Origin of the sequence: Bacillus tianshenii (genome assembly GCA_020524525.2) — a bacterium.
Taxonomy (GTDB): Bacteria; Bacillota; Bacilli; order Bacillales; family Bacillaceae_N; genus Bacillus_AV.
Map to the genome: position 1 here is coordinate 2,998,213 of CP129018.1, position 57,671 is coordinate 3,055,883.

Annotated in this window: 46 protein-coding genes (2 of these 46 only partly in view); 4 read left to right on the forward strand and 42 right to left on the reverse strand. The window is 40.4% G+C overall.

What is annotated here, in order from left to right:
- The 25 genes from LC040_15175 to LC040_15295 all read right to left on the reverse strand — a co-directional run.
- A protein-coding gene (locus LC040_15175; protein ID WLR50588.1) for a DegT/DnrJ/EryC1/StrS family aminotransferase crosses the window boundary here: on the reverse strand, positions 1 to 735 show its 5' portion. The gene continues 384 nt to the left of window position 1, outside the view; 735 of the gene's 1,119 nt are visible here — the first part of the coding sequence; the start codon lies at positions 733 to 735; its stop codon lies beyond the left edge, outside the window.
- Positions 735 to 1,706, reverse strand: coding sequence for an NAD-dependent epimerase/dehydratase family protein (locus LC040_15180; GenBank protein WLR50589.1), 972 nt, complete (start codon positions 1,704 to 1,706; stop codon positions 735 to 737). Before LC040_15180 ends, LC040_15175 begins: the two co-directional genes overlap by 1 nt.
- 36 nt (positions 1,707 to 1,742) lie before the next feature.
- Positions 1,743 to 4,604 carry a DUF115 domain-containing protein gene (locus LC040_15185; protein ID WLR50590.1) on the reverse strand — a complete coding sequence of 954 codons (2,862 nt, stop codon included), beginning with the start codon at positions 4,602 to 4,604 and terminating at the stop codon, positions 1,743 to 1,745.
- 18 nt (positions 4,605 to 4,622) lie between these two features.
- On the reverse strand, positions 4,623 to 5,636 hold the full coding sequence (locus tag LC040_15190) for a polysaccharide biosynthesis protein (GenBank protein WLR50591.1): 1,014 nt from the start codon (positions 5,634 to 5,636) through the stop codon (positions 4,623 to 4,625).
- Positions 5,637 to 5,652: 16 nt separating this feature from the next.
- Entirely contained in the window at positions 5,653 to 6,261 is a 609-nt protein-coding gene (locus LC040_15195; protein ID WLR50592.1) for a hypothetical protein, read from the reverse strand.
- A 436-nt stretch (positions 6,262 to 6,697) separates the two neighbouring features.
- On the reverse strand, positions 6,698 to 7,825 hold the full coding sequence (locus LC040_15200; protein ID WLR50593.1) for a flagellin: 1,128 nt from the start codon (positions 7,823 to 7,825) through the stop codon (positions 6,698 to 6,700).
- Between the two features lie 145 nt (positions 7,826 to 7,970).
- A complete protein-coding gene (gene csrA, locus LC040_15205; protein WLR50594.1) occupies positions 7,971 to 8,198 on the reverse strand; it encodes a carbon storage regulator CsrA in 228 nt (75 codons plus the stop codon).
- Positions 8,199 to 8,651 carry a flagellar assembly protein FliW gene (fliW, locus tag LC040_15210; protein WLR50595.1) on the reverse strand — a complete coding sequence of 151 codons (453 nt, stop codon included), beginning with the start codon at positions 8,649 to 8,651 and terminating at the stop codon, positions 8,199 to 8,201.
- 29 nt (positions 8,652 to 8,680) lie between these two features.
- On the reverse strand, positions 8,681 to 8,974 hold the full coding sequence (locus LC040_15215) for a DUF6470 family protein (protein WLR50596.1): 294 nt from the start codon (positions 8,972 to 8,974) through the stop codon (positions 8,681 to 8,683).
- A 22-nt stretch (positions 8,975 to 8,996) separates the two neighbouring features.
- Complete coding sequence (locus tag LC040_15220) at positions 8,997 to 9,245, reverse strand: DUF6470 family protein (protein WLR50597.1); 249 nt, start codon at positions 9,243 to 9,245, stop codon at positions 8,997 to 8,999.
- Positions 9,246 to 9,299: 54 nt separating this feature from the next.
- Positions 9,300 to 10,457 (reverse strand): flagellar hook-associated protein FlgL, encoded by a 1,158-nt coding sequence (flgL, locus tag LC040_15225; GenBank protein ID WLR50598.1) that lies wholly within the window; start codon positions 10,455 to 10,457, stop codon positions 9,300 to 9,302.
- Positions 10,458 to 10,473: 16 nt separating this feature from the next.
- Positions 10,474 to 12,480, reverse strand: a complete 2,007-nt coding sequence (flgK, locus tag LC040_15230; protein ID WLR50599.1) for a flagellar hook-associated protein FlgK — start codon at positions 12,478 to 12,480, stop codon at positions 10,474 to 10,476.
- Positions 12,481 to 12,498: 18 nt separating this feature from the next.
- Positions 12,499 to 12,984: a flagellar export chaperone FlgN gene (gene flgN, locus LC040_15235; protein ID WLR50600.1), complete on the reverse strand. Its 486-nt coding sequence runs from the start codon at positions 12,982 to 12,984 to the stop codon at positions 12,499 to 12,501.
- 18 nt (positions 12,985 to 13,002) lie between these two features.
- Entirely contained in the window at positions 13,003 to 13,269 is a 267-nt protein-coding gene (gene flgM, locus LC040_15240) for a flagellar biosynthesis anti-sigma factor FlgM (protein WLR50601.1), read from the reverse strand.
- Between the two features lie 128 nt (positions 13,270 to 13,397).
- Positions 13,398 to 13,817: a hypothetical protein gene (locus tag LC040_15245; protein ID WLR50602.1), complete on the reverse strand. Its 420-nt coding sequence runs from the start codon at positions 13,815 to 13,817 to the stop codon at positions 13,398 to 13,400.
- 93 nt (positions 13,818 to 13,910) lie between these two features.
- Complete coding sequence (locus LC040_15250) at positions 13,911 to 14,600, reverse strand: ComF family protein (GenBank protein WLR50603.1); 690 nt, start codon at positions 14,598 to 14,600, stop codon at positions 13,911 to 13,913.
- The gene (locus LC040_15255; protein WLR50604.1) at positions 14,597 to 16,084 is read right to left on the reverse strand and encodes a DEAD/DEAH box helicase; all 1,488 of its coding nucleotides are present in this window, start codon (positions 16,082 to 16,084) and stop codon (positions 14,597 to 14,599) included. The genes LC040_15250 and LC040_15255 overlap by 4 nt, the downstream gene beginning before the upstream one ends.
- Before the next feature lie 52 nt (positions 16,085 to 16,136).
- A complete protein-coding gene (locus LC040_15260; GenBank protein WLR50605.1) occupies positions 16,137 to 16,979 on the reverse strand; it encodes a DegV family protein in 843 nt (280 codons plus the stop codon).
- 250 nt (positions 16,980 to 17,229) lie between these two features.
- Positions 17,230 to 17,667: a YaaR family protein gene (locus LC040_15265; GenBank protein ID WLR50606.1), complete on the reverse strand. Its 438-nt coding sequence runs from the start codon at positions 17,665 to 17,667 to the stop codon at positions 17,230 to 17,232.
- A 275-nt stretch (positions 17,668 to 17,942) separates the two neighbouring features.
- Positions 17,943 to 19,418, reverse strand: a complete 1,476-nt coding sequence (locus tag LC040_15270) for a flagellin (protein WLR50607.1) — start codon at positions 19,416 to 19,418, stop codon at positions 17,943 to 17,945.
- 18 nt (positions 19,419 to 19,436) lie between these two features.
- Positions 19,437 to 19,868, reverse strand: a complete 432-nt coding sequence (gene fliS, locus LC040_15275; GenBank protein WLR50608.1) for a flagellar export chaperone FliS — start codon at positions 19,866 to 19,868, stop codon at positions 19,437 to 19,439.
- A 72-nt stretch (positions 19,869 to 19,940) separates the two neighbouring features.
- The gene (locus LC040_15280) at positions 19,941 to 20,240 is read right to left on the reverse strand and encodes an EscU/YscU/HrcU family type III secretion system export apparatus switch protein (protein ID WLR50609.1); all 300 of its coding nucleotides are present in this window, start codon (positions 20,238 to 20,240) and stop codon (positions 19,941 to 19,943) included.
- Entirely contained in the window at positions 20,237 to 25,894 is a 5,658-nt protein-coding gene (locus LC040_15285) for a hypothetical protein (GenBank protein ID WLR50610.1), read from the reverse strand. Before LC040_15285 ends, LC040_15280 begins: the two co-directional genes overlap by 4 nt.
- A 176-nt stretch (positions 25,895 to 26,070) precedes the next feature.
- Positions 26,071 to 26,757 (reverse strand): response regulator transcription factor, encoded by a 687-nt coding sequence (locus LC040_15290; GenBank protein ID WLR50611.1) that lies wholly within the window; start codon positions 26,755 to 26,757, stop codon positions 26,071 to 26,073.
- 67 nt (positions 26,758 to 26,824) lie between these two features.
- Positions 26,825 to 27,964, reverse strand: a complete 1,140-nt coding sequence (locus LC040_15295) for a sensor histidine kinase (protein ID WLR50612.1) — start codon at positions 27,962 to 27,964, stop codon at positions 26,825 to 26,827.
- Positions 27,965 to 28,240: 276 nt separating this feature from the next.
- On the opposite strand from LC040_15295, the gene LC040_15300 reads away from it, so the two are divergent.
- Both LC040_15300 and LC040_15305 read left to right on the forward strand, forming a co-directional pair.
- Complete coding sequence (locus LC040_15300) at positions 28,241 to 28,885, forward strand: YigZ family protein (protein ID WLR50613.1); 645 nt, start codon at positions 28,241 to 28,243, stop codon at positions 28,883 to 28,885.
- Positions 28,886 to 28,980: 95 nt separating this feature from the next.
- Complete coding sequence (locus LC040_15305) at positions 28,981 to 29,979, forward strand: LCP family protein (GenBank protein WLR50614.1); 999 nt, start codon at positions 28,981 to 28,983, stop codon at positions 29,977 to 29,979.
- Positions 29,980 to 30,015: 36 nt separating this feature from the next.
- On the opposite strand, the gene LC040_15310 is transcribed toward LC040_15305, so the two are convergent.
- The 8 genes from LC040_15310 to LC040_15345 form a co-directional block, all read right to left on the reverse strand.
- On the reverse strand, positions 30,016 to 31,815 hold the full coding sequence (locus LC040_15310; GenBank protein WLR50615.1) for an N-acetylmuramoyl-L-alanine amidase: 1,800 nt from the start codon (positions 31,813 to 31,815) through the stop codon (positions 30,016 to 30,018).
- Between the two features lie 319 nt (positions 31,816 to 32,134).
- Positions 32,135 to 33,205, reverse strand: a complete 1,071-nt coding sequence (csaB, locus tag LC040_15315; protein WLR50616.1) for a polysaccharide pyruvyl transferase CsaB — start codon at positions 33,203 to 33,205, stop codon at positions 32,135 to 32,137.
- A 1-nt stretch (position 33,206) separates the two neighbouring features.
- A complete protein-coding gene (locus LC040_15320) occupies positions 33,207 to 35,156 on the reverse strand; it encodes a DUF5693 family protein (GenBank protein WLR50617.1) in 1,950 nt (649 codons plus the stop codon).
- Positions 35,157 to 35,429: 273 nt separating this feature from the next.
- Positions 35,430 to 36,479, reverse strand: a complete 1,050-nt coding sequence (locus LC040_15325) for an MraY family glycosyltransferase (GenBank protein WLR50618.1) — start codon at positions 36,477 to 36,479, stop codon at positions 35,430 to 35,432.
- A 236-nt stretch (positions 36,480 to 36,715) separates the two neighbouring features.
- Complete coding sequence (locus LC040_15330; protein ID WLR50619.1) at positions 36,716 to 38,287, reverse strand: polysaccharide biosynthesis protein; 1,572 nt, start codon at positions 38,285 to 38,287, stop codon at positions 36,716 to 36,718.
- Positions 38,280 to 39,020, reverse strand: coding sequence for a WecB/TagA/CpsF family glycosyltransferase (locus tag LC040_15335; GenBank protein WLR50620.1), 741 nt, complete (start codon positions 39,018 to 39,020; stop codon positions 38,280 to 38,282). The genes LC040_15330 and LC040_15335 overlap by 8 nt, the downstream gene beginning before the upstream one ends.
- Before the next feature lie 326 nt (positions 39,021 to 39,346).
- Positions 39,347 to 40,228 carry an Rpn family recombination-promoting nuclease/putative transposase gene (locus LC040_15340; GenBank protein ID WLR50621.1) on the reverse strand — a complete coding sequence of 294 codons (882 nt, stop codon included), beginning with the start codon at positions 40,226 to 40,228 and terminating at the stop codon, positions 39,347 to 39,349.
- Between the two features lie 221 nt (positions 40,229 to 40,449).
- Positions 40,450 to 43,206, reverse strand: a complete 2,757-nt coding sequence (locus LC040_15345) for an S-layer homology domain-containing protein (protein ID WLR50622.1) — start codon at positions 43,204 to 43,206, stop codon at positions 40,450 to 40,452.
- Positions 43,207 to 43,684: 478 nt separating this feature from the next.
- On the opposite strand from LC040_15345, the gene asnB reads away from it, so the two are divergent.
- Positions 43,685 to 45,574: an asparagine synthase (glutamine-hydrolyzing) gene (asnB, locus tag LC040_15350; GenBank protein ID WLR50623.1), complete on the forward strand. Its 1,890-nt coding sequence runs from the start codon at positions 43,685 to 43,687 to the stop codon at positions 45,572 to 45,574.
- Positions 45,575 to 45,626: 52 nt separating this feature from the next.
- On the opposite strand, the gene LC040_15355 is transcribed toward asnB, so the two are convergent.
- The 8 genes from LC040_15355 to galU form a co-directional block, all read right to left on the reverse strand.
- On the reverse strand, positions 45,627 to 46,547 hold the full coding sequence (locus LC040_15355; protein WLR50624.1) for a C39 family peptidase: 921 nt from the start codon (positions 46,545 to 46,547) through the stop codon (positions 45,627 to 45,629).
- 78 nt (positions 46,548 to 46,625) lie between these two features.
- Positions 46,626 to 47,858, reverse strand: a complete 1,233-nt coding sequence (locus LC040_15360) for an MFS transporter (protein WLR50625.1) — start codon at positions 47,856 to 47,858, stop codon at positions 46,626 to 46,628.
- Positions 47,859 to 48,070: 212 nt separating this feature from the next.
- Complete coding sequence (locus tag LC040_15365) at positions 48,071 to 49,339, reverse strand: TolC family protein (GenBank protein WLR50626.1); 1,269 nt, start codon at positions 49,337 to 49,339, stop codon at positions 48,071 to 48,073.
- Between the two features lie 60 nt (positions 49,340 to 49,399).
- Positions 49,400 to 52,507 (reverse strand): efflux RND transporter permease subunit, encoded by a 3,108-nt coding sequence (locus tag LC040_15370; GenBank protein ID WLR50627.1) that lies wholly within the window; start codon positions 52,505 to 52,507, stop codon positions 49,400 to 49,402.
- Between the two features lie 2 nt (positions 52,508 to 52,509).
- The gene (locus LC040_15375) at positions 52,510 to 53,946 is read right to left on the reverse strand and encodes an efflux RND transporter periplasmic adaptor subunit (protein WLR50628.1); all 1,437 of its coding nucleotides are present in this window, start codon (positions 53,944 to 53,946) and stop codon (positions 52,510 to 52,512) included.
- Between the two features lie 44 nt (positions 53,947 to 53,990).
- Complete coding sequence (locus LC040_15380; GenBank protein WLR50629.1) at positions 53,991 to 54,875, reverse strand: TetR/AcrR family transcriptional regulator; 885 nt, start codon at positions 54,873 to 54,875, stop codon at positions 53,991 to 53,993.
- A gap of 544 nt (positions 54,876 to 55,419) precedes the next feature.
- Entirely contained in the window at positions 55,420 to 55,617 is a 198-nt protein-coding gene (locus LC040_15385; protein WLR50630.1) for a hypothetical protein, read from the reverse strand.
- A 215-nt stretch (positions 55,618 to 55,832) separates the two neighbouring features.
- Complete coding sequence (gene galU, locus LC040_15390; GenBank protein ID WLR50631.1) at positions 55,833 to 56,729, reverse strand: UTP--glucose-1-phosphate uridylyltransferase GalU; 897 nt, start codon at positions 56,727 to 56,729, stop codon at positions 55,833 to 55,835.
- Between the two features lie 159 nt (positions 56,730 to 56,888).
- Here galU and LC040_15395 point away from each other — a divergent pair, with 159 nt between their 5' ends.
- Entirely contained in the window at positions 56,889 to 57,365 is a 477-nt protein-coding gene (locus LC040_15395; protein ID WLR50632.1) for a YwpF-like family protein, read from the forward strand.
- Positions 57,366 to 57,427: 62 nt separating this feature from the next.
- On the opposite strand, the gene LC040_15400 is transcribed toward LC040_15395, so the two are convergent.
- Positions 57,428 to 57,671, reverse strand: the final stretch of a protein-coding gene (locus LC040_15400; GenBank protein WLR50633.1) for an S-layer homology domain-containing protein. Its footprint extends 1,802 nt past the window's final position; only the last 244 of its 2,046 coding nucleotides appear in the window; its start codon lies beyond the right edge, outside the window; the stop codon is at positions 57,428 to 57,430.

The window sequence follows — 57,671 nt, forward strand, 5'->3', positions numbered from 1 at the left end:
ATTTAGTTGATCAATCCCTATTACTGCTTGAAATTCTGTCATGCGATAGTTCAGCCCTGGAATAATAAAGTCAATTTCACCTTCATTATTTTCTATCCCATGATTTCTTAATAAAGATAACTTCTTAAATAGCTTTTGATCTTTAGTTACTACCGCTCCCCCTTCTCCAGTAGTTATCGCTTTTCTTGGATGCCATGAAAAGCACCCTACATCACCAAATGTACCAACATGCTTTCCGTTCCATTCTGTTCCAAGAGCACAGGCTGCATCTTCAATTACATATAACCCATATTTATATGCAATCTTCATAATTTCTGTCATGTTTGATGGTGCCCCAAACTCATGAACAACAATTATCGCTTTTGGTTTTTCTTCACCTTTAAATACATTGAGTGCTTCCTCCAATATATCGACATCTATATTATAAGTGCCTAACTCAACATCAATTAAATAAGGACGGGCCCCCACTACTTCTACAACATTTGCAGTTGCCGGAAATGTAAATGCAGGTATAAAAACCGCATCACCCTTTTTTATTTCTAAAGCCATTAAAGCTAAATGTAGTGCTGCCGTTCCACTAGTTGTTGCTAAAGCATAAGATATATGCATGTATTCTTTTAAAGCAGTTTCTAAACTCTCAACATTTTTACCCTGCACTAACATACCGGACCTCAAAACTTTATTTACTTCATTAATAGCCTTCTCACTAATATTAGGTTGAGTTAAACGTATCATTATGCTTTCTCCCTATAGAAATCTGCCGTACTTTTTATCCCTTCTTCCAAATCAACCTTTGCCTCAAAACCAATTAACCTTTTCGCTTTTTCAATTGTAGGTATTCTAAGCTCTATATCCGCTCCATTTTTTTGTATGAAATTGATTTTAGAATTTGAGCCAAGTACTCTTATAATAGTGTTAGCCAAACCATATATTGTTGTTACTGTTCGCGAGTTTCCAATATTAAATGATTCACCTATAGCATTGGTAGAATTCATACAGCGGATAATCCCCTCAACCATATCATCTATAAAGCACCATGCTCTAATTTGTGTACCATCACCATGAATTTCAATTTCCTTATCTTTTAGGGCTTTCTTTATAAATGTACGAATTGCTCCCTCCCCAACTTGACCTGGTCCATATACATTAAAAGGGCGGACTGTTACCGTTGGCAACCCTCTTTCTTTAAAATAAGCATAAGCTAAATGTTCTTCTGATAATTTACTCACCGCATAAGTCCACCTAGCTTCTCCCACAGCCCCTAATACCGTGGGACTAGTTTCTTCTGAGCGAAATGCAATCTGTCCAAACACCTCACTGGTGCTAAAACAAATAACTCTTTTACAATTGGATAAAGAGCTTGCAGCCTCCAAAACATTTAAAGAACCAGCCATATTAACTTTCATCGTTGTAATTGGACTTTTAATAACCGTATCTACGCCAGCAATCCCAGCAGCATGTACTACATAAGTTGAACCTTGTATTGATCTATTTAGTAATTCAATATCTAAGATATCTCCCTTTATAATTTTAAGGTTTTTATGATTATAAAAAGTCTTATCCCTTATGGAGTCCCTTGAAAAATTATCATACACAATTATTTGATTATTTTCGATAAGACTTTCAATTAATGCTGATCCTATAAACCCTGCTCCACCAGTAATAAATATTGATTCACCATATAACTTACCATTTTCTTTAACCATATATATTCTCCTTACTTTTTGATTTTTCAGCTTTTTTTAAAATAAACATACTGGTCGAAAATAGGATTTACCCATATTACTAATAGGGATTTCATGAAATGAGTGTAAGTTACTTCCATACGACTTGCCTTTTAAAGTATACCTCCCTCTAGCAACAGCTGTTTTCTTATCTTCATTGTTCTCTATACACCATACTAATTGGTCCTCTGTCAGGTTCCAAAATATACTATTATCATAAGGAATGGTAGGATCTTTAATATAATCATTCCATTCATTTTCTTTGGTATTTATATTATTTCCTCCTGTCAGTAGTCTTATGTTAAGTTTCTCTTTAAGATTGCTAAGAGGTACTCCTTTTATATTAGTTAGACCTTTTCCATGAAGCTTTTCCCAGCTTATATCTTTTTGCAAATTCCTATCAGCGATACATTTCCCTTCTTCAACCATTACAAAATAAAAATCCCCACTAGGTAGTGGACTTGAATTTGAAGGTATAAAACTTGTTGTTTCCATTCCAATTCCCTTAAAAAACCCAACTGTATTTAGAGTAGATTCATAGTGACAACGAATGCGTTTTCCTTTACTTAGTTCCTTTAACTCTTCCACTTCATTTATATGGTAAATACGACTATCTTTACTAATTTGAACTCCTGAAAACATAAATCTATTATCATCTAATACCTTAATTTCTATGTTATGGATACCGTCATCCAATCTTCCTATTTCAAAAATAACTTGACTTTTATTTACTACCTCTGAATCTACCTTTACATCTTTAGTTGATACTTTATAACGTTTACTATCCACTGTCACTTCAATATTTTGGGTAGAACTCCTAAATTTCATGCCGTAAATTCTTAATGATGTACCTCTAAGTTTAAAACGAATGATTGACTCCGGTTCAGATGTGCCAAATTGAAGGTAATATCTCTCAACATCAACACCAGGACCAAAATTATATCTCTTCCATTCACCTTCAAATTGAAACACGCCACTATCACATGGATAGTACTTATTTTCTTCTTCTTGCAATGAGCTATTAATTTCATCATGGACGCTAAACACACTCCAAGCAACTTGCTCTCCGATCTGTTTACATTTCTCAATAAAAGGTTCAAATGCATCTAAAATCAGTTTTATTTTTTCAAATTCATTTATTTGTTTTCGAATGTTCGAGGCTTTTATTGATAATGCTTGATAATGTGTTCGATTAATAGGAAGAACATAAACATTATAATAATCGTTAGCTGTAAACTTCTTTATCTGTTTATCAAATCGTTCAATTAATTTACTATTATTCACTTTTTTACTTGGAGTAATATTTTTTTTCATTTCCTCGAAGAGCTTCTTTAATTCCTTGTATTGTTTACGAAATAATTGTAAATTCTTCTCTATTTTGGTTATTTTATTTACCGTAAATCCTAAATCATATGACGGATTAGATTTCTTGTACCATTCATCCACCACCACTTTTTCATGTAAGCTTGATTCTATCAATTCTTCTAATGGTGCAAATTGTGCTCCTTCTATTGCAGCACCACCTTTTGTAGTATTAATAGTTTTAACTTGAGAATTATTAGCTATATATATTTGTAAATTTTGTCTCATATTTTCAAATGATGGGTTTGTCTCAATTTCATTACCGTATACATCTTTTACTTTCATGACTTCTTTTTTATCTTTCTCCATAACATTTACAGTTCGGTCCTTTGTATTATAGCCAACTTCCTTAGAATAATATTGATTGTATCTAAAGCCTAAATTTTGACCAACTAGTATAACAGGATTACACCCTAATTGACATGCAAGTTGATAAGTAACCGCTGCAATTGTTGGTGCATCTTGGACTATTGGAATAGCGGTGTTTTCTTTATCTTTTAAATAATATTGCGAAACGGTATCTTGACTTGTAATCATATGCAATTTGGGCCCCTGATACCTTGTCAATGTCTCAAAGCCTACACTTGTTCCATAAATCATTGGTACAGATTTATCGATGCCTTGTTCCATCATTTTTTGGTATACACCATAGTTATGCTGTTGGGGATCATATGTACAAACTGCATCAGGAAGAATCCCCTTAGCCACCAATGCACGGTTTGCAGAACCAATTGCAAAAATATATGCTAACTTATTTTCTTTAATATAACGTAAATTTTCATACTCATCTTCAAGGGAAGGCCCTGCTGCTGCGATAATTAAGGGCTTGTTTTGAAAAATCGATTTATAACCTTTTAAAATATTTGGGGTGGTAAATGTGTATGGTAAATTAGCTAAGCTGTTGAATGTCCAGCGTGTACTAAATGAAAGGTCTGTAATAAAATTAGAGCGCTTTGATTTTATACCTTCCTTAAAATTTTGCAAAAAATGTTCATACTGTTTTGCAAAAATACGTTCATAACTAGGTAACGGGATCATCAATATTCGTTGCTGAATTTGATCAGTCAATTTTCTTAAATAAAAACTTCCTTCTTCAGGTGAAGATTCTATAAAAATATCATTTAGTCGATTCAAATGAAGTATTTTTAAAGACCTAGTTGACATGAAATGATAAAACATTTCAATACTAGGTTCATAGATCGTGTAAGTATATTTAGGATAACGGTTCATAAAAGCTTCAATGTGATAGCCGAATCCTACTCCATAAAAGATAACATGCTCATAATTATCAATTTGATCACTGTATTGCTCAACTAATCGCTCAGCTTCTTTAATAGGATCATATTTGCTGTGAACATATTGGGGACGACTATCACTGTATACCATTGCAGTCGGTTCCCCAATCTTGGTATCAATAAGTTCAACTGTTTGCTTATTCTCTTGTTCTTCAAATTGATTTAATAAATTTCGAATGTGTCGATAGTGCTTTCTTAAAAAATCTTTATTTTCAATTAACATTAGGTAAATCCCCCATAATCATATCAATTGTTCAGTAATCAACCACTTTCGTAGCGTCTCTTTATCAATTACATTTTCTTGAAGTGGAGCAGGAGCTTTTCCTATAAGACTTAACTTTTTTACATATTGCGCTTCCACATTTCTATATGGTGATTGAAGAACGAACATTTCTTCATCTTCGAGAGCTATACGCGCTTCATCCTCAGTCATTAGCTCTTCATACATTTTTTCACCTGGACGAAGACCTATTTCTTGAATATCAATTCTCCCTCTAGGTATATTATGTTTTTTTGATACTTCCTCAATGATAATATCCACCAAATCCTTAAGCTTAATAACAGGCATTTTCAAAACAAATACTTCTCCACCATAAGCCCTTTCGTTTGCTTCAAGAATAAGCGATATTGCCTGAGATGGTGTCATCATATACCGTAGCATATCTAGATTCGTAACAGTGATACGTTGTTCTTCTACAATTTGTTTTTTAAAAAGCGGGATTACGGATCCTCTAGAACCCATCACATTACCAAAACGGACTGAACTGAAAATGGTTTGCTTGGGACCTTTTTGATATTCAGCAGCAGATATTAACCTTTCAGCCGTTAACTTTGTAGCCCCGTAAGTATTTGCAGGGGCAATCGCTTTATCCGTACTTGTAAACAGAACACGTTTAACATCCATAGTTGTAGCGGCTTGAATGACATTTTGTGTACCTATAACATTAGTTTTCACTGCTTCAAATGGGTTATATTCACATGCAGGAACATGCTTCATAGCTGCTAAATGAAAAACATAATCAATATCTTCCATTGCTCTAATTAGCCGTTTTTCATCCCGTACATCGCCAATTAGATAACGAATATTACGATGTTTATACATTTTTTGCTGCAACTCAAATTGTTTATGTTCATCCCTACTAAAAATACGGATTACTTCAGGTTGATGAGTCAAAAGAGTTTTTAATAAATGCTGTCCTATTGTTCCTGTACCACCAATGATAAGTATTTTTTTACCTTTATAGATGTTTGACACGTTTTATTCACTACTTTCAATTAACATCTTTCCGGATACTCTTTTTGTCAATTTCCTTTGTAATTTCTTTTTTTACAGATTCCATAACTGGTACTATTTCATATTGAATAATATCAGCTATTAAAATCGTATCTCCTGCTTCGATAGCTTCTTCGAGGTTTCTAAACTCTTCTACTAATGATGCTTGATGAACAAGGTACTGTTTCTTTTCGTTCATATCCTCAATAATTTGGTCTACAGTACCGATAAATTGATTCACCCACTGTAAGCCTTCCAATAGAAGCTCAAAATTTCCCCAAGACTTTTCTGATGGTCCTTGGTAAAAATCATCAACTAATAATTGGACTTCAGGCAAAGCACCTTCTAAATATGATTCAAGTTGCAGCATCATATCATCTAACATTGATTCAGGCTTTAATACTTTGACATTAACTTTTTGAATATGCTCTATATATTCAGATATATATATATCATGGTCTGTATACACTTCAACGCCATCTATTTCCAAATGACTAAATAAGTAATCGGATTTTTCAATTTCTTCATTAATATCTTTAAACATCTCTTCAATAGAGGAGAGTGCGTTTTCATAATCAAACGTCTTTTCAAATAATGTAAGTTTCAATTTATAACCCCCAGTTTATCCTTAGCTGGTATCACACATAATATCGTCAATTTCGACAACCTTTTAAGTTTTATGACACCATTTGTGAGTATGTTAATTTTTCAACCTTGGGCACTTCTTTCTAATAACGATTATAAATGTCTGTAAATTTTTGTAACCCTGTTAATAACAATCCAATTTGTCTGTATTCTGAATCAGAGTGAAGTGGAATCATACTTAAAAAATTATAGATTCAATAAAGTCTACTATTATTGCATCATGTCCTAATGCCTTGAAAGCACATGCAAGCTGGTCAATATGTCCACGTAATGCGCCATAATTTGATTGTCCGTTAAATAAAGATTCTTTTTCCTACCAACATTCCCTACTAAATAGGTAATAAATTTCTATAAAAAAGAAGTTCCAGCAACGCTGGAACTTCTTTGAGTATTTAAAATTATCCAAGTAATTGAAGTACAGATTGTGGACGTTGGTTAGCTTGAGCCAACATAGCTTGAGATGCTTGAGAAAGAATATTATTCTTCGTAAAGCTCATCATCTCCTTCGCCATATCTACGTCACGAACACGAGATTCAGCAGCCTGTAAGTTTTCAGAAGCATTACCAAGGTTAGTAATTGTATGTTCTAGACGGTTTTGGAAGGCACCCATCTTAGAACGCTCAGCGGATACTTGGTTGATTGCTGCGTCAATTACAGAAATTGCAGCTGTAGCTGTTTTATGAGATTGAATATCTAATGCATATACAGTACTACCGCTTGAGTTACCTACATCAGTAAGCTTATTTGCATCTGCTGCAGATGCGCCAGAAACAAATTGCGCGTCAGAAGACTTCGCAACTTGCTCAGCTCCGACTGTTGTTCCATTTTCTGTGATTACAGTTTTACCAGAAGTTTTCGCTCCTGTTTCATCATAATATACTTCATTGGTAGAATCTTGCCATGCATTTGTTGTTTGTCCTGCCATAGAAGATGAACCAATTTGAGCCGTCGCTCCTCCACTTCCAGCAATACCCAATGCTTCAGCACGCATATCAAAGATATCTACAGTGAAGTTTTGCATGCTGTTTGCACCTACTTGCATTTTTAAACCATTGCCACTTTGCACATCCCCAGCAGATGCTACATAGTCACCCGCTTTAAGGCTTTGAGAACCATTAAGTAGTTTCTTTTGGTTAAACTCAGTATTGTTACCGATACGGTTGATTTCAGAAGTCAATTGGTTAAGCTCTTTTTGAAGCTCTTGACGGTCTTGATCTGTATTCGTATCGTTTGATGCTTGAGTAGCAAGCTCACGCATACGTTGAAGGATTGAATGAGTTTCATTCAAAGCACCTTCAGCCGTTTGGATTAAAGAGATCGCATCTTGAGAGTTACGTTGTGCTTGGTTCAAACCGCTGATTTGACCACGCATTTTTTCAGAGATTGCAAGACCAGCAGCGTCATCGCCAGCACGGTTAATGCGTAGACCTGAAGAAAGCTTCTCCATTGATTTTGCAGCGCCTGCTTGGTTCATACCTAATTGACGATAAGAGTTCATCGCAGGTAAGTTATGATTGATAATCATGATAATTTCCTCCTTGAAATTTAGCCCACATCCATGTGGTTATTTTGGTAAACAGTGAATAAAGTCGGCCGCCTTTATTTCCTGTTGTTTACACTTACTATATCGACCGAGAACGAGACTGTTTAATAACTTTAGAAGAAAAAATTTATTTTTTTATGTTTTGATTAATTTGTTGAAGTAGGTCTAATGAGTTTGTGGCGGCTTCGTTGTTTTCTTGTTGAATGGATAGGTACACTTCTTTGCGATGAATCTCGATATGCTTTGGTGCTTCGATGCCTAGTTTGATTTGTTCGCCTTCTATTGCAAGGATGGTAATTTCGATGTCATCGCCAATCTTGAGGGATTCATTCACTTTGCGTCTTAAGACGAGCATTTATTTTCCCTCCTGTACTTTAGAAGGTTGTTGTGGAAATAGATAGTGCTTTGTTTGATAATTGCTTGTATTTAAGATAACCTGCTTAGCCAGCTTCTTGGCTACATTAATAATGAGAGGACCTTGCAGGTTGGCTGTCGTTTTTTTGAATGGCTCTTGCAATGTTAATAGAACGAGGATCATTACTTCATCCCGATTATTAATCTCTAATTGTTCTTTAACCGCATCTTCGATTTTAACTTGGTAGTCTTGAAAAAAATCAAACGGATTTACTAGTACAAATGCTAACTCTTTTGTTTTCGTTGATTGCAAGATTAGAAACGGGCTTCCTTCTGCGAAAGGCAATAAGATAAATTCTGTTTCTTCTTCAAAGCTGGGCAGGCCTTGATTGAAATGAAGGATGTCTTCTTGTTTCACTTGGACTTCACCATTATACTTCGTTTGTAATTGCATTTTTTCACCACTTTTTTAAAGTCATTTTATCAGAAAATTTTATTAATGTTGATCCCAACGGCTGTAATATCGATAGAATTCTTTTGTTTCATATAAATTTCCGTGACCCATTGGTTATATTTTATTTCTGGCTTGTTTGGTGTAATTTTTATGAATGCTTTATTAGGTTTAATATTGATTTGTGCTTCTCCAGGTTCATATTGGAACTTAACTTGGGAAGCACTTTTGGGAATGAATCCAATATTGAATTCATAGGTTTTTAGGTCACTATTAGCTTTGACGATTCGCTGGATTGCACCGTAGCCATTTTCAATTTTCATCATTTGGTCGCCTTGCTGTGCAAATTTAACAGTATCCGGTCTTTTTTTGTGTCCATTCTTTGATTCTTTGAAAAATCCCTTTTAGGTTTGCATCTGCAAACGCTGCTGATTGGTCAATTTTAATTTTGCCATGCTTTTGATGAATTTTCACATCAGCATGTGGCTGCTTTAATTGAATGTCTGCATGATGTTGACGAATTTCAATGTTGGCTCTACGTTGATTCATACCTAGGTGCGCCTGTTCTGTTTGTATCTCAAGGCGTGGAAGCTGCATAGGTATCACCTCATTAAAGAAAAGCTGCCCTAAATTGAGCAGCTTTCTTAATTATTAACGCAAGAAATCCATAAGTGTTGGCTGAATAATCCGAGCACCAGCTGCTAAAGAAGCACGGTGGATGCTTTCTTGGGTTTTCAAGTCAATAATGGCTTTTTCAAAATCAATATCTTCATTCTCAGAAACTGTTTGCTTTGCAATGACCTCTTGCTTCAAGAGACGATTTTCAACCATTTCAGCCCGATTTGTTCGCGCTCCAAGTTCTGCGCGAGTAGAAACAACATCATCCATAAAACGATCAATTTCATCAATGGCAGTACTAATATCCGCAGATTCCACATCTGGATTCGTTAACATTTTCTTAATTGATTCAATCCCACTGAACATATTAATTGAGAAAGCATTTTGTGAACGAATATTTATCGGAATCGTAACACCTTTTAACACTTCAATCTCAACATCTTGATTGTTGAAAGAAACTGATTCATTATGAGATATAACTAAATCGCTATCTGCAATTTCAGTAATCGTCTCCACGGCAGGTTCTTCCGGCATTAACTTTCTTTTTTCAAATATGCTATGTTCAACCTTTGAATTCGTAATATTAATGGTAATTGATTCATTGTCATTATACTTAAACTTAAATTCATCGCTGCCATTATCGGAATCGTACTTATACGTTCTTCCTTTGTAGGTTATAGAATAATTTTCAGCATTCGAAGGAGTAGCAAGTTTTGTTTTAAAGCCTTCAAAGTCTACATTCATTTTTGTCGCGTCAACCGGTGAAGCATCTGTATTTGTCCCATTAAAAATATACTTATCCCCGACCTTTGTTTCAGCAAGTGCAACAAGATGCTCTTGTAGACGAGTAATCTCTTTGGAAATGTTTTTTCTAGCACTTTCATCATAACTGTCATTGGAAGCTTGAACAGTTAGTTCACGAATACGGTGCAAGACTTGACCTGTCTCATCAAGTGCAGCATCCCCGTTCTCCATCCAGCTAAACCCTTCACCAATATTTCGCTTAAATTGCTCAACTTCAACTACTTGGCTTCGGTAACGCATACCTTTCATCGCTACTACTGGGTCATCAGAAGGACGTGTGATTTTTTTACCTGTTACAAGCTGGTCTTGGATGCTGCCCATTCGCTCATAGTTCTTGCTAATATATCTTAAATTATTCTGTGTCAGCATTGATTGTGTAATACGCATTAGCTATTCACCTTCCTTATCTGCCGACTAAGCCCATGCCGTTAATAATTTTATCTAGCATTTCATCGACAGCCGTCATGTTCCTTGCTGCTGCATTATAAGCATGCTGGAACTTAATCATATTGGTCATTTCTTCATCTAATGAGACACTGCTAGTTGACATTCTGCGCTTGTCAACCGAATCCTTTAACGTCAATGCATTATCTGCCAAACGATTTGACTCAGCAGCATTAACCCCCATATCCCCGATCATACCTTGGTAGAATGATTGTACACTTGTAAGACTGCCGTCATAATCTAGCTTTGCATCTTTTACATTTGCTAGAGCAAGTGCATTGGAGCCATTTCCGACAAATGCTTCATCACTAGGTTTAACCCCTTCTGCGGGGAAGGTGAATGTCCAGGTTTCTACCGAATTACCTCCCGTATCAATCTCAACATTACTGAAATCCACTTTAACACCATTTATTGTAACCTTTTCATCTGCAGCTGTTATATCAACAGGTGAAGAGGTAGCTGAAATATTACCACTTTCATCGATTTCAGATAAGGTATATGTCCATGGCGGTGTATTACCTTGAGTATGTGTTAAATCGATTCGCACTTGTTTTGGGTTTGTAGTCAATACAGAAGTATCGAAAATTCCTGTAATCCCAGGATTCCCTACCGTATTCGGGTCAACACTTTCACGTTCCATCGCCCCAGCAATAACATTCCCTTCAGCAGCCGCTGCGATGTTATCAATATCGTCTATTATATCTTGAGAAACTTGAATTCTTGAAGCTGCCCCACTTGGATCGTCTTCTGTTGGACTTATTGTCCCAGAATACGAAAAGAAGTCAGTTCCACTCTGGGTACCATTTTCAATATCATTAATACTCCAACCACTTTGATGTACTAAGTTAAAGTGATCGGCAAATGTGAATGCCATTTCATCAAGATCACTCATCATCTCTGTGAAAATCCCTTCAACAGAAGTAGAAGGGCTAGGATCTTTCAGATAACCGTAGCCTTCAATATATGCTTTTAACTTTCCGTTGCTTTTCAAGTCATTAAAGCTTTCTAAGTGATAATTTGCTGTTGCAGTATCTGGATCAGTTATGCCTTTAAATCCTTCTTTATTCTCGTTTAGCTCGAAGAACTTGATTTCTTGAACTGGACTATCCGATTCTGCGCGATTTACATATTGAATATGGATGCCGGTTGCTGTTTGGGAATTGGCGTCTACTAATTTAATTTGTCTGCCATTCTTATCTGTTAATATATTCCCTTCTGGATCTGCTACATAGATATCATATAATCCTTCAGCTGCCTTTGATGGGTTTCCGCCGCTATCTACACGCTTCACTTTCACATTCATAATAGACGAAAGCTGGTCGACTAGACGATCCCGCTCATCATATAAGTCATTTGGCAAATAACCGTGCGGCTCAATGTCACCAATTTGCTTATTAACTTGATTGATCTGTCGAATAATCGAGTTTGCTTCTGTTTGGGTTACATCGATTTCTTTGCGATAGTCGGTTTGAATAGCTTTCAGAGAATCATAGGTATAGTTAAATGTTTCAGCAAGTGCAATTCCGCGCTGACGCACTACACGTCTTGCTCCAGAATTCTGAGGCTCTACCGCTAAGTCTTGCAAGGCATTCCAAAATTGGTCCATCGTATTAGCAAGACCTTCATCTGTTGGTTCATTCATGATATTTTCCATTTGAGAAAGAACCTCACTTCTTCCTTCCCAATAACTGAATTTCGAATTCTCTCCTCGAAATTGCATATCAATGAACTCATCACGAACACGCTGAATATCCCCTGCTTTAACCCCTGTACCCATTTGTCCAGGAATGGCCGGGCGGTTCATAGCTGGTGCTGGATATGGTTCTGTTTGTTCGAAATTCACTCGCTGCCTTGTATAGCCAGGCGTATTTGCATTTGCGATGTTATGACCTGTTGTATGCAAAGCAGCCTGTTGCGTGTGTAATGCTCGAAGCGACGTTTCTAATCCCATAAAAGTCGAACGCATTTATATTTCCCCCATCTCTTACGCTTTCGAATCAAAAATTGAGCGCCCCTCCATCGAGAATTGACCTGGTTTCTCCGAGCGCTCATAGTTATATTCTTCTGGTTCAGGTAGCATCATTTCAATTGAAAAGTTAACGAAGTGTAGTGATTGCTGCAGTAGTTCTTGATTTAATTGATTTTGTTGTTGAAGCTGTTGTAGCTCATTTAATAGGGCTTGCTGCAGAGATTGTAGTTGGGCCCTTTCTTCTTGGGTTACGAAGTTAAGACAATTCGAAAACGTTTTATCCACAGTACTATCTTGTATAATTTCATTCACAGCTTCATCTCTTGCACGATCAATTTGCCGTACTGCTTGAATAAATTTACCTTCAACCTTAAGAAGTTCTTGTAAGTTTTCAAGTTCGTTATTTTTAACGAACTCTCTCTTCTGAACTGCGATCTTGTTGAGCTGCTCGTGCAGTCCAACTAACGTTTCTAATGCTTTCGTTAAACGTTCAGCTGACAAAACGAAGCGCTCCTTTCATTATTGCTCGTTCCAATAGTCATACATCTTCTGAGCAAGCTTTTTCGGATTCACTTCATATTGGCCAGATTGGACTTTTTCTTTCAGTTCAGTTACTTTTTCATTCCTTTGAGTTTGAATTGGACTTTCTTTCTGGAGCTCTTTTGCTTCTGAAGAAATCTGCAATTCATCCTTTTTCTTTTCCGCTTGCTGCAACTCTTGTTGTTTGAATTGCTGTTTCTGATATGGGTTTACACGTAGTGATTGAAGTGGGTTAATTTTCAACATTGTCACCTCTTCTCATCGATTTAATTTATCTATTTATAGTCTTATATTATCCTCTTTAGGTGTAAAAAACACCGATACTACTTTAACAATAGTATCGGTTATTAACAAAAAATATTTAATTGTAATGTCTATTTTCTTTTGATTTTATCATCAACAGAAGAGAAATAAGTGTGATTAGCACTCTTTGCAGCTTCTCGTTCTTTTTCTCTGTCATGTCTTTGAAGGTCATTTTTTATTGACGAAACACAACGAGAACACATCTCTCCTTCTCGAATAACCGTTCCACACCTTTTACACCCATACCCGATGTTTGGAAACTGAGACGTCCGTAATCGCCCTTCTTTCACAAAGCGCATGATTGTATCTTTCAATACACCTGTATCTTCTTCAATTTGATCAATCGTTGCTTTCCGATTCTCTTTCTTCCTTATATATTTATAAACAAGGTCAAATTGCTTCTCTTCTTCTTTTCTGCACATATCACAAATCCCTGCTAAATTTCTAACATATAGTCTTCCACACTTTGGACAATTTCCTAAATCAGCCATTGTGAAGTCCTCCCATCTCGATACATTTCCTTATCTTATTATATCGGATAAATCTAACTATGTTGAACAAAACAGGAAATTTAGATTAAATTTTTAACTTCTTGCTAGGGTAAATGATTGAATTGAATGTGGATGAAGAGGTTTGAGAGTTTTAGCCGCATGCCGGAGAGTCGTACCTGTTGTGTAGATATCATCTATTAGAATGATATGTTTATCGGCAAGTTGACAAGACGTCTGATTAAGAATGAATGGAGACTTTGAATGAAGTCGTTGTTCTCGGGATTTCTTACTTTGTTTTTGCTCACTTTCAGTTCTTTCTAACAGGTTTTCAATTGGATGACCTAACTGCTCAGCAATCGCCATCGCTTGATTGAAGCCTCGCTCATAAAGACGCTTTTCACTTAAAGGGATTGGAACTAGAATGACTTCGTTTTGATTGAAAGCCTCTTTAATGGATGGTGAAAACACTTTTATTAGCTCATAATCGCCACGAAATTTCCACAGGCCGACCACTTCCTTCATAAATTCATTGTATTCAAAAACAGATTGATTACGGAGAAAATTCTCATCTCCCCAACGCTCACAGTCAAAGCAAAGGCCTTCTTTATGATACGCAGCATCAAGCTTTGCTAAAGGTCGCCCACACCCTTTACATGTTTCACCTTGAATCAGTTGAAACTTATTTTGGCATTCTTCACAAATGACGCTCTCCTGCTGTTTATGAATGAACGAGCGCCATCCGATATGCTCTTGAATAGAAGCTTCACAAATTAAGCAGGTCATCTGTCAATCAGCCCTTTCTGGAGAGCTTCTTTATTCATACGCTCAATTTGCTGCTTCGCTTTGACCATTTCATTTGTTTTTCCATAATGAAAATAGACCACATCACCTGTTGGATAATTTGCTTTCCGTCCTGCTCTTCCCGCGATTTGTACCAACGCACTTTCTGTAAAAATACGATCTTCCGCTCCTAAGACAGCAACATCAATATTTGAAACAGTCACACCACGCTCTAAAATTGTCGTCGTTACTAAAATCGGACTTTCACCATTTCGAAACCGCTCTACCTTTGCTTTTCGATCGTTATCTGCCGCATGAACACCTTCAATTCGTTTGTCGAGGTGGCGAAGGATTTGGACAACCTGCTTGAGGATTTTTACTTGAGGTACAAACAGAAACGTTTGTTTTTTATTTTGGAGCCTTTTCTGTATCCATTTGAGAACGTTAGGAGGAAGACGCTTTTTGCTTAACCCCTTTTGCCAATTTCCACACCAATGAAATATAGGGACAGGCAGAGAATAACGGTGATAGCGTGCGGGGATGGTGACAACCTCTAATTCTTCTTGCTTCGTGAATGCTTGGTCAGGTGTTGCTGTTAAATAAATTAGCGCGGATTCTGCTTTTAATGCTTGTTGTACAGCTTGTGTCAGCATTGGTTCTACACTGTAAGGGAAGGCGTCAACTTCATCAATAATAATGACGTCAAAATATCGATAGAATCTTAATAACTGATGTGTCGTAGAAAGGACAAACGGAGCGATGTTTCCTCTATCTTCACTGCCGCCATACAACGCGATGAGCTCTGCAGTGGGGAAAGCTTCTTTCATGCGGGGACCTAATTCAAGCACGACATCTGTTCTTGGAGTCGCGATACACAGGTTCAAATTATGATTTAAAGCATATTCGATCCCTTGAAACAACACTTCTGTCTTACCAGATCCACACACAGCCCAGACGAGTAATTTGGATTTTTGTTTAATGGCTTGGACAACTTTGTTAGAGGCTTCTTGTTGTCCTGAGGAAAGCTGGACCTTTGAGGTACATTGAACTTTTTGAGTAAAAGAACTGATTGGCGGGCCACACCAACTGATTAAAGGTGTACATGCACTAAGTCTCCCCATGTTAATGCATTTCCGACAATAAACACAGTCTGTATCGCACCTTGCACAGGGCAGAACACCAAATAATTGCTGGTCTTCGTTTCCGCATCTTATGCATTGATATTTATCAGAACTAATTTCAATACCTTTCTGATATCGGATAAAACCATTTAGATAATGGGAATGAATAAGTTTCGGTGAGTAAGGAATTTCATTTAAGGGAAGACGTTTGCCTTGAAGGTTTTTTTGGAGAGATTTAGATGGAGAAAACTGCGGATTGGGTGATAATGATTCTTCAACCTGGCATTGCCAAATTGGCTTAGCCTCTTGTTCCTTACTTGGCTCAATAACAGCTTGATTATTTAAATTTGATTTAATAAATTTCATCTTTCAGCTCCTTTATTTAGCTCCCCGCCAAAGAATGACGGGAAGACTTTTATTATTCAATGTACCAACCAATCCCCATCGCGCCTTCACCTAAGTGCGTCCCAATCACTGGTCCGAAATGACTGAGGATGACTTCCACATGAGGAAATTCACTTTCGATTTGTTCTTTTATCCGCCTCGCTTCTTCTTCCCGGTTCGCATGAATCACAGACGCTTTCATCGGTTGCTTCTTTTCCGCATCCTCACTAAATAAAGAATAAATCCGTTTTAATGCTTTCTTGCGAGTACGAATCTTCTCAAATGGAACAATCTTTTTATCTTCAAAATGTAGAACTGGTTTAACTTGAAGCAAACCACCGACAAACGCCTGCGCACCGTTCAAACGACCACCACGATGAAGATGAGACAAATCATCTGCCATAAAATACGCCTGCATATTTGTTCTCATTTCCTGAAGACGAGCCATGATTTGTTCCGGGTGCTTTCCTTCAGTAGCCATCTTTGCAGCTTCAATGGCATAGAATCCTTGAATCATACAGCTTACTTCAGAATCAAACACATGAACATCAAGGTCCTCAACCATTTCTCCAGCAGACATAGCTGATTGATAAGTACCACTAATGCCACTTGATAAGTGAACCGAAATAACAGCATCATAATCGGCTGAAAGCTTCTCAAATGTTTCAGTTATTAGCCCAAAAGCTGGCTGCGATGTTTTCGGCAGTTCATCTACTTCCTTTATTTTTCGATAAAATTCATCCGCTGTTAACTCCACTTCTTCTTGATAAGACTCTTGTCCAAAAATCACATTAAGCGGACAAATATGTATATCATACTTATCTTGAATCTCCTTCGGTAAATAGGCCGTACTGTCTGTAACTACAGCTGTTCTCATCTATAACCTTCCTTCATGTAAAGAATCTCTTGTTCATTTTACTTTATTTATCGGGAATTTGCATGCGCGGAAAAAAAGAGGATTTTAGAGGTCCAACTCTCACAAAAGGAAAAAAGCCAAGGGGTCTGACTTCCTCCGAACCATAAAAAGATAGTCACCATTTATGCCTCGCAGTAGCCACATACCAAAGTGAGGGGTCTGCACCCCTCACCCTGAATAAACTATATTTCCCTACGGTCAACACACACCTTCAAGTATACAAATTAATAATCAACCCCTGAATCTCACCTACAGAGTTGAGTATATCAAGCTGCTTCTTTTCCTTATTTAACACTTCATTAGCCAAATCAATTAACTTCTGGTCAACGGTTTTAACAATCTTATAGATTTTCGTTCTGCCACGGCGGTTGAATCCACGTCGTTCTTCTAAGTTCAAGCCAAATTCCACAGCATCTTCCATAAACTCTTTGACCATCTTCTTATATTTACGAAACTCTTCAACCGTTCGATTCTCAGATAGCGTCTTTCCTTGCTTCTCAATCTCTTTCATCATTGCTGAAAGCTGCTCATACTTCTTTTCATCTCTGCCCTTTTGCATTACTTCCTGGAACGAGACTTTTTCAGAAACGCCTTGCTTTTTCTGATTTATTTTATTTAAACCGGCTTTATTAACCTTTTGCACATCCATGATATCACGCCTTTACTAGCTTTTAACTTATTTTAACATAAATCATTATTGAGTTGTCCGAGTTACATAGAAGAGAAAGATACATTAAGAGTAAGCTCAGTACCAACTTAATAAAAGCGGTGTGAGCGAAACAATGTATCCACTAGGGAGAGCGCTATATTTCATTTTTGCTGACAAACTGGAAATTTACGAACATTCAGCGTGCAGCTCCGCCCTTTTTCCAAAAAAAAGAGAGAGGTAAGATCGTTGCGATCGTCCCCCTCTGATGACTAAGATTATTGTAGTAATTGTAGAACACCTTGTGGCAATTGGTTTGCTTGCGCAAGCATCGCTTGAGCTGACTGGTTAAGAATATTATTCTTCGTAAACTCAGTCATTTCCAATGCCATATCCGCATCACGAATACGAGACTCAGAAGCTGTTAGGTTTTCGTGAGTTGTTTGTAAGTTGCTAATTGTATGTTCAAGACGGTTTTGTGTCGCACCGAGCTTTGCACGAACAGATGAGATTTGGTTGATTGCTTCATCTAATTTAAAGATGGCATCGTTAGCATCTTTATGGTTCAACACATTAATATCATCAATTCCTAATTTAACTGCACTTAATTGCGGAACATCAATGTTCAAGCTTTGGTTTGTGTTTGCTCCGATTTGGAAAGCTAATGATTTATTTGTAAGGTCAAAGTTTGCAGTGCCTGATTTCACATTGACACCAAACTCTAACTCTAATCCGCCATGATTAAGAACACCATTCTGAGTAGTAATTGACTTATTAAATGTGATCGCAGTCCCGCTAGCACCAGCCTTCAAAGTACCATCGGCATTAATTTGATCTTGCCCATACTTCAAGACAGACACATCTACTTTTGCCTCTAATTGTACCTTTGCCGTTCCTGCCTGAGTGATTTTTGAAGTGTCAATTTTGATTTTGTTTCCAGCTGTTTCACCAATGGTAATTACACCACCTCCACTAGCTCCTATTTCTGCTGCTCGAGAACCTAGTGAGAAACCATCTGGATCAAAGACTTCAATAGAAGTACTTGATGTTCCTGAAGCTGTTTCAAACTTAGTAGCTACAATTGTGTATTCTCCAAGTTTTAAATTCGAGCTCTCGCTAGCAGATGAGAAATCCCCTCCACTACTTGCAATTACACCTACATCTGCAACCCCAGCACCTGGTTGATTTAATGACTTCACAAAAGTTGGAGAACTGGAGATTTCCACGGCATATTTTCCAGTAGCCATATTTGCATCATCTACAATTGGTACGTCTTTCATGTTAATTCCGTTTCCAGCAACCCCAGATGTTGCAAAGAACTGCGTATCAACAGCACTTGAACCATCAAGAAGCTTACGAGTATTAAACTCTGTCTTAGCAGCAATACTATCGATTTCTTTTAGAAGTTGGTCAATCTCTTTTTGAATTTGTTCACGGTCATCTGTTGTATTTGTATCATTCGCTGCTTGTGTTGCAAGCTCACGCATACGCTGTAGCATGCTGTGAACTTCTGTCATTGCACCTTCAGCTGTTTGCATAAGTGATACGCCGTCTAAGGAGTTACGCTCTGCCATTTTAAGACCGCGGATTTGTGAACGCATTTTTTCGGAAATTGCAAGGCCTGCTGCATCGTCGGCTGCACGGTTAATACGTAGACCAGAAGAAAGCTTTTCTAAGTTTTTTGATGTGTTGAATTGGTTTTGATATAGGTTACGGTAAGCATTTAATGCTTGAATATTATGATTAATTCTCATGATAATTAGCTCCTTTTATTAATCTTGTCCTTCTAACATGACGCTTCTTTCGTATGCCATTGCTTTGCGACGGTTTCCATTTGGTTGGCTAACAGGCTTTTTAGCCATTGCTTCGTTCCATGATTGAGCAATCACTTGTAAGTTGTTGCGAACATCTTCAATTATTTCAGTGTTCTTTGTAAGATTGGCTTCAATTAACTTGTCAGCCATGTAGTTATACAACGTATCAAGTTGGTCTGCAACAATGCCAGCTTCATAGTTAATGCCAGCGCCTAAGCGGTAAATAATATCATTCGCTTTCTGCAGATGACGATTTGCAACGACGTAATTCTTATCATTAATCTCTGCAATCGCAGAGTCTAGATTCGTTAAGCATGCTTCGTACAACAATGATGTAATTTCTTGAGGACTTTTCTTATGCAGAGCATCCTCTGTGAATAGGTTTGACACCTTAGGTCACCCCCGCTAATTTTTCATCTGTTTCTTTTATCGGTAGCTTACAAAAACTGTTTAACTATTTTTCTAGTAGTTTCGGTCCATTTCTTCGATTAGTAGAAGAATTTCAGCCATCACTTGATAGAGCTGTGGCGGAATGTTGTCTCCTAGGTCCATATCGAGAAGGTTCTCGACAAGCATTGCGTCTTCTTGCATATGGATGTTGTTCTGCTTTGCTAGTTCGATAATTTGATTGGCGACATGACCTTTACCAGAAGCAATAACTTGAGGACCGCCACCACCGTCCTCATCATATTTGATAACTGCAGCCGTCGGGCCATTAAGGTCGCGACGGCGCTTTTGATTAAAATGCTTGGAAACTCTCATATTTTAAAGTCCATTCCTTCCTCCGTAAAAATTGGGATGAATGAATTCTGTTCAGCTTGTTCTTGCTCTTTCTCTTCATTTACAGGTTTATTATCGGTTGCTAACTGGGCAAATTTAATATCACCGACGTTATATCCAACTTCTTTTAACTTTTCTTGTGTCAATGCGGCCACAGGACCCATTTTATCTGCGAAGCCTGGTTGGTCATTTTTGATCGTGACGGATAGGTTTCGCTCAGCCACGTTTACCATAATGCCTACTTCGCCTAATTTCTTCGTATCAATTAAGAAGTAGAGATTACAGTTCTCCCAATCCACTTGCTCCCCTTCATTACGAGAGTTGACATATACTTGTAAGTCAGAAGTTTGTTCATTTAATAAAACTGGCAGCTGGAATAGCATTGTCTGCAAATTAGCACCTGGATCTGGCTTACTGAGCAGCTGCTGTCCTGTCAAGTTGTTAAGTGCTTGCTCCGCTTGCTGAGCCGTTTTGCTCTGACCGTCAGCTTCACCACGAAGAAGCTGCATCAATACTGCCTTCATATTTTGTTGATGCTGTCGCTGTTCACCTGATGGCTCCCCATCACTTTGGTTAAATACTAAGGAACGTGCTAAATCACTGTCATGGTTAAGCCCCATTGAACGAACCGCATCATACATTTGCCGTGCGGAAGGCTCTTGATGAACGAAGCCGCGAGATGTTTCTTCAAATTGCTTTAATAGCTGCTGTTGCGGTGGACGTGTTTCCATCATTTCTGATTCTTTTGTAATAAAACGTTGAACTTTCGTTTCTGATGGCTGGAATTTTAACTTATCCATCATGGTCTTCACATCTTGCACAATTTTATAGGCTTCAGAATGCTGCCCTTTTTGAAGGAGTTTTTTCGCTTCAGCTAATTGTCCGCTCGCCTGCATTAACTGCTTTTCTGTTTTCATATCTGTTAACAGCATCATGTCACTTTTCAAAATCGCATTATCAAGCTTGCTGATTGTTGTTTCCAGCACTTGCTTCACTTGTGGGTAGGCACTTTTCTTATATTGCTGAATCAGACGCTGGACATTGTCTAAGTTCTTTGTAATGTCACGCTTTAAGTCACGGAATTGCTCAGTCGCTTGTGCTAACTTCTTCGTCACCCTGCTGACAATCATTTCTTTGGCCTTAAAGTTCACACTCGTTTGAAAAGCTTCATCTAATACATATTGCTGTGATTCCGTTAAACGCTTCGCCTCATTCATTGACATCTTTTCTTCTTGAGCAGCCAGTTCTTTGCCCACTTCATTAAAAGCATTTGCCATCTCTTGGCGTGCCGCCAGCTCCCGACCATTTTGCTGGAACTCAGTTGCTTTGTTTAACGCTTCCGTTAATTTAGTTGCTGTCTTTGAATCAAAATCAGCTGATGATACACTTTCTTTTGCTGATTGAAGAGCTTGCTGTATATTCGCTTCCTTTTGGAACTGCTTACTGATTTGATTCAGCACTTCACTCGGCATTTTTTCTGCCGGCTTTATTGATTGGCTTGAAGTGTTTTCTTCTGTATTGTTAGTTGCTTGTGTAACGGAACTGCTTACATTATTTGTTGCTTTTTGTGGTGTTTCTTGAGTTTTAAGAGATTGCTCAATTTGATTCAATGTATTTGTTAAGCGCAAACGTGCAGTCATTTCCCGACCAGATTTCTGCATCTGTTCCGCTTCGTTCAGTGCTTTGCTAATTTGCTGTTTCACTTCCGGAGTCAATGTACGGTTATTTTGCAAAGACTCTCGAACTTGCTGTACAGCTTTTTGTAAATCTGGTTGCTTTTGAAATTGTTCACGAGCTTGGCGAACATCTTCACTCTGACTTTCTGATGAAGAAGAGACAGGTGTTGATGTTTGTTGAGTACGGGATTCTGTTCGAGATAGCTCTGTTTCCGCCTGTTTCAATGCCTGCGTGATTCGTTCTCTTCCCGCTTGTTCACGACCCATTCTTTGTAATTGCTCAGCTTCACGGACAGCGCGGTCTACCTTTTGCGCTACTTCTCGATCAACTTGGTTGTTGTTGACCACTTTGTCGCGGACTTGGTCTACGGCCTTCTGAAAGTTTGGCTCACGTTGCACTTGTTCGCGCGTTTGGCGGACGGTTTCACTCGGACGTGTTGTTTCTGTTGTTCGTGCTAGTTCTTGTGTTCGAGTTTCAGTACGAGTTAATTCCATTTCTGCCTGCTTTAATGCCTGTGTGATTCGTTCTCTTCCGGCTTGTTCGCGACCCATTCGCTGTAATTGCTCGGCTTCGCGAACAGAGCGGTCTACCTTCTGCGCTACTTCACGGTCCACTTGGCTGTTATTCACTACTTTGTCGCGGACCTGCTCTACTGCTTTTTGGAAGTTTGGTTCGCGTTGCACTTGTTCTCTAGCTTGGCGCACCGTTTCACTCGGACGTTGTGTTTCTGTTGAACGAGCTGGTTCTTGTGTTCGAGATTCCGTACGAGTTAATTCCGCTTCTGCTTGTTTCAACGCCTGCGTAATCCGCTCTCTTCCCGCTTGTTCACGACCCATTCGTTGTAATTGCTCAGCTTCTCGAACTGCGCGCTCTACTTTCTGGGCTACTTCGCGGTCTACTCGGCTATTGTTTACTACTTTGTCGCGAACCTGCTCTACTGCCTTTTGGAAATTTGGTTCGCGTTGCACTTGTTCTCTAGCTTGGCGCACCGTTTCACTCGGACGTTGTGTTTCTGTTGAACGAGCTGGTTCTTGTGTTCGAGATTCCGTACGAGTTAATTCCGCTTCTGCTTGCTTCAACGCCTGCGTGATTCGCTCTCTTCCCGTTTGTTCGCGACCCATACGTTGTAACTGCTCGGCTTCGCGAACGGCCTTTTCAACCTTTTGGGCTACTTCGCGATCAACTTGGCTGTTATTCACTACTTTGTCGCGAACCTGCTCTACTGCCTTTTGGAAGTTTGGTTCGCGCTGCACTTGTTCGCGTGTTTGGCGGACGGTTTCGCTTGAACGAGCTGCTGAACGAGCTGGTTCTTGCGTTCGAGTTTCCGTACGAGTTAATTCCGTTTCCGCCTGCCTCAACGCCTGCGTGATTCGTTCTCTTCCCGCTTGTTCACGAGCCATGCGCTGTAATTGCTCAGCTTCACGGACAGCACGTTCTACTTTCTGCGCTACTTCGCGATCCACTTGGCTGTTGTTCACTACTTTATCGCGGACCTGCTCGACTGCCTTTTGGAAGTTCGGCTCACGTTGCACTTGCTCGCGCGTTTGACGTACCGTTTCACTCGGACGTTGCGTTTCAGATGAACGGGCTGGTTCTTGTGTTCGAGATTCCGTACGAGTTAATTCCGCTTCTGCCTGCTTCAACGCCTGCGTAATTCGCTCTCTTCCCGCTTGTTCACGACCCATACGCTGTAATTGCTCAGCTTCTCGAACAACACGTTCTACCTTCTGCGCTACTTCGCGGTCCACTTGGCTGTTATTCACCACTTTGTCGCGAACCTGCTCTACTGCCTTTTGGAAGTTTGGTTCGCGCTGCACTTGTTCGCGCGTTTGGCGGGCAGCTTCACTTGGACGTTGCGTTTCAGATGAACGGGCTGGTTCTTGTGTTCGAGATTCCGTACGAGTTAATTCCGTTTCTGCCTGCTTCAACGCCTGTGTGATTCGCTCACGTCCTGCTTGTTCACGACCCATTCGTTGTAATTGCTCAGCTTCTCGAACTGCGCGCTCAACTTTTTGTGACACTTCGCGATCCACTTGGCTATTATTCACCACTTTTTCGCGGACCTGCTCGACTGCCTTCTGGAAGTTCGGCTCACGTTGCACTTGCTCGCGCGTTTGACGAACAGTCTCACTTGAACGTTGCGTTTCAGATGAACGAACTGGTTCCTGCGTGCGAGTTTCAGTACGAGTTAATTCCGTTTCTGCCTGCTTCAACGCCTGTGTGATTCGCTCACGTCCTGCTTGTTCACGACCCATTCGTTGTAATTGCTCAGCTTCTCGAACTGCGCGCTCAACTTTTTGTGACACTTCGCGATCCACTTGGCTATTATTCACCACTTTTTCGCGGACCTGCTCGACTGCCTTCTGGAAGTTCGGCTCACGTTGCACTTGCTCGCGCGTTTGACGAACAGTCTCACTTGAACGTTGCGTTTCAGATGAACGAACTGATTCCTGCGTGCGAGTTTCAACACGAGACAATTCCGTTTCCGCCTGCTTCAATGCCTGCGTGATTCGCTCTCGGCCAGCCTGTTCACGCCCCATACGTTGTAATTGCTCAGCTTCTCGGACAGCGCGTTCTACCTTCTGGGCTACTTCACGATCCACTTGACTGTTATTCAACACTTTGTCGCGGACCTGCTCTACTGCCTTTTGGAAGTTCGGCTCGCGTTGCACTTGTTCTCTAGTTTGGCGGACAGTTTCACTTGAACGTTGCGTTTCAGCTGAACGGGCTGGTTCCTGCGTGCGTGATTGTTCAACACGAGACAATTCCGTTTCCGCCTGCTTCAATGCCTGCGTGATTCGCTCTCGGCCAGCTTGCTCCCGACCAATACGCTGTAATTGCTCAGCTTCACGGACTGCCTTTTCAACCTTTTGCGCTACTTCGCGATCCACTTGGCTGTTATTCACCACTTTGTCGCGGACCTGCTCCACGGCCTTTTGAAAATTCGGCTCACGCTGCACTTGCTCGCGCGTTTGACGCACTGCTTCGCTTGGGCGAGCTTCTGCAGAGCTTTGTCCAGCACGTCCTTCGGTTGTTCCTTGAGCTGTGGTACGTATTGCTTCTTGCTGAGGGCGTGCTTCTTTGGTTGCTCCTAGCTCTTGCTCAACTTCTTTTAAAGCGCGGACGACTTGTTCTTTTGCTGCGGTGTAGCGGCCACTTTGTTGAAGCTGGCGTGCTTGGGAAAGGGCTTTTTCGATTTTTTCGACGTGTTCTTTCTTTAATTCTGGTTTTGAGAGTAATTCATCACGAACCACTTGAGTTGCTTTTGCGAGTGTTGGTGCTTTTTCAACTTGTTCACGCGTTTTTGTCACTGCTTGACGGGCAGCTTCTACTTGTGGGTCAGCTGCTGCTTTTGGAGCTGATTTTTTCACATCGAAATTTGGGTCAATGGATTTAGCTAGATCGCTTAGCACTTGGTTTAACGGCTTTCCGTTTAGCACTTCGTGAATTGGTTTTAGGTGATTTTGAGTGACCTCTAACCGCTTACTTGCTAGTGCTTGGACAGTTTTGAGCTTTTGGTCTATTGTTCCTTCTGCTTTTTCGAAAAAAGCTTTCAGTTCACTTACTGATTCTTTTGTAAGGGGGATGCCTTTATCAATCAGTACTTGGACAGCCTGCTTTAATTCAGGTACAGATGACTTCACGCCCATGTTTTGTAGCACTTTGGTCGCTTCGTTCGTCGGTGCTGTTGTTGGGGCTTTTGCTGGTTCGGCCATTTGTTTGACTTGGACGGATTGCTCATTTTGACCGCTCACTTGAATCATGACACGCTCTTGGGCTGGCACTTTGCCTTCAAATGTTGCGCGCACTTCTTTTCCTCTTATATTAAGAGTTGCTTCTGTATCAGAAATTCGTTCTTTTATTTGAGCTCGATAGACTTCGCCTTTTTTTAGCTCTAACGGTTGGTCTGAACCGGTTGATTGCTTTGCAATTTGTTGTTGGCCAATTTGAACCTGCATTCGTTTCACGCTCCTACGTTCACATTCGTAATCCTTATATCGGTTAAAGAAGCGCGAATTTTATGCATTAGGAAAAACATATCATTCCTTTCAGGACACCTCAGCAACGCAGCTCAGTCCCTTTTCCCAATAAAAAAAGCAGCTATCCTTTTTTCTGGATAACTGCTTCTGCTTATTTATCGTACTTGCACCCAGCCGTTTTTGATTGCAACGACAACGGCTTGTGTACGGTCATTTACATTCATTTTTTGGAGAATGTTACTTACGTGGTTTTTAACGGTCTTTTCACTAATGAATAGTGTTTCACCGATTCCTCTGTTGCTCTTACCATCAGCAAGCAACTGAAGGACTTCGCATTCGCGGCGCGTTAGTATATGTAGCGGTTTACGATATTCGATATCGCCTAGTGAATTGCCAGATGCTTTTTGCTCACCTGATGCTAAGCGGCGGTACTCGTTTACTAAGTTATGGGTTACTTTCGGATGTAAGTATGAACCGCCTTCAGCTACAACCTTTACAGCTTCAATAAGAGCATCGGCATCCATTTCTTTGAGTAAATAACCGCGTGCACCTGTTTTCAAGGCATGGGTTACATAGCTTTCATCATCGTGGATTGAAAGAATAAGTACATTTGTGTCAGGGTACTTTTCCACAAGACGGCGTGTTGCTTCCACTCCATTAATATGCGGCATGTTAATGTCCATGACAACAACATCTGGCTGATGCTGTTCGACAAGCTTAACAGCATCCGTTCCGTCATCACCTTCAGCTACAACATTGAAGTCCTCTTCAAAGTCTAGAATTCGCTTTACACCTTCGCGGAATAATTGATGATCATCGATAATTACGATACGTGTTGTCATATTTTTCCCTCCTGATTCTCTCTCTTCTAACTCTTTTTGTTTTTTATTATTTAAAAATATGTACCTTTTAAGTTTCGAGTGGAACTTGAATGATGATGACGGTTCCTTTGTTTAATTTAGAATCTATTGTAAGTTGGCCTTCGAGAAGCTCTACCCGCTCTTTCATTCCAATTAAACCAAATGCATTCTGCTTTTTCTTAGACGTGTCAAATCCTTTTCCATCATCCTTGATGACCATTGTTGCATGCTTTTTTGTAATTTCCATCTTAACATGAATATACGTTGGTGCTGCATGCTTACAAGAATTTTGTACAGCTTCCTGCACAAGACGGAATAAGGCCACTTCTAAGCGCGGGGCTAGGCGCTGCTCTTTGCCAAGGTGTTCAAATTGTAGCGTTATTTTATGGTACTCTTCAACAGTATTCAAATAACGTCTTAATGTCGGCACTAAACCAAGGTCATCTAATGCCATTGGACGGAGGTCGTAAATGATTTTGCGAACCTCATAAAGCGCTGAGCGGACCATACTGCGCAAGTCCCTAATTTCTTTAAGGGCTTCATCTGCGCCTTTTTCTCGAAAAATGCGGTCAACTAAATCTGAACGCATCATCACATTGGCAAGCATTTGCGCTGGACCATCATGAATTTCACGTGACAGCCGCCTGCGTTCCTCCTCTTGCGCTTCGATGATCTTAAGGCCAAATTCTTGCTTCTCTTTGGCGTCTTCAATTAATTCATTCATCTGCTTAATATCACTTGATAAATAATTGAGGACAACGGTCACCTGGCCAACTAAAGCATCTGCTCGCTCAATTGTATCTCCCAAATTTCGCAGGCGACGCTCTAAGTCATCTCTTCGTTCTCGGAGCTGCTTTTCTTTCTGACGATTCATTGACAATTGCATATTCAGGTCATGTGCTTTCTCATAAGCAGTACGAACTTCTTTTTCACTATAGCTTTTAAAGTGTCTGCTTACTTCAGTTAACCTCATGCGGGCCAATCGTTCGTGCACTTCAATTCGATCGCCTTCATCAATCGTCTCTGTCACAAGCTTACGAATTTCCTTCAACTCTTCTTCAATTCGTTCAAACTCTTGACGTGATTGCTCACCAATTTGGAAAATTTCTTTTTTACTACTCGACACTGTTTCGATCATTTTCTCGAGAATATTGTCGAGAATATTTTCATTTAGTTTTTTTGCTGACATGGACATTCCTCCAGCTTATCGCTGTGTCTGCTACATAAATATGACTATTATAAACTTCGTACCTTACGATGAAATATTGTCTAAAATTTCAATTTATCTTGCTTTTTTATTAAAAAAGTTTCTTTTGTTTTACACTATTACAACTTTTGTATCAAGAATAACCTAAAAGGATTTGCTCACTTACCTAAGTAAAATTATAATGTAATTTAGCTATCGTTTACAGATTTTTATCAAAAAATTAGAGTTTTTAGCAAAAATAGGGGGTCTCGTTTCGACATGTTACTACAGTATCATACTGTGAAAGGCTATGGCGAACATGAAATTGAGATTCAAAAATCTCGTTTCATTAGTTATATTAATCGAGCGACAACAGAAGAGGAAGCTCAACAATTCATTCAAGAAATTAAGAAAAAACATTGGAATGCAACCCATAATTGTTCAGCATATATGATTGGTGAGAATGATCTTATTCAAAAAGCAAATGACGACGGTGAACCGAGCGGAACAGCGGGGGTACCGATGTTAGAAGTATTAAAAAAGAGAAAGCTGAAAGATACAGTTGTCGTTGTCACTCGCTACTTCGGCGGTACCAAATTAGGAGCAGGCGGACTAATCCGCGCTTACGGAGGAGCAACTTCCGAAGGAATCAATGCAACCGGGGTTGTCGAGCGTAAACTAATGAGAATTATGCGCACAACGGTTGATTATACGTGGTTAGGGAAAATAGAAAATGAGCTGCGTTCTTCATCACGCTTCCAAATCAAAGACATCCATTACTTAGAAAGTGTTGAAATCGAAACATATGTAGCTGAGGATGAAAAGAATTCGTTTGTAGAATGGATGACCGAATTGACAAATGGTCAAGGAGAAATCTCGGAAGGTGATGTCGAATATTTGGAAACAGATGTAACCTTGTCATAAGACTAATCGTCAAATGTTGGTGAACAGGCGTGAGATTTGTCTCAAGTGGATAAGCTAATAAAAAGAAGTAGTACATTTAAAGGAGTAATCTTTTCATGACCCGAAGAAGACGTTCGAATCGTTCAAAACGAAAGAACGGTTGGAAAAAGTGGATAATTATATCTCTAACAATATTTGGCCTCCTGCTCGCAGGAACGGCAGCTTATGGATTATATTTAACAAATACAGCGAAGAACTTTGTAGATGGAGCTCAACAGGAGCTGGAAACACGCCAGCATGAAGGAAAGTCCAAAATGCGCTCTACAAAGGTGGATCCTTCTATTGATAATATTTCCATCCTCTTTCTAGGGGTCGATGATAGCTCAACGAGAAACTTTGGCTCTGCCACTCGTACAGATGCAATGATCTTGGCAACATTTAATGAAGAGGAAAAATCAATTAAGATGGTCAGCATTCCGCGTGACTCGCGTGTCGAATTAGCAGGCCGCAACACGATGGACAAAATCACACATGCCCATGCATTTGGCGGAATTGATATGGCTGTGAATACAGTTGAAAATTTATTTGAAATTCCTGTTGATTATTTCGTTCGCGTAAACTTTGAAGCGTTCGTAGAAATTATTAATGCTTTAGATGGTGTTGAAGTCGATGTGCCATTCGAAATTTATGAACAAAATAGCGAAGATGAGAAGAATGCCATTCATATAAATGAAGGGTTACAAACCTTGAATGGTGAGGAAGCGTTAGCGTTTGTTCGGACGCGAAAATATGACAGTGACATTGCACGTGGTCATCGTCAGCAGCAATTGTTGAAAGCATTGCTGCAAAAAACCGTCTCCATTCAGTCCGTTACAAAATATGATGATGTCCTTAAAGGAATCGGCGAAAACTTAACAACAAACATGTCATTCGATGAAATGACAGCATTCCATGATTATGCCTACCAAGGAAGTAAGCTAGATGTCGAAATGCTTTCGATGGAAGGGCAAGCAAGCCGTATTGACCACCTTTACTATTATTTACTAAACGATGAATCAGTGGAAAATATCTCGACAGAGTTCAAGCAACATTTAGAATTAGAGGTTATTGAATAGCAAAGAAGCGACCCCACTAGGTCGCTTCTTTTTTTCTTACTTATAATATTCCACAAATGATTCGTACAATGCTTCAGCAGCTTTTTGTCGGAAGCTGTCTGTTTTTAATTGTGCTTCTTCACTTGGATTTGATAAGAATGCAATCTCTACAAGTGTTGCTGGTATGTTGGACTCACGGATAACATGTAAGCTCTTGCTCTGTGAACCACGGTTATACGTGCCAAGCTTGGATGTCAGCTTCTGAATCGCAATATCTGAAAGCTGCTTGCTTTGTTCCCAACTTGGATTCACGCCAATATGATAGAACGTTGTTGAGCCTCTTGATGTTGACATAAAGGAGTCAGAATGCACACTCATAAATGAATCTGCTCCATTACGATGCGCGATGTCCACACGACCTGATAACGTTATAAAACGGTCATCATTACGTGTTAACGTTACATCTGCACCAGCTTGTTCAAGTAGCTTTGCCAAGCGCTGTGAAATACTTAAGTTCACGGTTTTCTCAAGAAGACCTGTTGCACCTCTTGCACCTGGGTCATGGTCGCCGTGACCTGCATCGATCACAATTCGCTTGCCTTCTAATCCTCTTGGAAGTAGTGTAATTCGTACTTGATTTCCGTCATGACGAGCTACATATTGCCAGCCGTCATTAAGTGCGATATTAATCTTCGTTCCACCATTTGCAGAATGATAAGAAATATCCTTAATTGCTGGATGGCTTTGTTCTAATGGCTCCACAACACCTGTGCTTGTACTAATTGAGACACCATTGCTTGTTAAGTTATGTGCTGAATTGACACGGCCTCTCTTTGTCCAAGTCAGTTCATAACGATGATCTCCATTTGTAACCTTTGGCACAGATAGGCTTGTAAATGTGTTGCCATTGCGCTTCATTTTCAAATAGTAAGAGTGAACATACCCAACTTCTGAACCAGTGTTAATTTTCGCCCAGTTATCAGAAAAGCTAAGAACAGCCACTTGTTGATTTTCGCTTAATGAATCAATACTTCTATATTCAGTTCCCGGACCACTACGAACATTAAGTTGGTCGGCAAGTACATATCCAATAATCTCAGATGAAGGAACCTCTGGCTTTGGCTCTGGCTTTGGCTCTGGCTTCGGTTCCGGAGTTGGTTCCGGTTGAGGCGGAGCTGATACAGAATCATCTGTTCCTTCTTCATCTTGGTTTAACTCTTCTTGGTCACGGGTAATGTATACTGTGCGAGTATCATTATTCCATCCAACCGTTGCGCCAAACGCTTCTGCAAAGAAACGCAGTGGCAATACTGTATAGTTCTTTTCAATTGTCGGAGCAGGGCTTACAGTAAAACTCTTGTTATCGACTTTCACATTCCCTTTATCAATTGTAAATAAAACTTCCTTACCATTGTCTACAGCACGTACTTGGCGTGTTTCTTTTAACCAAGATACTTGTATCCCCATTGACTCTCCAATTTCCCGAAATGGCACTAATACATGACCATGCTTAATCGGTGGTTCAACTGGAAGTGAAATTTTCTCTCGATTGACATAGACATCCACATCAGTATCACTTGATGAGACTGACTTCACAAAGTTGCTATGTACATAGGCAGTACGCCCTCGATAATCAATTTTCAACCACGAACCTGATGTACCTTGAACCGTCACTTTGTCCCCAGTGTTCAGTTGACCATAGATGTCCCCGCTCACCGAGGGTGCGCTTCGAACATTCAGGTCATCTGCATTTACGATACCAGCCGATGCTGCAGCAGTGTGAATAGATGTTACTGCAAAAAAGACCAGCATGAGGATTATGCCTATTCCAAATGATGTGATTTTTCTATTCCTCATAGCACATTTTGCCCCTCCTTCTTCTATTACCACATTTTCAATGTACTTCCTCCATAACCAATGATCAAGACTTTTTGGATATTTGCCAACAAATTGAGACAATTGACCTTCTTTTGTAAAAATTTTGTAATAAAGTATCGAAAAGCGGAGGCGAATCGCTCAGAAATCTTGTTTACTGGAGCCTTCACACATAGAGGCGCTCTTTGCCTCGGAGTGGGAGGGTGAAGTAACACAAGTTTCTATTCGCCGCAGCTAGACATCTTCGAAAATACCAATCCACACAAAAAAACGCCTTGCCATTAGGACAAGACGTTGTTCGTTATGCAAGCGAATCAATGACAAGCTTGGCGGTTTGATTTGCTTGTTGTTTTAGGTCGGTAACTTGTTTTTCTAGTCGAGCTGATTCTGATTCTTTGTTTCGGTATTGTTCAAGGATTAATTGAGTCATCTTCACTTCGAGCCAATCTTCATCAACATGAGCACCAACAGGTTGATTAACTTGCTTCATGAAGGAATCGATTTTCGGGTCATATGACAAGCCAACCATTGGTGTGGAAACAACTGCCGCAAAGATAAGGGCGTGCAGCCTCATTCCAAACAACACATCACTTTCTTTAATGAACGCAATTTTTTCTTGAATTGACGCGTCGTATGGCGCAATCAGTGCATCATGCTTCATGTAGGAAGCGGTTTTCTCAGAAGTGACGGCATCTTGCTTATCATGCATTGGCACAAATAAAACCTTTAATCCTTGGTCAGCACAGTTATCGAGCACCTTGGCAACCTTCTTAAGATACGGTTGCCCTGTTTGCCAGTCACGTACGGATACAGCAAGGATTGGTTCTGTCACACCCATTTCCTTCAACCATGTGCTTTCAAATTGTTCTGCATCCAGCCCAACAACCGGGTCTGGCACAAGCTCAATATTTTTCTTAAATCCAAAAGACTTTAATAAGGCTTGTGATTCTTCATCACGCACAGTAACAAAAGCGGCCTTTGAAAGGACTTGCTTTGTCATCTTCTGGTTCCAGGCTTTTTCAATCGGCCCTAATCCTTGTGCATATATGAAGAACGGCTTGTTAAGCAGCCTTGCCATCTGCATAATACCAAGATAATACGGAACACTTTTCAAGCCTGTTTTATCTTGCAGAAGGCTCCCGCCGCCACTAATCAATCCATCAGATGAACGCAGTGCCTGAAGCACATCGCCCATGCTCCAGCGGTTCACGGCGTTTACACTGTAAGTTTCTTTTGTATATTCTGGGTCATTTGATAGTACGGTAATCCCAATGCCAGGTCGCTCCTTGCGTAGTGCTTCGATAATAGACAGCAAAATCGCTTCGTCCCCAACATTGTGAAACCCGTAATATCCTGATAAAACAACATTCATATTAAAACCTCGCTTGGATCTTTGGCCAAATTTTCTTCACTGCTTTGAAGCAAGCGATTAGAATAACACCGATAATCGCTCCGAAAATTAAACCGTAAATCGTACGGATAAATGAAATGTACAGCGGAATGTGTAAATGCGTAAACGTATTGACCATCGACACAAATCCAATTGCTGCACCTACATAGATAAAGTGTGCATAGCGGTAGCCTTTGCTGACAAGGTACATTCCTAAGATGAAAATCGGGAATCCGATTAAGAACTCTTTCGTCCGCGGGCGAATTCCTAATGTATTCTCTAATAATTGTCGAACTGCTAGCTCAATACTACTTACCCCAACACCAGGGTCATTCCCGCTTCGTGCTACATAGATGAGAACGACGAGCAAACCAGCACCAACAAGTGCAAGCTGATAATACCGAACCGGCGCGAATGCGATTGCCTTAATGCTGTGCCGTAATACGTGAGCTGTCACTAACAGAATCGGCAGTAAATAAAGCACTTTAACGCCTCTAAATTCAACAAATTTCATTAAATATTCATTTCCAAATAACAGCGCTGCAACAAACCATGCTCCGACAAGGCCAATACCTGCAGAGTATAAATACTGCAGCCAAATACGGCTTGTCTTTTCAATATTTTCAGCAGAAAGCACTGCAAATGTTGCTGCAGAAACAGCTGCACCTAACGCCATCGCTTGGAGAATGACTTCCATTTTCGTCGCTGCATAGGCCAGCGTTAGAAGCCCGCCACCAGCGATAACAAGCCAAGCTAATAGTGGAGAAGCCATCAATGCAACTCTCGCAATTAACGCCACTGCTCCAATAAGTGCTGCGAGTGTTATGAGCAAGGATGTGTTCATTTTCGGGTAAGCAGATGCATCTCCAGGCTGGAAGTCAGCAAATTTCTGATTCATAATGTCGTGATGAACATCATCAATCATGTTCGCAGCTTCGTCCAGCATTTCCGTTGGTTTTAATGCTTCATTGTAAAGCTTTTTCTTATGAACGATATGGAAGAATACCGCACGAATATTTCGTTCATTAATCGCTCGAACAGCACGGTCTACGTGACCATCCCAGCCGTCGAAAGGATCAATACTGTGCAAGCGAATAAAGCGGTTGTCGAAATTCTTTTGGTAAGCGCCAAAGCCTTTTTGATTATAAAACTCGATCGACATAATATTAAAGCCTGCCTCATCTAGCTTCTTCACATAAGGCTGTGTGGCTTCATTTTCATGTCCTAACGCTTCTGTTCCAGAAAAAAGAATATCTTGTGCTGTATCATTGTATTTCTCTTTCAAATTAAGCATTTGATCAACAATAAACGTGTTATGTTCAGTAATCTCATTGCTAATTCGGAATACAACATCAAAGCCGTTCTCATGAGCGGTTTCGATTGCAGAAAGGTCATATGTGATTGGACGGGAAAGAATAGCATTCTCAATCCATCCTCTTCCTTCTGAAATCATTTTCTCTGGGAAACCTTCAACGAAATAAACTTGCTCGTCATCTACTTCAACACCAGGTACTTCACGAACGCGCTCTTCAAATGCCTTCAAGAAGGATTGACGAAACTCAGGCTTGTCCCCATCAAATTTGAAATATAAGCCTGCTTCTTCAGGAAAAGCAGACGCATTTTCTTCACCTGCAAGAGAAGCAATTTCCTCTTGCTCATACACGTCGACAATGCCTCTGTTCATTAAGTTGCTTAATGTTACCGGCTCAAATGAAATCGCTTGGACCCTTTGGACCCCGTATTCATTCTTTTCAGCTAATTTCTGATAAATCTCATTTTCAGGCATGCCTGTGTCTGAAAGTGCTTCGATTTCATCGTGCGGAACAATGATTTCATACGATTGATTTGTGAGCTCTGCGCTGGCTCGTTGATAAATATAAGGAATCGTAGCGAGCAAAGCTAAGATAATCACAAGATTTAAAACTTTCTTCAACGCGAACAACCCTTTCGTTTAAGAAGCTTGACTTACCACCGTTTCACACATACTTGGCGAAAGTCATCTATGTAGTACATTCACACTGTAGGTGCTTCATACATATAATGATTAAACCCACTGACATTCTAACATTATTTCATTCTTTTGACTTAATTAATCCAATTACAAGTTAAATCATCAAGGCGGCAAGACGAGGGTACATCCATTTCCATAAAAACGGCACCAGTTTTAAGAAACTGATGCCCGTTTCAGCTTTTAAAAGCTTTTTATTTAACGTCGTGTATTTGCCATTTTGCGGAACAGCTTATGCATCGGCTGGAAATTTTCGTGTACCAGGCCGACTTTTTCAACAACGAATTGGATTACAAACAGCAGCAACGTAATAATCAAAGTTGCGCCCCAAAGGGTTGATTTTGATAATACAATGGCAGCAAGTCCGAAAAATGCACTCATGCCATAGATAATTAATACTGTTGTGCGGTGTGAGAAACCTAAACGCAGTAAGCAGTGATGCAAGTGTGACTTATCTGGCGCTGATAAAGGCTTCTTATGCACAATTCGGCGAATGATTGCAAAGAATGTATCCGAAATCGGTACGCCTAAAATAATGACTGGCAATAATAGCGAGAATACCGTAATGTTTTTAAAGCCTAATAGAGAAATAACTGAAATCATAAACCCTAGGAAAAGAGCTCCTGTATCTCCCATGAAAATCTTCGCTGGATGGAAGTTATAGAATAGGAATCCAACTGTACTTGCAAGCAAGATAAAGCCGACAACCATTACGAATGGGTTAGGCACGATAATCGCCATAATTGAAATCGTCAACACAACGATTGACGAAACACCTGCTGCAAGACCATCCAAGCCATCAATTAAGTTAATGGCATTTGTAATACCGATAATCCAGAAGAATGTTAATGGAACTGCGAAAATTCCAAAGTGAATCGTTGAATTAAATGGTAAGTTGATAAAATCAATTTGTACCCCACCGAAAATAACGACTGCTGCAGCCAAGAATTGGCCAAGCATCTTTACTTTCGGAGAAATTTCGTACATATCATCAAACACACCTGTAATGATGATAATGGTTGCTCCAATAATCAGCGGCCATGTAAATTCATTATCAGGCATCATAATAAGCAACCCGATCATGGCACTTAAATATATCGCCAACCCGCCTAAACGCGGCATAATCCGTTGATGGACTTTACGTTGATTCGGCTGGTCGACTGCTCCAATTTTAATTGCTAGCTTCTTTACTAACGGCGTGAACAATAGCGTTAAGATAAAGCACAATATTGCCGTCCAAACAATCATAATGACACCCCTAGTTCTTTAGGAATCAAATCTTTTTTTAGACTGATTAATCGCTCAAATTCAGTCTGTTATTACTAGATCTACAATCTTTTCTTTATTTTCCATTTGCATACAATTCAATTTACATCAAAGTGATTATATCATAGAACAAAAAAAGCGGTAATCATTTTTTTGCGCTCATTATTAAAAATTAATGACAGTTTGTCGTAAGAAACGACAAAACTCCTCTGCATAGTTTACCGTAATTTTAAGATCCTACACAACCGTGGACCAATTATAGGTATGCCTTGTAGCTCTTCAGCTTCTAATCCTTTTCCAGCTAATACAGCAATTCCGTATATCACTCCTCCCACAGGCACAGCAACCATCGTATAAATTAAGGCATTCATTCTTGACCATACCTCAATATTGAACCAATAAAACGGAAGAGTTAACAAAATTGCCATAAAAATACTCGCAATCATCATGACAAGCTTTGAATAAATCTTGATTGGATAGCTTGTTGCCCGAAGGATAAAGACGACATTTAATAATGTAATGATCATATACACAATCACTGTTGCCCACGCCGCTCCAATTAAGTCGAATGACGAGACAAGCCATAGATTTAATACAGCTTTCAAAATAGCATTTCCAACAATAATAAGAGCTGCTAAGGTTGAACGATTCAAGCCTTGTAAGATCCCAGTTGTAAGAACGGTAAACGATGTAAATAATGAGCTGAAATGGAGGATTGCCAAGACGGCGCTGCCTTCCATATCTTTAAATAACGCATAGTTTATCGGTAATGTTAAGGCCACTAATCCAAGCGCTGCTGGCCAAGAGACCAAGTGAGCAAGCTTTAATGAGCGACCAATATATCGGTTCGTTCCTTCTAGATCGTTTTCGGCGGTTGATTTTGAAATCTTCGGAATTAACGGCAGGATGATAGCGCTGGAAAAAACGACCGCGATTTGTATAAGTGTTAGACCGCGGCTATAAATACTGAACAGCCATTTTACTTGTTCTTCCCCGTATCCATGCCACTTAAGCGCATGCGGAATGGTTAAGGAATCAATCATATTTAACAACGCCATATTCAATGTCCCAAATGCTACTGGAAGTGACAGCTGTAGGATAACCACTGACCACTTACGAAAAGCCCGCCACGTAAGGCGCTCACCCTTCTTAGGCCGTTCTGAAAAGCGCATATATTTTATACGCAAATAGACGAGTGAACCGAGTACGCCTGCAACTGAACTAATCATCACAACACCGGCAATGACGTCAGATTGTTGACCTTGTGCTACAAGTACATATGCCAGCCCGACAACAAGCGCTACACGAATTAATTGCTCTAATACTTGCGAAACAGCTGTCGGCCGCATGTCTTCATAACCTTGGAAGAATCCGCGATAAACAGCCATATATGGTGCAAACAACAATGTTGTCGACACGACCGCAACAGCTAGACGTGTCTCTTGTACACCAAGGGCAATTGCAATTTGCCCTGAAAAAACAAACATTAAGATAAAGCTGATAAACCCAAACAGCAGACCTAAAATCCCTGCTGAAACGAAAATTTCTCGAATGGCTGTTTTATCATTCTTTGCTCGTTGTTCTGAGATTAATTTCGAGATTGCAATTGGAATGCCTGCAACAGACAAAATCAATGCAATCATATAGACAGGATAGACGATGTTAAATAAGCCAAATACTTCATCACCGGCAATGTTTTGCAGCGGAATTCGAAAGACGCTGCCTAGTACCTTTGAAACAAATGTGGCAATCGTAATGATAATTGTACTTTTGACAAACGAATTAGCCATGACGCTTTGACGCCTTTTCCTTCATCACATGGCCAACGAAACGAGGCAGTGCTAACATTCTTCGCCATCTGGATGGCTGCTTGACAAGACGATACAGCCATTCTGCATTCATCTTTTGCCACATTTCAGGCGCGCGTTCGACCTTACCAGCTAATACGTCGAAGCTCCCACCAACTCCAATGAAGACCCCTTTATGAAACTTGTTAATATTTTGGTCAATCCACTGCTCTTGACGAGGGCAACCAAGCGCTACTAATACAAGATCGGCACCTGCTTCATTAATTTGATTCGGAATTGCATCGCTTTCCCAATCAAAGAAGCCGTGATGATAACCTGCAATCTTCACATTAGGGTACTGGCGCTTTACAGCATTTGCAGCTTCCTCAATCACATCTTCTCCAGCCCCAAGCATGTAAAGGTTTAAGGAGCGTTCATTTGCTTTCTTCAATAGCTCATGCATTAAGTCATACCCTGCTACACGTTCTGGAAGCGGGTCACCAAGCATTTCAGCAGCCTTTACAACGCCAATTCCGTCAGCAGTAATGTAATCCGCACGCCCGACAATCTCTTGAAAGACTTGTTCTTCTCGTGCTTTCATCACAATTTCAGGGTTTGCCGTAATGACAAACGCCTTCTCATTCGACTCCCAATGCTTCACAACGCGCTGGGTCATCTCTTCCATTGTTGTATGTAAAAATGGAACTCCTAATATTGAGACGTATCGATTCTCCATAATGTTTCACCATCTTTTTCAAATTAAGTTCGAATTTGTCGTTTTATCGATAAAAAAATCATCCAAGTTTTTGACAGACATTCTATCTTTCGTCATAGCTCTTTCATAATTGTCCCTAACTGTTCATTTTATCAGAGATTCAAGGAAACTTGCTAGAAATTTTTTGTAATAAAAATGGTGATCGGTTTCCTTCGAACGTGAGGAGCTGAAACTCCGGGGAGAAAATGGTGCATATTTACAAAAAAAAAAAAACGCTTGAGCTTCACTATCGCCCAAGCGTCTCCCCTCTTATTTCAATTTTTTAATTGTTTCTTAGCGGTTAAGCGTTACTCCCCCTTAAGCTTCTTAATTTCTTCTTCTGGCAGATCAATAAATTCCTTAATTTCTTCTATTGTCAAACCCTTTTGCAACATCTTCCGCGCTACTGCCTGTATTCCTTCTCGCAGCCCTTCTTGCTTTCCTTCCTGCAATCCTTCCTCTCTTCCTTTCTTATGCCAAGATGTCTCAATCTTCATAACAGCTTCCTCCTCTTCTTCGGGTAAGGTGGTGATTTCGGCTCGAAGCTCGGTTTCTTCTTGTGGATTGAGCTTCAAATATCGCTCGAAAAAGCCTGTAATGAGGGTCATTCTTGCGTCATCTAGCTCCATTTTAACAAGCATGCGCAGGAATTCTTTCTTTACTTGGACGCGTTCAGCCTTACTGTAGTTCATTTTACTAAGCAATGCCGCCGCGGCTGGGTTTGGGGCTTTCAAGTAGTCACGCCAATTAAGCTTTCGCAGCTCGAGCTTGTCAAAGGCAAAGCGCAGCACCTCTTTAAATGGAAAGGTGACTTCAAACGTATCCCGCTCTTCATAGTTTTCGTCATAGCTAAATACAGCAACAGGCAGAATCGGCTTGCGGTGCTTTTCGTACAAACGGCTGAAATACACAAACATCCGCTCATTAAAGGCCTCCTGCTTATAGCTTTGCGGCTCAACGTGGATAATGACAATTGCCTCATCCTGACGCAGGCGCACCTTTGCTAATAAGTCTACACGGCGCTTTTCTCCTTCTAGTATGTCCGTAAACAATTCCTCCGACAGAAATGTGGTCGCTTCAAAGTCAACGGCCTCTGACACATGCGGAAAGAACGCAGCGAAGAACTCTTCAAAAAACGTGCCTAACAGTTCCTTAAACCAACGGTCATGATCTTGATATACAGTTGTCAATAAACAACTTCTCCTTTCTCTTATTATACAACAAATTCGGGAAAATCATCGCTTCTGAAGGAAGTGAAATGAAGCGTAGATGTGGAAATAAAAGGGGTACTTACTTTCTTCTATAAAGGCAACTAAAACCCTCTTTCTCAGAATATAAATACACATACAAAGCACACATTTGCAAAAATCAAAAAATCGCCCGATAACATCGTATCGGACGATTGGTTCGACTATTTTGTTACACGAATGAGGAATGCGGCAAACTCAGCGCGTGTTGTTGCTTTTTCTGGACGATACGAGCCATCAGGATAACCGCCAGTAATGTCGTTTTCCGCTAGCGTTTGAATGGCTTCATATGCCCAATGTGTTTTATTTAAATCGTTAAATGCTTTGTTCCCAGTACCGCTTAGTTCATAAGCTCGCTTAAGAATAGCTGCCATTTGTGCGCGTGTTAACGGCTCATCTGGAGCAAATGTCTCTTCCGTCATTCCGCGAATAATGCCTTCTTCCGCAACCGCTGCTACAGCACGATATGCATAATGGTCACGCTCTAGGTCCTTAAAGCCTGGGTCTGCCACGCTTGAAAGCGGTAAGCTCAAGTCACGAGCAATCATAATCGCTGCTTGTGCACGTGTTAATGAAGCTTCCGGCTTGAACGTTGCATCAGGAAACCCTGTAATGATGCTGTCATCTGTTAACTCTACAATCGCGCCATATGCCCAATGCTTGCTTGTCATATCTTTAAAGCGCGGCTCCGTATGGTTCGGGTTATAAACAGCTTGAAGCTTATCAACGTAGACCGTTCCGCTGTTTTGATTATCAGCAATTGCTTCAGCTACATAAATGCGGTCAAATTTAATCGGTGCCGCAAATCCGCTTGGAAGCTTGGCCGTTACGTACTTCCAGCCCTTCCAATCAAATTCCCCTTCTTCAGTAAAGCTGATTGTATGCTCTTTACCTGTGCCATCGATGATTTTTGCGCGAAGCCAATGGCCGCCACCATCACCGTAAACCCAAGCTCCAAGCTCTAAAGGTTTACCTGGAATCGTAATTTTATTCTTAGCAACAGCATAAGAGGCTTTAATACCTTCTTCTTTTGTTGTGAAGTCATACTTTATGCGAAGTGCACCGCTTCCTTCATACACAGGGCTAGGTGCTTTACTACCTGTTATTTCAGTATTGGCTCTCGCTGAAGCGCTGGACCAATTACTGATTGAATTGAAGTGTTCGAACACTTCAGGCTCAAGGCCGACTTTTACAGGTACGGAAACAGACATTGCACCTGCTGTTGCGATCACTTTCCCTTCACCAACAGTAGAATTCGCTGTGAAAACACCATTGCTTGAGATTGTTCCGATATTTCCTTCAACACGCCATTTTACAGCTGAATTATCAAAGATAATCGGGTCACCGTCATCTGTTAATGGTTTCGCAGTAAATGTTGCTGTTTGACTTGTTCCAATTCGCAATGACTGCGGTGAAACTTTCAATTCTTTAAATCGATCAACGACTGTTACTGGAACTTGTGCTGTACTTGATTGGTAGTTTGCTGTAATCGTAGCTTGTCCAGCTTTCTTGGCAACAAATGTGTCGCCATCCATTTCACCAACTTGGTCGTTGCTTGTACTCCACGCAATATTTCCTTCATTCACAGAAACAGGGTTCAAATATTGGTCAAGCGCGTATTTCACATGAACAGGGAGCCTTGTGCCGATAAACACTTTCCCTTCTTGCTTGGAAAGCTTCATTTGCTTTGCTTCGCCTGTTCTCGTGTTACTAACTGCTAGTAATGTTGTGGAAACAGAGCGTTCAAATCCATCTGACGGGCGATTTTGCAGCGTTGGAACGAACTGACCTAGCTCACGTACTGCCATCGCAGTAGAACCACCGCCATCTAAGTTAATTGCACGATACGCACCTTGACTAATCAAGTATTGTGCTAAGTCACGCATGTTCACCCCGTCACTGTAACCTGATTGACGACCGTCAACCGTGACGACAAAAACACGCTCTCCACTCTTATCAACAGCAATTGCTGTACGCGGCGCACGACCGCTTGCAAAGTAATCACCTTGATTCATCGAAATCGATACTTGGCCATTATCAACTAACAATGGGCCTGTTCCAATCACGTATTTTGCATCCTGCCACGTTGGGTTTAAGTTAAACGTGATTGTCATTTCATCTCCATTTTCAAGGCCTTTTAACTTTTCAGCCCACTCTTTCCCATGCGCTGAAACGATTAATCCGTCTTCCGGCACAGCGCTTGATGGATAATCCCCAATTCCAGTAAGGTTGCTTACCGTCGCTGTAACAGGCTGACCTGCTTCAATATCTTCAAGCTTTGGTTCTAAATTGGTTAAGACAAATTCTGTGCCCCAATGATTTGCCCAAGAACGCTTATATGGGCGGGTGAAGACGACCATTTCTTCTTCATTACGTGGTTCATTAATGCGGTGTGTCGTCACATCCACATCATCTGTTTCCATATGTATTGAATACTTGAAATGCTCAATTTTTGCCTTTCCAGCTTGATTTACACCAAAGGCTACTTGTGAATTAAGCGGGCTGTCTGTTGAAAGTCCATTTAACCCAAAGTTATAAACCTTGTTATCTTTCACAAACAGGCTGATTGGCAGCTTTGTTTTCGGGTCGAAAAAGCCTGCATTCGTTGCTCCAACAACATGATGACCATCTAAGCTATTTGCTTTTGCTTGGTCTGTTACCCTTTTAAGACTGTTAAAAGGTGTTGGAACCCCAACTTCAAGTGTAGTCGTTGGGTCTGCCAAATTCACATCCAGCATATGTACACTGTTTCTTAAGTTATCACCTTTGTATATTGACTCCACATGCGCAACACCTGGCGAAACTTTTGTTTTGCTTTCAGAGACCTTATATGAAAGCGGACTTGCTAGGGCAGTTTCAACACCCAGCACCGACATCACTAAAGTCAATGCAATGAAAAACGCCGACAACTTTCTTGCCATACTTTCCTCTCCCTTTTCTAAAAACTACTATTCTATCTGGAAATGACTACGTTTCTTTCTAATAAATAGTTTCCTTTCCACAACAAAATAAGTTTACCATGCCAATGATTGGTTGTTTAATAGGGAATAAGATCCATAAGTGATAAGACGTCAAAATATTACAAAGCTACAAACCTTGATAATTCAGCATTTTCAACGGTTAATTAAACGTTTGATTAATAATTACAGAGGATGGGAGAAACAAAAATGTAAACATGGCGTAACATTCACTGACGGGTTTTTATTAAAAATATTGCTAGAATACCATTTAGACTGAAAAAATCTTTATCATTACCTATAAACCTTTTGCAGAATATACGATACAATTGAGTATGAATGTGCATGAAAGAAATACCGCCTCTTAACCTAAAGCAGTATCAATTATGTGCATAAAATCCTTCCAATTGCGAAGTATATAGAGTAAAGGGGATTTGCAAATATGTGTGGATTTGTAGGAGTACTATCGAATAAACCGGGACAACCGTTACCGATAAATACGTTTATGAATATGACAAACATTATTACGCATCGTGGTCCTGATGATGAAGGCTACTATGAGGATGAGCATATCCAAATGGGCTTCCGCCGCTTAAGCATCATCGACTTAGAAGGCGGTCATCAGCCACTGTCATATGAAAACCAACGCTATTGGATTACATTTAACGGTGAAATCTATAACTATGTTGAGCTTCGAAAGGAATTAGAAGCGAAAGGTCATACGTTCGCAACAGATTCTGATACAGAAACGATTCTTGCCCTGTATGCTGAAGAAGGCCGGGAAGCAGTGAAGAAGCTGCGCGGCATGTTCGGTTTCGTCATTTGGGACAAACAGCAAAAGGAAATTTTCGCTGCTCGTGACCCGTTCGGCATTAAGCCGTTTTTCTACATGGAGAAGGATGACAAGCTTTTCTTCGGATCAGAAAAGAAAAGCATTCTGACAGCTATGGACGAGGATGAAGTGAACCCAGAAGCATTGCAGCATTATTTTACGTATCAATACGTACCAGACCCACTAAGCTTGTCAAAAAACATTCGCAAGCTTACACCAGGTCACTTTATTCATAAGAAAATCGACGAGCCAATGACCATTCAGAAATATTGGCAAGCAACGTTCAAACCAGTAAACTTGTCAAAACAAGAAGCGATTAAAGAAATCAAAGACGTCATGTACGATTCTGTAAATGTACATATGCGTAGTGATGTGCCGGTCGGCTCATTCCTTTCAGGTGGCATTGATTCAACTGCGATCGCTTCCATTGCAAAGGAATTCCACCCTGGCATTAAGACATTCTCTGTCGGCTTTGAACGTGAAGGCTTCAGTGAAGTAGATGTGGCAAAGGAAACAGCGGATAAGCTTGGCGTTGAGAACATTCAATATGTTGTGACACCTGAGGAATATATTCAAGAGCTTCCGAAGATTATGTGGCATATGGATGACCCGCTCGCTGACCCAGCAGCTGTACCGCTCTATTTCGTAGCACGTGAAGCAAGCAAGCATGTGAAAGTTGTTCTCTCAGGTGAAGGGGCAGATGAATTGTTCGGCGGCTATAACATTTACCGTGAGCCTTATTCATTAAAGATGTTCTCGTACTTGCCTGAACCAGGGAAGAAATTGTTGAAAGCGGTAGCTCAGCAGTTACCTGAAGGCGTTAAAGGAAAGAGCTTCATCGAGCGCGGTTGTTCAAAGATCGAGGAACGCTATGTCGGAAATGCAAAGATGTTCTTAGAGAACGAAAAGCGCAGCTTAATGAAAGCATACAACCCAAATGCACACTACCAAACAGTCACTGCACCGTTCTATCAGCAAATTAAGCAATATGATGATGTGAATAAAATGCAATTTATCGATATTCATACGTGGATGCGCGGCGACATTTTATTGAAAGCAGATAAAATGACAATGGCCCATTCACTAGAGCTGCGTGTTCCATTCCTGGACAAGGAAGTGTTCAACACAGCTTCTAAGCTTGCACCAGAATTGAAAATCGCCAATAACACAACAAAGTATATTTTACGCGAAGCGATGGCTGAGATTATTCCAGAACACGTCATTAACCGCAAAAAACTCGGCTTTCCAGTACCAATTCGTCACTGGCTGAAAAATGAGCTGCATGACTGGGCAGTAAACCTGATCAAAGAAAGCAATACAGATCACCTAATTGAAAAATCAGTCATCCTTAAACTACTCGAAGACCATTGCCAAGACAAATACGATTACAGCCGTAAAATTTGGACAGCTCTCATGTTCATGCTATGGCATCAAGTCTATATCGAGAAGAAACATTCATTCTTCACCCCTGAAACATCTCGCGAAGAAGTAAAGCAATAAGAACGTCTACACAAATAGAAAAAGAGCGTATCCATAGTGGGTACGCTCTTTCTTATGGTATATAGGTAATTGCCTGCTTGCCCATTTGTTCCCAAGCTTGCTTGAACTCTTTTCGAGGCGCTTTATTATTTTTCTTAGGGTGAAGCGGGTCGTTAAAATAAATATATTTGCTGTCATAGCCGGTGATAATGACAGAATGCTCTTTGAACGTTATTTTGATTGGGCCGTCAGGTGTTTTCCATTTCTGAAAGCTTGATTGTGGAAGTGGTTGATAGGACGTGTTCGTAATCACCCATACAGGCCGGCGTCGACTAACATGATAGAGGACCTCTGTAAAACTACCTCCCGTTAAATTCCGCACTTGATTGGGCAAATACTGCTGTGCAAGCTCATAGATTGGCTTATGATAGACACCGTAGCCAGGATTGTCACGACTATACATATCCCCTACAAATCCATTATTGGGATTACCAAAATATACTTCACCATTTTGAACTTTAAACGGCGTTGCATCCTTCTTCACTTGCTTCGCAAGTCTCGTCTTGGTCACATCTACCCCAGCATGCTGCAGCATCATTGCTAAGCTTGTTACTTCACAACCACGCGGAAGCTCTGGGTATTGCTGAATGAGCGGTGCTTCAAACTTAACACTTTCAGGCAAGTCTTCAGGCTTAATTTCCTTACCATACAGGCGTTCAATCTCGCTCGAAACTTCATACACACCTTCATAGCCCTCTCCAGCAAAAATCCCCTCTTCAAGCTCTTGCTCCTCGTTCACCACAGGTAATGAAAGCCGTTCAAACCAGTCTTGTTTAATGGCATGTGTCACACCAATTCCGATAAATAACGCGCCGAACAAACCAGCATACACACTAGCAACCTTCCGTAACCGCTTGTCTAACTGTCCCTTTAATATAACCAAAAGCGCCGAAAGTGACATAAGCGCTGTAATAATAAGCAAAATAATTGTCATGGCTGTGCTCGCCTTTCATTTTAAAGCTTTTATATGCACATTTTACCAACAAATCAGCGATGACTCTATTATTTTGCGTTAATTCATATTCGGCGCATTCACTTTTTGCTTTAATTTTTCAGCTTTTCGATATGCATTCAGCCAATAGATAATTGGTAGCAATAGAACAGCCACACATGCAATCCCAATCCAGCCGAATCCGTCCCAAATAAAGCCTGTAACTGTACCACCAGATGCAACACCAATATAATAGCTGACCAAATAAAGCGATGATGCGCCGCCCTTATGATGCTCTGCCCGCATGTTCACAAGTGCCGCTGCCATGGAATGAGCAATAAAGAAACCAAGACATAATACACACAAACCAACTGAAATAACGAAAACAGAAGGCACCATTGTCAACGCTGAGCCAACTATTAAAATAATCGCCCCAGACATAATAAATGTATTGTGGCCAATGCGATCAGTAAGCCTTCCAGCAATCGGTGAGCCAATAACCCCCATGGAATACGCAAGATATGTAAGGGAAATTTCCTTTATCGACAATGAAAATGGCGGCTCTCCTAAGTAAAAGGGTAAGTATGTCCAGATTCCAGTAAATGATGTTTGAAGCGTGATACCAAGTAGAAATGCCGGGATTAGCAATGGATTTGTTAAATGAACAAACATTCCTGTAAGGTCATCCTTCATACTAGCTGTGCTCGGTTCAAAGCCACGAGACGGCGGCAATTGAAAATAAAATAACAAATAAAACACCAAGCCAATCCCAGCCAATACAAGAATAGAAGTCTGCCATGACGTATAATCAGATACAAATCCGACAAGCACCCTGCCGCCCATACCACCAATCGCATTGGTAGCAATATAAACGGTGATACCAATCCCAACACTGCGTCGCTCAAACTCTTCCCCAATATAAGCAATCGCAGCAGCAGGCAGACCTGCAATGAAAAACCCTTGGATAAATCGAAAAACAAGAATAAGCCAAAATGACGATAAAAATGGAATAATAAATAACGGAAGAATTGAGAGCAGCAATGTCACCTTCATTAAACCTACCCTGCCGCTCCGATCAGATAAAAAGCCAAAATACAATAATCCACAAATCATCGATAATACGGATAATGACAGTGATAAACTAGCCGTTGTCGGTGAAATATGAAACTCCTTAACAAAAGCCGGCAAAATCGGATGTACCATATATAAATTTGAAAATGTCAAAATAGAAGCGACTCCTAGTGCAGAAAGCGCCATCCAAAATTTTCGGTCACGCGGTGTATACTTCTCAGTAGTAGCCACCCCTTGTACCATCGTCTTTCACTTCCTTCAATGTTCAAATTTTCGAAAAATATTATCCTTATTTTCAACCTAAATGAATAGGAATTCAAGGATAATTCCCTAATCCAGCCAATTTCACACAAAAACAACAATCAATTAAAGTTTTTTAGCATAATAGCATACTGTTCCTTACCTTTCATTACAGCAAAAAAGCTGACGCAATTCATACGTCAGCTTTCCTTTGATTATTGAGGAGCTCCGCCTGATGCACCAGGCATGTAGCCTTCTTTAAATAAACGGAATTCCTCTTTCAGAACGGCATATTCTTTTTGTTTGTTTAAGATTTGTAAACGTGCTTGCTGAACCTGCAAACGTACTTGCTCAACATCTGTTAAAGTAATTAAGCCTTTGTCATACGTTTTCTTCGTTCCTTCATATAACTCTTCAGCAATCTTCAAATTTTCTTTATATAGCTTTAATTCTTCATGCATGCTATCAAATTGAGCAGCATAACGGTAGCTTAGTAGCTCTAGGCGGTCTTTCTGTTGAAGCAGCTTCACTTCTGCTTCATCTAATTCTTCAGAATAATAGTCTTGAAGCTCGTCTTCTGCTTTACTGCGGCCACTTTTCGCCTCATCATATTGGTCTTCAGCCATTGCTAGCTGTGCTTGGGCAGAACCAAGCTTTTGAGTTAGTTCTTGAATAAGCGCCGGGTCAGGCGTTGGACTTGCCTTCGCTTGCTGTAGTGCTGCTTCTGTTTGTTGAACAGCTTTTTCCGCTGCGTCAATTTGTTTTTCATATTGGTCTTCGCCAGGTACCTTTAAGTTTTCTGCATCATCAATAATTTCCTCGTAGGTTGCCACTGCTGTATTAAGCGGAATTAAGGAATCATGTTCTTTTAGAACTTTTTCTGTTGTTTTGCTCGGTAAGTATTCTCCTTGATTAAGAAGGGAGAATTCCGGAACGCGAACTTGCATTTCTTTTGTAATTGAATTTTTCAAGCTTTGATTCAGCTTATATTTCATTGTCTTCAGATCGTCCTGCATGCCTTCTACTTCTGCTTTGGCATTGTTCACTTTCATCTCGGCCTGAATTAAATCCATTTCACTTACAATTCCACGCTTACGTTTACTGAAGGTAATGTTATATTCACTATCAGCTAACTCTACGTTTTGCTTCTTCACTTTTAAGCTTTCATTTAACATCCAGTAGTTATAAAGGTCATCATAAGCTGACATTTCGGCTTGAAGTTTTGTTTGAATATCTTGGTAGTCATTACTTTTCGCTTGTAGCTCTTCAAGCTCATCTGAAAAGTTTGATTGAAACTGCTTTGTTTTCGAAGAAAGCTCTGTCTCATTTCCTGCTGTAATCTGTGTATTATAGTCTTGTGTTTTGATTTTTTGGACAGCACTTTCAACATTGTAGGTTTGCACCTCATCTGCTGTTGACAAAGACGATGACACAGGAATAAGCATTGCCGCTGCTAATAATCCAACTGCTGTTCGTTTCTTCATGGTATCCACCTTTCTTAATTGCCCCCTCTTAAGGGGAAGCAAGGCACGATAGCCTTGCTCTTAATTAACTGGTAAATCATTATTTTTCGCTTGCTTCTTTTTACGACGCTTTGTAAATAATCCTTTGAACCAACGTGCGGTATCATCGACATATGTGTACATCACTGGAATTAACAACAGTGTAAAGAAAGTTGAGGTTGTTAATCCAAAGATGATTACAACGGCAAGTGGAATTTGCGACTCTCCGCCTTCTCCAAATCCTAACGCAAGCGGTACCATCCCTAGTACGGTCGTTAACACAGTCATTAGAATCGGTCGTAAACGGCTCGGACCTGCTTTTAAAATCGCTTCAGCCCGGTCGAATCCTCGCTCACGTAGAATATTAATGTAATCCACTAACACAATCGCGTTATTTACAACGATACCGGCGAGCATAATAATCCCGATAAATGCTGGAATACTAAACGGCTGACCTGACACGAACAGCCCTACTAATACCCCGACAAGCATCGTCGGCATGGAGAACATAATAATAAACGGATAGACAAATGATTCAAACTGAACTGCCATTACCGTATATACAAGGAAGATTGAGAAAATCAATGCTAACGCAAGATTCTGGAAAGATTCTTGCATATCTTCTGATTGACCACCAATTTGATAGTCATAGCCATCAGGAAAGTTCATGCCTTCAAGCGCACGTTTCACTTCCGCTGTGACACTTCCTAAATCTCGCCCCTCTACACCAGCTGTCACTTGTACTTGACGCTGCTGATTTTCGCGGTTAATTTGCGCTGGACCTTTGATTTGCTCTAATTCTGCAACTGCTGAAAGTGGAATCATCGTCCCGTTTTGTGTACGAATCTTTAATTGTTCTAAATCACTAATGGCTGAACGCTCCTCTTCTGGAAGTAGGACACGTACATTAAACTCATCGCCGCCCTCTCGATAGAGAGTTGCGATTTTACCGTTAAAGGCTAGTTCAACCTCACTCATAATTTGTTGATACGTGAGACCAAATTTCGAAGCAATTTCACGATTCACTGTTACGTTAATTTCTGGTCTGCCTTCAGAAGCAGAGCTTTCTGGGTTTTGGACCCCTTTAATATCCTCTAGCAACCACACAACTTGGTCACCGATTTCTGTTAACACTTCTTGCTCTGGACCACGAAGATTAATTGAAATCGGATCTCCTGTGCCAAGCCCAGCTTCCATTTCAGAAACCGTAATTTCTGCTCCTGGAATATCTGCGACACGCTCTTTCATTTCACTTACAAATTGCTGTGTTGTCATTTCTCGCTGCTCAGGGTCAACCAATAAGATTTGGAAGCTTCCTTTATTTGCGCTAGCTGAAAGCCCTGTGTTCACATCCGTTGCGATTGAAAGATAGCTTGTTTGAATAACCTTCTCATAAGACTCCATCTCTTGGGTAATCTGGGCTGCAACTGCTTCCGTCGTTTCAATCTTAGAGCCTGACGGTGTTTCCAAATCAATTTGTACCTGTCCTTGGTCAGAAGCTGGAATAAATTCCGTACCAATTTGCGGAGCAACGGCAAAGCTTCCGACAACTGCTAGTACTGTAACGAGAATCGTTGTTTTACGATGCCCGAGCACCCAGTTCAACAATCGCTCATAGACTTTGTTGATTTTACCAAATATGCGGACAAACCAACCTTTCTGTTCCTTCTCTGCCTTAATCGGCTTCCGCAAAAGCTGCGACGATAACATCGGTATTAATGTTAACGAAACAACGAGTGAAGCAATCAATGAAAAAGAAACAGTCAATGCCAATGGCGTAAATAGCTCAGAGGCAATTCCATCAACGAACACGATTGGCAAGAATACGACTAAGCTTGTCGTCGTAGAAGCGATAACTGCTGATGCCAATTCTGAAGCACCTTTCATTGCCGCTTCCTTAATCGAAGCGCCGTCTTGCCTGTAACTAAAGACATTCTCGAGAATAACGATCGAGCTGTCGACCATCATCCCAATTCCTAACGCCAATCCACCCATCGTCAGGATATTAACTGTCTCACCTGTAAAATACATCAACGTAAATGTAGCGATAATCGCAATTGGGATTGACATTCCGACAACAAGCGTTGCGCGGATACTTCGTAAGAACAAGAACAAGACGAAGACGGCTAATGCACCACCAACAATCATGTTTGTCGTTACTGATTTAATTGAATCACGAATAAATGTTGACGTATCAAACACGACAGAAAGCTCGACGCCTTCTGGTAAGTCTTCATTAATCTCATCCATCGCTTCAAGCAACGCATCCGCAACTTCAATTGTATTGCCATCTGATTGCTTAAGCGCTGAAAGAACAATCGATTCTTCCCCGTTCACTTTCGAGATTGTTTGAACATCTTTATATGTATCAATGATCGTAGCAACCTCTTCAAGCTTTATTTCTCCACCTTGTGGCAATGGAATGATCGCATCGCGAATATCGTCAACCGATTCGAATTCCCCTTCAACACGAATTTGCAGCTCTTGGCTCCCTTTGGAAATAACGCCTGCTGAAGTGGACACATTCTCAGCGCCAATAGCTTGAACAATTTGTGAAGACGTTAACCGATATTGGGCAAGCTTTCCTGAATCAAGTTCGACTTGAATTTCTCTTGTTTTCCCACCATCGATTGAAACAGATGCAACACCTTCTGCACGCTCTAAGTACGGCTGTACTTGGTTTTCCGCAATAAGCTGAAGCTTCTCAGGTTTATCCCCTGTTAACCCCATATACATGACTGGGATTTGTTGAGGGTCAAAGCGCAGAACAGATGGGTCATTTGCATCTTCTGGGAGAGCGCCTTTCACTTGGTCTACCTTCTCACGCACTTCAATCAATGCGTTATCTAAGTCTGTCCCAGTTGAAAATTGCAAGATTACAAGTGATGAATTTGGCTGTGACCGAGATTGCACCGTTTCAACACCTTCAATTGCTGAGACGGAGGATTCAACCGGCTTACTAATTAACTTCTCAACTTCTTCCGGTGCTGCGCCAGGATAACTTGTCGCAACAACAGCAATCGGAAAATCAACGTCTGGATATAAATCAACTGCTAAATCTCTTAACGAAACAAGTCCAAGGGCAATGACGGCAAGCACGATCATAATTACCCCAACTGGACGTTTTACGGAAACATCAACAAGTTTCAACGTTAATCCTCCTTAATAACCTTCACTAGGTTACCGTCTGCGAGGGTGTTCTGCCCTTTGATGACTATTTGTTCGTTTGGTTGTAATTCCCCACGTACTGCGGTCCAATCTGTTTGGGTCTTAATCACTTCAACTTTCTTCGCAACTGCCTTGCCGTCCTTAATAGTGAAGACAATTTGCTCGGCACCATTATCAATCACTGCATCTGTCGGTACAAGCAATGTATCTTTCACAAGCACTTCATCAATAATGAATTTTGCTACCATTCCCGGCTTAATCGCTTGGCCGCTGTTTGGTACTGTCGCTTCTACTTCATAGAGACCAGCTTCGTTTGCAACTGATGCAATATATGAAATTTTACCGTTAAAATCCTTATCGATTGATGGAATTTGAATTCGGATTTGTTGATTCTTCTTGAAAAGCATTAATTGGTCTGCACTGACCGTTGCTTGAATCACAATCGGGTTAAGCGACACAACTGTGACAACAGGAGCTTGAGATGTAACCGTATCCCCAGCCTTCGCGCCTACTTGGACTACTTCACCTGATTGAGTTGCGCGAATAATTGTATCATCAATGCGGTCTTTCGCTTGAGCAATTTGTACTTGGGCTTGTTCGACGCTAATTTGTGCCTGCTTCATCCCAACTTGAGCTTCTGAAAGTGTTTCTTTCGCATTCTTCACACCAAGCTCTGCCTGGTTGTATGACGCCTCGCTATTTTGCTCTCCAAGCTTGCCTTGTTCGTATTTAAGGCGAGCTGTTTTTTCTGCGATTGCTGCTTGTTCATATTCCTTTAAAGCCACTGCGCCTTCTTCATACAGTTCTTTCATACGCTCAGCATTTTGCTTCGCATCTTCCCATTGAATCTTTAATGTTTCAAGATCAATTTCTGACTGTGTATACGACTTTTCTTGCGGCTGCGCATCAGGATTGCTGTTTAATTCAGCTTGTTGTTGCTCCTTTGTTTTCTTTTCTTTATTAGGGTTCACGCTAAGCTCTGCTTGACGCAGTGATAGCTTTGCATTTTCTAAGCCATTTTCAGCTCTATTCTTCGCAATTTTAGCCGTTTCAAGCTGTGTACGAGCTTGGTCAAGTGCCACTTGTTGTAGCTTTAATTGATGTTGTAAGTCAGAGCCTTCGACTTTTCCAATGACTTGGCCTTTGTTTACCCAATCACCTTTTGCTACATTTAAGCTTAATAATTCTCCAGCTATTTTCGGATATACCTCAACCTGCGTATCGGCTTTCGCCTGGCCGACTATTTCATTTTCTGTTTGCAAATTCCCTTTCTTAATTACAGCTATTTTGACAGGTGTTTCTTTTTTCACATTCTCATCAGCTGTTGTGCTCGCTTTTTCAGCACCACACCCTGCTAACACGAGAACAACTGCCGTCATGACCAATAAGCTGCTCTTGAAACGATTCTGTATCTTTTTCACTTTTTTTACTCCCTTCTATTCCCTTTATATGTAACGATTGAAAGCTACAAAAGTTGCAACTCAAATAACTTACTCACTTTTTCTCGAGAGTGCTCTAATTCCTTAATGCCTTTTAAGTTTGCAAGCATACCTTGAAAGACAACCTTCTGTGGTACCTCTTTCTCTAACTCATCCACCATTAAGTGAACACTTGTTAACAGTTCATCCTTTTTTGCTTCAGACAAATCCAGCTCACGAATTTTCCTTTTCATATCTGTGAAAATATCCTTTGCTTCTTTTCTTTTATAAGGATGAAATCGCTCAGACTGAAAATCAGACTCCATATATTTTACAGTTAAAGGCCCAGGTGCCTCTTCTTTGCCAAGACCATTCATTAAATCATCTAAGCGACGGACAAGAAATTGGGCAAGTTCATCGAATTGATAAGTAACATTTTCAAAAATTAATGTCTTTAAGTAAGCTGAAATCAAACCCTCTAAAATAACAGCACCATCTTTAATCGATGTCTCAATCGAATCGCCATAAATGCTGCGCAACGACCCCTCAAGCCATGCCTGTTGTTCTGTCCTCATCTTGCTTATAAAAGCATCAATTTCTTCATTAAGTGAAAAGTTCTCTCTTAAATGCATCACAACAAATTCTTTCCGCATCAAGAATTCCTCGAAATGAACCTTCACTTGCTTAGCAAGCTTCTCCCTAGGTGTTAAATGCTCTTCTGCTTCTACTTCACCAAGCTTCTCCTTCATCATTTCATAATAATATTGATAGATTGAAAGAATTAGGTCATCCTTAGAGTTAAAATGAAGATAAAATGCTCCCTTTGACACATCACTTAAATCTGCAATCTCCTGAATTGATGTGGCGTGAAACCCTTTATTTGCAAATAAACGCATGCCAACTTCAATCATACGCTTTTTCTTTTCATGCATCCAGACACCCCTATCTCTTCCTGCGGTCTTTATATATTGACCCTTCATTTAGCAAAATGGCCGGTCAGTCAGTACGAACTAAATGTTACTGGATAAAAATATGAAATGCAACCTAAAATGTGTTACAAAATCATTAACATTTAAATCAGCTTCAAAGTAGGCGGTGTGAGCATAGCTCCGCCCCTTTTCCCTTCCTCGACCAACACCTTCGAAACTCCAATTAAGGCGGTGTGAGCGTAGCTCCGCCCCTTTTCCCTTCCTCGATTAACACCCTTGAATCTTCAATTAAGGCGGTGTGAGCGTAGCTCCGCCCCTTTTCCACCAAAAAAAAGCCCCCGAGATCGGGAGCTGGGAGGTTGTAATGAGTAGTAAGAGTTATTCCAAAAGACTTTTGAGGAAAAGGTTTCTTCGTCCTCACTTTTCCGCTTTCAGCAGGAAAGCAGTAGGAGTGCGCTTTCCTTAGGGAGGTAGAGGAAACTGAAAACGTATTGGAAAAGCAGGCAGAAGAAACGAGGACACTTTGAGGCAATTCAAGAACATGAAGTTAATCTGAGGGGCTGGCGATACGCCGTTCTAGGTCATATTGTTTTTCGAGGAGCCGCACCATTTGTAGTGATAATGTATCTAATTGACTTTGTAGGGAGTTTTGCTCTGAAAAAGTGACCACCTGTTCAATTTCATTCATCCGGGGAGGGTTAATTACTTTGAACTCAGCAGCGCCTTTTTCAGTTTCAAACTTCACTGTCTTCACCTCCTAAGCTATTTATTAACTTAAAGATACTGAGTTTCCAGTTATAAAGCAAAGGACAGAAATGATAAATTCACCTCCTCATCACACCCGAAAATGGCAAATTCGCCTAAGGGCAATTTAGCAAATTGGTACTCCATAAAAACCAGATTTACGAATTTAGCATATGAAAATAAAAAATCAGACAGCGCGAACTGTCTGATTTCAGATTACATTTTTTCTTTTATTACTTCTGCTTCCTTCAACAGACCTTTCATATAATTCATCAATTCACTTTGCAGGTCTTCTCGCTCTAGAGCAAAATCAAGCGTAGCACGAAGAAAGCCAAATTTATCACCTACATCATAACGCTTGCCTGAAAAGTGATAGGCGATGACAGCTTGCTGCTGATTCAGAAGCTTAATCGCATCCGTTAATTGAATTTCACCACCAGCACCAGGTGGCAACGACTCTAGAATATGAAAGACTTCTGGGCGCAGAATATACCTGCCCATCACCGCATAATTAGATGGTGCTTCTTCTTTAGACGGTTTCTCAACCAACGAATCTAAATGAAACACACCTTCTTCTACCTGCTGGCCCTTTGGAGCAATAATCCCGTACTTTGAGACATTCTCTTCAGAAACAGGCTGTACACCAACAACTGAGGAGTGGAAGCGCTGAAAGACATCCATTAATTGCTGAAGACAAGGCTTCTCAGAACGAACAATATCATCCCCCAGCATAACCGCAAATGGTTCGTTCCCAATGAATTTACGTGCACACCAAATCGCATGCCCTAAGCCTTTCGGTTCCTTCTGACGAATGTAATGAATGTTTGCAAGCTCAGAAATATCTTGCACTTCTTTAAGACGTCCCCATTTCTCTTTCTTCGCCAACGTCTCTTCTAATTCATATGATTTGTCAAAATGGTCTTCAATCGCCCTTTTTCCTCTCCCGCTCACAATTAGAATATCTTCAATCCCTGATGCCACGGCTTCTTCAATAATATATTGAATCGTTGGCTTATCAACGATCGGCAGCATTTCTTTCGGCTGTGCTTTCGTAGCGGGAAGAAAGCGTGTGCCAAGGCCTGCTGCTGGTATAATCGCTTTTCTTACTTTCACAACACATCCCCCTTAATCGTCACTATTCCCTATATCGGCTGCTGGTCTGACTCCTATATATTCTATTCTCCAAACTCTATCCCTATATCCTGCCAACAAATTTGTTATAATAGATAATACCAACATAGACGATTGGCAAACTGGAAAGAGGAGGACAATATGAAAACGTTCAAATTAAAAGGTTTATCAGTCATATGGATGGAGGATTCGAACCTCTCGCGAGAGTTGATACCGCTGACTGACGGCTTAATCATTAACAAAGAGGACGAGCAAGAAAACTGGTTAGTTGAAGGGCTCATCCCAAATGAATCTGCTGAATTTTTCGAATCCCTTGCAACATTGGAACAACCTTTTGTCATTGAAGCCGTTATCACAAAAGAGTCAAACACACCTGCTCCATTCTCTGCCACAATAAGAAAGCTAAAGGCTTTTGAAGACCATCTTGAAATCCTTCTTGATGCAAAAATGATTGTTAAGAAGCAAGATGCAGCTGAACTCCTTCTCCAAGAATTAATTGAAGAAGGTCTTGTAGGACAAGAATTATTCCAAGAATTCAAACGTATTAAAACAGACAGAGGGCGCTCATATCAAGGTGCAATTGAAAAAGAAGTAGAAAAAATGAAATCGAACCTCTAACTATAAGTATAGCGAGCACGAAAGCGCCTGTCTAAGACAGGCGCTTTCGTTTTGTTTGTTGCTTATTCAATGTTTATCCGTTTCGCAAATGTCCCTAATTTCCCATCCGCATAAATATAGCCTTCTTCTTCATCATTGTCATCAGGAATAATCTTGAACCATGTACCTTCACTGTTCTCTTCTTCGTCCAGTACAACAACTGTTGTGCCTTTTCGTTCAATTGTGTACAAAACATCAGCATCTGTATCAGGCTCTTCACGAACATTTAAGCCGCTAACTGTTACAACTGCTAATTCATATTCTCCA

Coding starts and splice junctions, on each gene's coding strand:
- LC040_15180 (WLR50589.1), bottom strand. CDS start 1,706: ATGGTTAAAGAAAATGGTAAGTTATATGGTGAATCAATATTTATTACT.
- LC040_15310 (WLR50615.1), bottom strand. CDS start 31,815: ATGAGGAATAGAAAAATCACATCATTTGGAATAGGCATAATCCTCATG.
- LC040_15365 (WLR50626.1), bottom strand. CDS start 49,339: ATGAAGAAACGAACAGCAGTTGGATTATTAGCAGCGGCAATGCTTATT.
- LC040_15300 (WLR50613.1), top strand. CDS start 28,241: ATGTTACTACAGTATCATACTGTGAAAGGCTATGGCGAACATGAAATT.
- LC040_15325 (WLR50618.1), bottom strand. CDS start 36,479: ATGATTGTTTGGACGGCAATATTGTGCTTTATCTTAACGCTATTGTTC.
- flgM (WLR50601.1), bottom strand. CDS start 13,269: ATGTTGAAAATTAACCCACTTCAATCACTACGTGTAAACCCATATCAG.
- LC040_15355 (WLR50624.1), bottom strand. CDS start 46,547: ATGACAATTATTTTGCTTATTATTACAGCGCTTATGTCACTTTCGGCG.
- LC040_15185 (WLR50590.1), bottom strand. CDS start 4,604: ATGTTAATTGAAAATAAAGATTTTTTAAGAAAGCACTATCGACACATT.
- flgK (WLR50599.1), bottom strand. CDS start 12,480: ATGCGTTCGACTTTTATGGGATTAGAAACGTCGCTTCGAGCATTACAC.
- LC040_15380 (WLR50629.1), bottom strand. CDS start 54,875: ATGCATGAAAAGAAAAAGCGTATGATTGAAGTTGGCATGCGTTTATTT.
- flgL (WLR50598.1), bottom strand. CDS start 10,457: ATGCGTATTACACAATCAATGCTGACACAGAATAATTTAAGATATATT.
- LC040_15285 (WLR50610.1), bottom strand. CDS start 25,894: ATGCAGGTTCAAATTGGCCAACAACAAATTGCAAAGCAATCAACCGGT.
- LC040_15290 (WLR50611.1), bottom strand. CDS start 26,757: ATGACAACACGTATCGTAATTATCGATGATCATCAATTATTCCGCGAA.
- LC040_15220 (WLR50597.1), bottom strand. CDS start 9,245: ATGCAGCTTCCACGCCTTGAGATACAAACAGAACAGGCGCACCTAGGT.
- LC040_15255 (WLR50604.1), bottom strand. CDS start 16,084: ATGAAATTTATTAAATCAAATTTAAATAATCAAGCTGTTATTGAGCCA.
- csaB (WLR50616.1), bottom strand. CDS start 33,205: ATGAATGTTGTTTTATCAGGATATTACGGGTTTCACAATGTTGGGGAC.
- LC040_15270 (WLR50607.1), bottom strand. CDS start 19,418: ATGAGAATTAATCATAATATTCAAGCATTAAATGCTTACCGTAACCTA.
- LC040_15360 (WLR50625.1), bottom strand. CDS start 47,858: ATGGTACAAGGGGTGGCTACTACTGAGAAGTATACACCGCGTGACCGA.
- LC040_15330 (WLR50619.1), bottom strand. CDS start 38,287: ATGGCTAATTCGTTTGTCAAAAGTACAATTATCATTACGATTGCCACA.
- LC040_15345 (WLR50622.1), bottom strand. CDS start 43,206: ATGGCAAGAAAGTTGTCGGCGTTTTTCATTGCATTGACTTTAGTGATG.
- LC040_15295 (WLR50612.1), bottom strand. CDS start 27,964: ATGTCAGCAAAAAAACTAAATGAAAATATTCTCGACAATATTCTCGAG.
- LC040_15245 (WLR50602.1), bottom strand. CDS start 13,817: ATGGCTGATTTAGGAAATTGTCCAAAGTGTGGAAGACTATATGTTAGA.
- LC040_15260 (WLR50605.1), bottom strand. CDS start 16,979: ATGAGAACAGCTGTAGTTACAGACAGTACGGCCTATTTACCGAAGGAG.
- LC040_15250 (WLR50603.1), bottom strand. CDS start 14,600: ATGACCTGCTTAATTTGTGAAGCTTCTATTCAAGAGCATATCGGATGG.
- LC040_15215 (WLR50596.1), bottom strand. CDS start 8,974: ATGATGAAAATTGAAAATGGCTACGGTGCAATCCAGCGAATCGTCAAA.
- LC040_15395 (WLR50632.1), top strand. CDS start 56,889: ATGAAAACGTTCAAATTAAAAGGTTTATCAGTCATATGGATGGAGGAT.
- LC040_15200 (WLR50593.1), bottom strand. CDS start 7,825: ATGATTATCAATCATAACTTACCTGCGATGAACTCTTATCGTCAATTA.
- asnB (WLR50623.1), top strand. CDS start 43,685: ATGTGTGGATTTGTAGGAGTACTATCGAATAAACCGGGACAACCGTTA.
- fliW (WLR50595.1), bottom strand. CDS start 8,651: ATGCAATTACAAACGAAGTATAATGGTGAAGTCCAAGTGAAACAAGAA.
- csrA (WLR50594.1), bottom strand. CDS start 8,198: ATGCTCGTCTTAAGACGCAAAGTGAATGAATCCCTCAAGATTGGCGAT.
- LC040_15280 (WLR50609.1), bottom strand. CDS start 20,240: ATGAGAGTTTCCAAGCATTTTAATCAAAAGCGCCGTCGCGACCTTAAT.
- LC040_15335 (WLR50620.1), bottom strand. CDS start 39,020: ATGGAGAATCGATACGTCTCAATATTAGGAGTTCCATTTTTACATACA.
- LC040_15305 (WLR50614.1), top strand. CDS start 28,981: ATGACCCGAAGAAGACGTTCGAATCGTTCAAAACGAAAGAACGGTTGG.
- LC040_15265 (WLR50606.1), bottom strand. CDS start 17,667: ATGGATGTGCAAAAGGTTAATAAAGCCGGTTTAAATAAAATAAATCAG.